The organism is Alloyangia pacifica, from assembly GCF_020524285.1.
GTDB lineage: Bacteria > Pseudomonadota > Alphaproteobacteria > Rhodobacterales > Rhodobacteraceae > Salipiger > Salipiger pacificus_B.
In genome coordinates this window covers 1-55,578 of sequence record NZ_JAIVKX010000025.1, presented here as the reverse complement: position 1 = coordinate 55,578, position 55,578 = coordinate 1, and the positions used below count along the sequence as shown (strand labels likewise).

Below are 55,578 nucleotides of genomic sequence, written 5' to 3'. Positions count from 1 at the left end.
CCGAGGTCGCGCAGGCGCTCGAGCTTCGCGTCCGAGGACGAGGTCGCGATCACCGTGGCACCCATCGCCTTGGCGAGCTGCAGCGCGTAGATCGACACGCCGCCGGTGCCCAGAACCGCGACGGTGTCGCCCGCCTTGATCCCGGCGTCGACCACCAGCGCGCGCCAGGCGGTCAGCCCGGCGGTGGTGATGGTCGACGCTTCCTCGTGGCTCCAGCCCTCGGGCGCATGGGTGACCCAGGTGGCGGGCAGCGTCACCCGCTCGCGCGCATAGCCGTCGCGCCCGTCGCCCGGCGTGGTCGAAAAATCGCTGGGCCGGTCATCGCCATCCAGCCAGTCGGGGAAGAAGCCCGAGACCACGGCATCGCCGGCCGCGAACTCCTCGACACCTGCGCCGACCGCCTCGACCACGCCCGCCCCGTCGGCCATCGGGATCCGCCCGTCCGGCAGCGCGCCCTCGATGGCGCAGACCCGGTAGTCGTGGTAGTTGAGCGAGCTCGCGTGCAGGCGCACGGTGATCTCGCCCGCGCCGGGAGCCGCGGGCTCCGCGACATCGCTGACAACGAGATTGTCGAGACCGCCCGGCGCTTTGATCGTCACCTGTTTCAAGAGATTGCCTTCCTTCTGTCTTGGCCCTCGGACGGGCCGACGCCCGCCTTACCGGCGGATCTAGTGCGCCCGCCCGGGAATGTATTCCCGGGTGGGCGTTCTTGCAGGCCCGGCTGGGCCCGCCGCAGGCTCAGGCCCGGAAATCCGCGCCGACACCCTCGATCGAGCGCAGGTGCGCCTGCCATTCCAGCTCGAGGTCGCCGTCTTCCTCGTTCATCTGCACGTATTGTTTTTGCACGCGGGCGGCGATCTCCTCGCTCACCAGGCGCAGCGGTTGGCCGCTGGAGGTGGCGGCGATCTGAATCTCGCAGGCGCGCTCGAGGTAGAACATGTTGTTGAACATCTCGGCGGCGCTGCGGCCGGTGGCGATGAGCCCGTGGTTGCGCAGCATCAGCACCGGGTGATCGCCCAGATCCTCGACGATACGCTCCCGCTCCTCGAGGTCCAGCGCGATGCCCTCGAAATCGTGGTAGCCGATGCGACCCGCGAACTGCAGCGAGATCTGGTTGAGCGGCAGAAGCCCCTCCTCCATGCAGGAGACCGCCACGCCCGCGCGCGTGTGGGTGTGCATGATCCAGGCCGCATCGTGGCGGTTCATGTGCACCGCCGAGTGGATGGTGAAACCTGCCGGGTTCACCCGCTGCGGGCTGCCGTCCACCTTGTTGCCATCGACGTCGATCTTGACCAGCGACGAGGCGGTGATCTCTTCCCAGCGCCAGCCGTAGGGGTTGATCAGGAAATGCCCGTCCTCGCCCGGCACCCGTGCGGTGATGTGGGTGTAGATGAGGTCGGTGAATTTATGCAGCGCGGCGAGCCGGTAGCAGGCGGCCAGCTCTTCGCGGGTCTGTTTCTCTTCGGGGGACATGGTCATCGGTGTCTCCGGTCTTTCAGTTGCGTTGGCCGACGGCGCCGCCGGCTCCCTCTGCGGGGCGCCTGGCGTGGGCCGCGGCGAGGGCTTCGAGGGCCTGCGCCACCTGCGGCTCGGGCGCGCAGGCACGGCGGGTGGTGAGGTCGGTGTGAAGAAGCAGGGTTTCGAGCGTGGCCGCAAGGGTGCCATCGGGCTTGCTCACGCGGTGGAAGAGTTTCATCTTCTTGCCGGCGCCCTCCAGCACCTGCGTGGTCACCGTCAGGACGGTGCCGCGGTGCACCTCGTCGCGGTAGCGGATGCGGGTGTCGACGGTGAAGAAGCTCTTGCCCGCCGCGACATAGGCCGCGTCCGCGCCCACGAGCTTCATCATCCCGTCGGTCGCCCAGGTGCCCAGCTCGAGGTAGGCGGCCTCGTTCATGTGGCCGTTGTAGTCGGTCCATGTCACCGGCACCGCCTGGCGCAGGGTGATCGGCAGCCCGTCCAGTTCGCCCCCTTCGGCCAGGGTCTTCTCGTGGCCCAGCAGCACGCCGCCCGCGCCGCTGCCGGTGCGGCGCAGCCCGCGCAGGATGGCGACAAGGTTGTCGTCGCGCAGCCGCTCCAGCTCGCGGATGGTCCGGTGGCCCGCTTGGGCGTCGGACTGGCTGCTGATGGTTTCGATTAGGGCGGCATCCAGTTCGGGCACATCGGTCAGCTTGGTCCAGGGCCAGCTGAGGGTCGGGCCGAATTGCTCGATGTAGCTCTGCATCCCCGCCTCGCCGCCGGCGATGCGGTAGGTCTCGAAGAGCCCCATCTGCGCCCAGCGGAGGCCGAAGCTCATGCGGATCGCGTCGTCGATCTCAGTGGTGGTGGCGATGCCGTCCTTGAGCATCCACAGCGCCTCGCGCCAGACCGCTTCCTGGAAGCGGTTGCCGATGAAGGCGTCGATCTCCTTGCGCAGCACCAGCGGGTGCATGCCGATGGAGATGACCACCTCGGCGGCCCTGTCGCAGAGCGCAGCATCGCCCGAGATCTCGGCCAGCGGCAGCAGGTAGACCGGGTTGAACGGGTGCACCACCACCACCGGCGCGCCGCCGGAGGCAAGATCGCTCGCCTTGAAACCCGAGGTCGAGGAGGCGATGAAGCGATCCCCAGGCAACGCGTCGGTGATCTCCGCGTAGACTCTGTGCTTCAGCTCGAGCCGTTCGGATACGCTTTCCTGCACCCAGTCGGCGCCCGTCACCGCCTCGGCGACGGAGTCGGCAAAGGTCAGCGTGCCTTCGCGCGGCAGCGGGCGGTCGTAGAGGGCGGGCAGCGAGGCGCGGGCATTGTCCAGCACCTCACCGATCTTGCGTGCCGCCTCCGGGTCCGGGTCAAAGACGGCGACGTCCCGCCCGTTGAGCAGGAAGCGGGCGGCCCAGCCGCCGCCGATGACGCCGCCGCCGATGATCGCGGCGCGGCTCATGCCGGAACCGATGGGGCGGCGCGCTTCACGAGGCCGAGCTGCGCGCGCACCTCTTCCGGGCCGATCAGCGAGGCACCCATGTTGGTCAGCAGGCTCGCTGCCTTCTCGACCAGCTGCGCGTTGGTCGCCAGCACGCCGCGCTCGAGGTAGATGTTGTCCTCCAGTCCGACCCGGACGTTGCCGCCCGCCAGCGCCGCTGCCGACACATAGGGCATCTGGTCGCGGCCGAGGCTGAAGGCCGACCAATTCCAGCTCTCGGGCACGTTGTTGACCATCGCCATGAAGGTGTTGAGGTCGTTCGGCGCACCCCACGGGACGCCCATGCAGAGCTGCACCAGCGCCGGGTCTTCCAGCACGCCTTCCTTCACCAGTTGCTTGGCGAACCACAGGTGGCCGGTGTCGAAAGCCTCGATCTCGGGCTTCACGCCGTGCTCGGTCATCTGGGTGCCCATGGCGCGGAGCATGTTCGTGGTGTTGGTCATGACGTAATCGCCGTCGCCGAAGTTCATCGACCCGCAATCGAGCGTGCAGATCTCCGGCATGCAGGCGCGGACATGGGCCATGCGCTCAGTGGCCCCCGCCATGTCGGTGTTCGGCGCGTCCAGTTCCATCGGCGTTTCCGGGTCGCCGAAGGTCAGGTCGCCGCCAATACCCGCAGTGAGGTTCAGCACCACGTCCACCTCGGACGCGCGGATGCGGTCGGTCACTTCTCGGTAGTAGTCCAGATCGCGGCAGGGCGCACCGGTCTCGGGGTCGCGTACGTGGCAGTGGACGATGGCGGCCCCGGCCTTCGCGGCGTCGATTGCGGCGTCGGCGATTTCCTTCGGCGAGCGCGGCACGAGGCGGCTCTTGTCCTGCGTTGCGCCCGCGCCTGTGATCGCAGCGGTGATGAAGGGTTTGCGGTTCATCTGAAGAGGCATGGTGTCTCCTGTCGTCTCGTTACCGGCCCTTCCAGACCGGGTCGCGTTTCTCGGCGAAGGCGCGGGCGCCTTCCTTCTGGTCCTCGGATCGGTAGAGTCGCTCGACCGTCTCGAACTGGCTGCCGTTGATCCGGTTCAGCGCGTCCTGGAACTTCATGTCCTCGGCCTCGCGGGCGATCTCCTTGATCGCTGCGAAGACCAGCGGCGGACCGGCGGCAAGCTCGTCCGCCATCTTGCGCGCCTCGGCCATCAGCTCGGCGGCAGGTATGATGCGGTTGACCAGCCCCCAGCGATGCGCCTCCTCCACGTCGAACCAGCGGCCGGTGTAGAGCAGCTCCATGGCGATGTGATAGGGGATGCGCTTGGGAAGCTTGAGCGTCGCGGCATCGGCCACGGTGCCGGACTTGATCTCCGGCAGGGCAAAAGAGGCGTGATCCGCGGCAAGGATAATGTCGGCGCTGATCGCCAGCTCCAGCCCGCCGCCGCAGGCGATGCCGTTGACCGCGGCGATCACCGGCTTGTTGAGGCCGCGCAGCTCCTGCAGGCCGCCGAAGCCGCCCTTGCCGTAGTCGCCGTCGGCGTCTTCGCCGCCGGCGGCGGCCTTGAGGTCCCAGCCCGGGCAGAAGAATTTCTCACCCGCGCCGGTGAGGATCGCCACGCGCAGCTCGGGATCGTCCCGGAACTCGGTGAAGATCTCGCCCAGCTCGCGGCTGGTGGCCATGTCGATGGCATTGGCCTTGGGCCGGTTCAGCGTCACCTCGAGCACCGCGCCGCGGCGCTCGGTGAGCACGTTCGAAGAGGTCATTGGCTCTCTCCCATCCTGATGAGTGCATCCGCCGCCACCGCGCCCGAGGTGCGGCAGATGAGCGGGTTGATTTCGATTTCGTGGAGGTTGTCCGCGTGACGGCGGACCAGCTCCTGCAGCGCCATGATCGTGTCGAGCACGGCCTCCATGTCCGCCGCCGGGCGGCCCCGGTAGCCGGTGAGCAGCGCGCCGGTGCGCAGCCCGGTAAGCGCGCCGCGCACCTCCTCGCGGCTGGCGGGGATCAGCAGCGAGGCGGTGTCGCGGATCAGCTCGGTGAGGATGCCGCCCAGCCCCAGCGTCAGCACAAAGCCATGCGCCGGGTCGCGGGTCACCCCGATCAGCAGCTCGGCGACGGTGCCGATGATCATCTCCTCGACGAGGAAGCTTTCGGCAGGCATGCCCGTCGCCGCCTCCATCACCGCCTCGCGGCAGCCGAGGTTCAGCACCACCGCCCCGGCTTCGGTCTTGTGGGCGATGCCCTCGCCCTTCAGCACCACCGGAAAGCCGATGGCGGAGGCGCAGGTTCCAGCTGTCTCGGCGCAGTCGGCGCGGTCGGACTTAGGCACGCGGATGCCTGCCGCCGAGAGCAGCGCCTTCGCCTCCGCCTCGGGGTAGATGCGGGTGGCGCCCTGGCCGTTGAGCGGCATCAGCACCGGCGCGGGCGGTCGGTTGTCACCCGTTGCCCGCGCGCCGACCTGCGCCGCGGCGCGGATCGCGCGCAGCGCCTCGCCCATGCCGCAGAGCGGAGTGATGCCTAGCTCCAGCGCGCGGGACGCAACCGCCTCGGGCAGCCCCTCGGCGAGCAGCGAGACCAGGGCCATCGGAGTGCCGGTGGCCTCACGCGTCCTGGCCACCGCGCGCAGCACCTGATCGTAGTCCGGTGCGGTGAAGCGGTCGTCGCGCGGGTAGTCGATCACCACGCAGCCGAGCCCCAGATCGGCGTTGCAGAGGCCGGTGAAGGTCGCTTCCAGCGCCGCCTCGTCGCCCCAGATATAGGTATTGTAATCCAGGGGGTTGGCCAGCGCGACCTTGGGGCCGAGTGCGGCGCGCAGAGCGGTCTTCTGCGTGTCGTTCAGCGTGGGGAATTCCACGCCCACGACCTCGCCCATGTCGGCCATCAGCGAGGCTTCGCCGCCCGAGCACGAGGCCGAGACGATGCGGGCCGAGGCAAGCCCGCCGGTGACATGCAGCAACTTCAGCGTCTCGACCAGCTCCGAGGGCGTGTCCACCTGCGCCATGCCGAGCCGGCGCAGCAGGGCCCGTGCCCCGGCGTCGCTGCCGGTGAGCGAGGCGGTGTGCGAGACCGCCGCCTCCTGCGCCTGCTGCGACGCGCCGACCTTCATCGCGACGATGGGCTTGCCCAATTCCTGCGCGCGGCGGGCCAGCCCCTCGAAGGCGGGCAGGTCGCTGATGCCCTCGATGTGCAGTCCGAGCGCGGTGATGCGCGGGTCTTCCAGCAGCGCGATGCCGAGATCGGCCATGGAGGTCTGCGCCTGATTGCCCGCCGCCACGACGGCCGCCAGCGGCAGGCCGCGGCGCTGCATGGTGAGGTTGATCAGCACGTTGGACGACTGGCCAATGACGGCGACGCCGCTATCCACTGGGGACATGCCGTGCCGGTCGGGCCAGAGCGCCACGCCGTCGAGTGCGTTGACGATGCCGTAGCAGTTCGGCCCAAGGATGCGCATCTGCCCCGCGGCGGCGACCAGCTGCGCCTGCAGCGCGTCGCCGTCGGCCAGCTCGGACACTGCTTCGCTGAAGCCGGCGGCAAAGCAGACCGCGCCGCCGCAGCCTATGGCCGAAAGCTCACCGGCGATCTGCACCGAGAGCTCGCGGTTGACGCCGATGAAGGCGGCATCGGGAACGCCCGGCAGAGACGCGAGGTCCGGGTAGGCAGGTAGGCCGCCGACCTCCGATTTCTTCGGGTGCACCGGCCAGATCGGCCCGGCGAAGCCGGTCTCGCGGCACTGGCGCACCACGCTCTCGCACCAGGTGCCGCCGCCGATGACGGCGATGGCCCCAGGCGAGAAGAAGCGGCTGAGCGGCTCCATGGATCAGGCTCCCAGCGGCCGGAAGATTTCCCGGCTGATGATGTGACGCTGGATCTCGGAGGTGCCGTCCCAAATCCGTTCGACGCGGGCATCCCGCCAGAAGCGTTCGATCGGCAGCTCGTCCATCAGCCCCATGCCGCCGTGGATCTGCAGCGCGGCGTCGGTGACGCGGGCCAGCATTTCCGAGGCATAGACCTTGGCCGAGGCGATCTCGCGGTTGGCGGGCAGGCCCTGGTCGAGGCGCCATGCGGAGGAGAGCGTCAGCATGTCCGCGGCGTCGATCTCGGTGATCATGTCGGCGATCTGGAAGCTGACGCCCTGGAACTTGCCGATCGGCTGGCCGAACTGCTTGCGCTCGGCGGCGTATTGCACGGCGTGGTCGAACACCCGCCGGGCGCGGCCCACCGACATGGTCGCCACGGTGATGCGCGTTGCGTAGAGCCATTCGTTCATCACCTCGAAGCCGCCGTCGACCTCACCCAGCACCTGCGCGTCGGGCAGGCGGCAGTTGTCGAAGTAGAGGATGCAGTTCTTGTAGCCGCGGTGCGAGACCGAGTTGTAGCCGTTCGCCACCTCGAAGCCGGGGGTGTCGCGGTCGACGAGGAAGCAGGTGATGCGCTTCTTGGGGCCGCGCGGGGTCTCGTCGACGCCGGTGGCGACGAAGACGATGAAGAAGTCCGCGTGATCGGCGCCGGAGATGAAGTGCTTGGAGCCGTTGATCACCCAGTCGCCGCCGTCACGGGTGGCGGTGCATTTCATGCCGCGCACGTCCGAGCCTGCGTCGGGCTCGGTCATCGCCAGCGCGTCCATGCGCTCGCCGCGCACGGCGGGCATCAGGTAGCGGTCGACCTGCTCGCCCTCGCAGGCCATCAGGATGTTCTGCGGGCGGCCGAAGAAGTGGGTCAGCGCCATCGAGCCGCGGCCCAGCTCGCGCTCGACGAGGGCGAACTCGAGGTGCGACAGGCCCGGTCCGCCGACGCTCTCGGGGAAGTTGGAGGCGTAGAAGCCGAGATCGAGGCATTTCTGCTTGATCTCTTGCGCCACCTCGGCGGGTACCTCGCCGCTGCGCTCGACCTCGGCCTCATGCGGGTAGATCTCGTTCTCGACGAAGCTCCGGACGGTGGAGACGATCATCTCCTGTTCTTCGGTCAGTCCAAAATGCATGTCGGACCCTCTTGTTCTGTCGTTGGGTTGGTCTGGGGTTTTGCGGGGCCTCCCGCACCGCCGGGGCGCGGGAGGCAGGATCAGCGGGCGGCGCGTTCCTTGCGCATCAGGAGCAGGGCACGGGCGATCACCAACAGGCTCACCACGAGGATCAGCAGCACCGAAAGCGCGGCGATCGAGGGATCGACGTTGTCGCGCAGGCCCATCCACATGCGGCGCGGCAGGGTGATGGTCTCGACCGAGGTGACGAAGAGCGTGACGCCGATCTCATCCCAACTGAGCAGGAAGCACAGGAAGAACGCGCCCAAGAGGCCGAAGCGGATGTTGGGCAGGATCACCCCGAAGATGCGGGTGGGCACACTGGCGCCCATGGATTGCGCGGCCAGGTCCATGCGCCGGTCGATCTGGCTCAGCGAGACCATGACGACGACCACGGCGTAGGGCACGATCATCACCATATGGGCGAGGATCACGCCGCCGAGGCTGTCGTAGGCGATCAGGCTGTTCCACTCCGAGAGCTTCTTGAGGAAGAAGTAGAGCGTCAGCGACGAGACCACGGGCGGTGCCACCATGGGCAGCAGCACGAAGCCGGTCATCAGCCCGGAGAAGCGCGGCCGCAGCATCCAGATGCCGATGCAGAAGGCAGTGGCCAGCGCCACGGCCAGCAGGCTGGCGCTCACGCCGACCTGCACCGAGGTGAGGAAGCTGCTGAGCCACTCGGGGTCTTCCCAGAGCGCCTGATAGTGGCGCAGCGAGTACTTCCCGTCGGGCAGGCTGAGATAGCGGCGCGAGGTGAAGCTCACCGGCACCACCGCGATAAGCGGCATCAGCAGGAAGAGCGCGACCAGCGCGGTCAGCAGTGTGGCGAGGCGGCCGGGGTGCAGCTTTGTCATTTCGCCATCTCCCCGTAGCGGCGCATCAGCAGCACGAGGATGCCGCCCACCGCGAGCATCAGGATCACGCTCATCGCGGCGGCCATGCCCCATTGCGGGATCTGGAAGATCCAGAGGTAGATCAGCTCGGCGATCAGCACCGACTGCCCGCCGCCCAGCAGCGCGGGGGTGACAAAGAAGCCGACCGAGAAGACGAATACCAGAAGGGTCGCGCCCATGATGCCGCTGGCGGTCATCGGCAGGAACACCTGCCAGAAGATGCGCAGGCGAGAGGCGCCCATGCCGTCGGCGGCGGTCAGCACGCGCTCGTCGACGTTGCGCATGGCGGTGGCCAGCGGGAAGACCGCGAAGGGAATGAGGTAGTGCGACATGCCGATGATCACGGCGAACTCGTTGCGGGTCATCTGCAGCGAGGTCTCGATCAGCCCGAGGTCCTTGAGCCAGGTGTTCAGCAGGCCACGGTTTGACAGCATCGATATCCAGCCGAAGGCGCGGCTGAGGACGGAGATCCAGAAGGGGATCATGATGCACAGCTCGGTAAGGCTGCGCACCAGCGGGCGGCCGCGGACCCAAAGAAGGGTGATGATATAGGCGGCGGCGACCGAGACGGCGGTGACGATCACGCAGATCCGCAGGGTGCGCCAGATTGCGCTGAGGGTCAGCGGATCGGACAGCACGTGGCTGTATTGTCCGAGCCCCGGCTCGGGGTCGGTGAAACTGAGCTGCATGATCCCGAGGAAGGGCAGCAGGTAGCTGCCTCCGAGGAACAGCAGCACGGGGCATATCAGGAAGAGATAGGCGCGCATGGAGGCTCCTTGGTGCCGCCCCGCGACGGGTCGCGGGGCGGCGGGGATGACGGGATCAGGCGGAGATGATCTGCAGGTAGGCGTCGAGCGCCGCGCTGTAGTTCTTCTCGTACCAGTCCATGTCGAGCGCGGTTTGCTTGGGCAGGTTCTCGGGATCCATCGGATTGAACATGCGGTCTTCCTCGGGGATCAGCGCGTCTGCCGCCGGGTTGCTCGGGCCGTTGCCGAGCATCTGGAACAGCACCACCTGGCGCTCGGGCTCCTGCGTGGCCGCGATGTACCGCATGGCCGCCTCGGTGCCGCCGGGGTTGCCCTTGACGACGGCGATGCCGCCCGGCCCGATGATGCCATCGTCCCAGGTGAAGGTGATCTCGCCCTCGGTGTCCTTGTGCAGCAGGCTCGCCCGGGTGTTCCAGATCAGCGCCATCGACACGTCGCCGTTGAGCAGCAGCGACTGGCTCTCCGCGCCGCCGCCCCAGAAGGCACCGATGTGCTCCTTGAAGCCCTCGATCTTCTTGTGCGCGCGGTCCAGATCCAGCGGATAGAGGTCCTCGGGCGCCACGCCGTCGGCCAGCAGTGCGGCCTCCCACATGCCCGCGCCCCATTTGTACATGGCGCGCTTGCCGGGGAACTTCTCGGCGTCGAAGAAATCGGCCAGCGAGGTCGGCGGGGTGTCGAACTGCGTGGCGTCATAGGCGATGACATAGGAGTAGAAGTAGCAGGACGAAGAGTATTCCCAGCCGAAGCCCTCACGCTGCTTGGCCGGATCGACGATGTCGTAGTCGATGGGCTCGATCATCCCCTGGCGGCCGAGCGCCTGCGCCGAGAAGGGCTCGGCATCGACGAGGTCCCAAGTCGGGTTGCCGCCCTTGGCCTGCGCGATGATCGCACCCTCGGTCGGGCCGGAGCCATCGTAGAGCACCTTGATGCCGGTCTCGGCGGAGAAGGGCTTTCCGAAGGCCTCGTCCATGGCGTCGAGCGCATCACCGCCCCAGTTGACGAAAACCAGCTTTCCCTCTGCGGCCTGCGCGCCGCGTGCACCGAGGCCGATGGCGGTGGTGCCCATCAGCGCTCCGAGACCCTGCAGCATCTGGCGGCGGGAGATCTGGCCCTTGGCCTCACGTTCCTTGAGAATTTCGACGCAATCGTTCTGGAAGTGGCTGTTCATGTACTCACCTGTCGTTTCGTTTCTTGATGGGAGGAGGGTGTCGGAGACACAGCTGCCCCGGCCCGGCGCGCGCGGCGCTCCGGATCGCAAGGCGGGGCAGGACGGGAAGGCGTCAGACGGCGAAGCTGTCTTGGACGTCCCAGGCGACGCGGAGTTCCGCTCCGGTCTGCGGCGCCGCGAGGCCGGTGCCATTGTCGAGGTAGAGCATCAGCTCCTCGCCGCCCTGAGTTTCCAGCAGCAGGCGGGACTTGGAGCCGAGGTAAACCTTGTCCCGCAGTCGCACGGGCAGCTGGTTGGCATCGCCTTCGGAGGCGAGGCGCATGTGCTCGGGGCGCACCGCGAGATGGCCGAGGCCTGCGGCATTGCCGGGCAGGTGGATCGCGGTGCCAGCGATGCCGGCCGGGCCGTCGAGCGTCAGGATATTGATGTCGCCGAGGAATTCGGCGGTAAAGCGGTTGGCAGGACGCTCGTAAACCTCGTCCGGGGTACCGACCTGCTGCAGCTCGCCGTGGTTGAAGATGGCGATGCGCGACGAGAGCGCTAGCGCCTCTTCCTGGTCGTGGGTGACGAAGACGAAGGTGGTGCCAAGCTCTCGGTGGAGGCGCCGCAGCTCCTCCTGCATCTGCCCGCGCAGGTTCTTGTCGAGCGCCGAGAAGGGCTCGTCGAGCAGCAGCACCTTCGGCTCGTAGGCCAGCGCCCGAGCCAAGGCGACACGCTGCTGCTGGCCGCCCGAGAGCGCCTTGGGCTTCTTGTTCTCGTGGCCGGCAAGCCCGACCATCTCGACCATCTGCGCGACACGGTCGGCGATCTGCGCCTTGGAGCGTTTCTGAACCTTCAGCGGGAAGGCGATGTTCTCGGCCACCGTCAGGTGCGGAAACAGCGCGTATCCCTGAAAAACCATGCCGAAGCCGCGCTGGTTCGCGGTCCAGCCGGTCATATCGTGCCCTTCGAGGAACAGCTTGCCCGAAGTGGCGTCCTCATACCCTCCCAGCAGCGTCAGGAAGGTGGTTTTCCCCGAGCCCGACGGCCCAAGCAGTGAGAGGAATTCGCCCTCGGCGATCTCCAAGGAAATATCCCGTAACGCGTGGAATTTTCCGTATTTTTTTCCGACCGAACGTGCTTCGATCTGCGTTGTGTTCACCACAATCGCCTCGCTCTTCATTCCTGTCCGTTATGCGACAAACCTAGGGAAGCGCGAGCGTGGACCGCAAATGAAACTTGTTGAGGCACTCGACAAATGAAATTTGTCATGGGTCGCGATCTCGGCGAAACCTGCTCAATTCAAGTCGTCTTTTCAGCCAGTTACGAAACTCCGCCACGATCTCATTTTCGAGGTTTTCCTCCGGGGTACAGAGAAAATAACCCGTCTCTGCGTGGAGGGACGGCGAAAAAGGACGCATCAGTTTGCCTTCCCGCAGCTCATCACGCCACAGGACCGTGTCGCCGATCGCGATCCCCTGGCCGGCCAAGACCGCCGTGTGCACGATGTTCATATCCGAGTAGCAGATGCCGCGATGGGCATTCTCCGGCGGCAGGCCGGACAGCTGCATCCAGTTTTCCCAGTCGCTGAAGTCGTTCATGTGCAGCAAGGTCGCGGCCTTGAGGATCCCGAGATCGTTGAAGTTCTTGAACTGGCTCAGGTAGGCAGGGCTGCAGAGGGGCGTGAAATCGACCGACATCAGTGGCTCGATCAGCAGGTGCGTGCGCGGCTCCTGCCCGAAAGTGATGAAGGTGTCGACTTCGGGGTTGTTGGTGTCCGCAAGGTTGTGGGTGCTGATCACGTTGAGCACCACCTCAGGGTTCTCTGCAAGGAAGTCCCCGATATGCAGGCACAGCCAGGCCGAGGCGAAGCCCGGCGGCGCGCTGACCGTCAAGCGCCCGCTCAGCCCGTTCTGCGAAACGCGCGCGGTCGAAGTGGCGATCATGCTCAGCGCACGGCGGACGTCTTCGGCATAGGCGCGGGCCCGCGGGGTGATTTCGGTGCGGTTCCCGTGGCGCTCGAGGATCTTGAATCCGAGATCCGCCTCCAGCAGCCGCAGCTGGTGGCTCACCGCACTGCGAGTGACGTTCAGTTCGGCTGCGGCCCGCCAGAGCGCGCCGTTGCGTTCGACGCTTTCGATGGCGCGCAGCGCCTGAATGGAAGGGAAGCGTTTGATGGCCGACCTCGTCTGCTGGAATGGCTGCCGCTGCATAGCGCAGCGCGCGCCGGCGGGCGAGACCTGCGCCGCACGGGGCCACCCAAGGCGGCCCCGCGCGCGTGCGGATCAGAGCTTGGGCAGTTGCGACTTCAGGAAGTCGAAGTGCCGCGCCGCCATGCCACGATAGGCGCGCCAGCCGTCGGCGGTGTTCTGCGCCACGGCGTCCGACAGCACCGAGAGCTTTTCGCCGCTTGAGCGCGCGAGGATCAGCGTCTGTGCGGCCTTCTCGAAGAAGTAGAGGTCTTCGTAGGCATCGGCCACGGTCTCGCCGACCACGGTGACCCCGTGGTTGCCCATCACCAGCACCGACTTGTCGCCCAGCGAGTCCGCCAGCCGCTCGCCCTCTTCCTCGGCGTCGGCGATACCGCCGAAATCGAGGTCATAGGCGGTGCGCCCGTAGAAGCGCGCGGTGTTGTTGTCGATCGGCACGACGGTTGGATCGGCAAGGCAGGACAGCGCCGTGGCATAGGGCGAATGGCAATGCAGAATCACCTTCGCCTCCGGCTTCTTGCGGTGTAGCGTGCCATGCACGCACCAAGCCGACGCGTCGGGCGCATCGGGACCGTCCAGCACCGTCTCGTCGCCGCTGTCGAGCAGCAGCAGATCCTCTGACCGGATCGTCGCGAAGTGTTGCCAGCGCGGGTTGAGCAGGAAGCGGACGCCATCCTCGGAAACGGCGGCGCTGAAGTGGTTGCCGACCGACTCGCTCCAGCCCATCTGGTGGCAGATGCGGAAAGCCGCCGCGAGATCCCGCCGCAGGGCGGCAGGATCGGTCGCGGTTTCCGGCAGGCTGTGCAGGGATGCGGTGCTCATTTCTTGAACCGCCCCTCGCTGACCAGCGCGCGGTAGGTCGAGCGCATCTCGGCGCGGTCGGTATAGCAGCCGCGCAGGTAGCGATCCCCGCTTTCCGCGGTATAGGCGGCGCGGCCATGCACGATGCGATGGTTGTCGAAGACCATGCATTCGCCGGCCGTCATCAGGAAGGTCATCATGTATTTCTCTTCCTGCAGCATCTTCCCGAAGCGGCAGAAGGCCGGGTACCAGCTGTCCAGCAGCTCTTGGTCCAGATCGGAGATATCCAGCATGTGCTGGCTGATGGTCAGGCCGGACACCTCGCCATGCTGGTCCAACTCGATGATCGTCTGGCGCGAGCGCATGTCGTAGGTGTCATGCTCGCAGAAGAACGGCACGGGCACCTCCGAGAGCACCTTGAACCCCTCGGGATCGCGGAGCCGGAAATCGTTGGCCACGGCCACGCCATCGGCGTAGAGGCTGTAGCCCCCCTCGACGGTGTTGGCCCGGCAATGCAGGAATTGGACGCCCGGCGCGTGCTCTTCGGCGGGGGTGTCGGTATGCAGCTCCAGCGCCGAGGCGGTGTAGGCGGTGTTGGTCGGGTTGATGTGGGTCTTCACGTCGAAGTAGTCGCCGAAGAAGGTCGGGCGGACCTGACCGATCATCTCTGCGGTCTCGGTGATGCCCGCGTCGCTGTTTGGCATGTCGGTGAGGATCACGAAGCCTTCGACCAGCAGTGCCTCGATCCATTTCGCCCGCAGCGCGGGGTCGGCCAGCAGCTCGGGCTGGCTGAAGCGGGGCACGTCGGGGTAGTGATCGCCGTACCATGCCTTGCGCGGCAGGTCTGCCGGATCGGGGCGGCGCTGCGGGGTCTTGTAGGCCTCGAGCCAGTCCAGCGGGAAGCGGGTGACGTGATCCTCGCCCGCCCAAGTGATCTCCAGCGCGTCGCCGACAATCTCGGCGGTCTGCGCACGCGGCGCGGTCTCGAGATGGAAGATGTCGAAGCTGCGCTCGCGCGTGTCCGCGTCGAACGAGCTCGGGCAATTGTCGCGGAGCCAGAAGTAATTGAAGTAGTGGCTGGCGCCGTCCGAGAGGGCAATCTCGAGGCCCTTGTCCATCAGGACCGGAGCCGCGATTGGGGAGGTCATCACGTTCATTATATTTTCCAGTGCTTTGGGCGTGTATTTCGGGAGTTTCCGAGACAAGCTTCCCACGGCTTTTCTTTCCGCGACAGCCGGATTAGCGTGAAGATAAGTTAAGCCAGGAGTTATGAAATGGACCGCCTTCCGCCGCTCCGCCTGCTGACCACCTTCGAGGCCGTCTCGCGCCATGGCTCGATGCAACTTGCCGCGGCGCGGCTCAACGTGACGCAACCCGCGGTCAGCCAGGCGCTGAAGGCGCTGGAGGAGCACGTGGGCGCGCCGCTGGTCGACCGGGCCACGCGTCCGGCGCAGCTGACCGAGGCCGGCGAGCTGCTGGCGCGGGCGGTGCGCGACGGGCTCGGGCAGATCGCCGCGGCGCTCGAGGATATCCGCGCGCTGAGCGGGCAGGAGGGAAACCAGGTCACCGTCTCCTGCACGCTCGGCATGGCGACATACTGGCTGATGCCGCGCCTGCCGGAGTTCTACGCCCAACATCCCGAGATAACGGTGAATGTGCAGGCCCCGGCGACGGACCTGCCGCATCTCGCGCCGGGGATCGACATCGCGGTGCGCTATGGCACCGGTAGCTGGCGCGAGGGTCGGACGCTGAAACTCTTCGACGAGCGGGTCTGCCCGGTTGCGGCCCCAGCGCTGCTCGAGCGGCTCGAAGCCGAGGGCCGAGAGCTCGACAACGCGCCGCTGATCCATGTGCGCAGCCCGCACAACCAACATTGGGCAGGCTGGGAGGACTACCTGCGCGCCCGCGGCATCGCGCGCGGGCGACTCTCGGGGCAGACCTTCAACAACTACGTGCAGGCAGCGCAGGCGGTGCTCGACGGGCGCGGCGTGATGCTGGGCTGGCGCTCGATCGCCAGCGGCGCGGTGCGCGAGGGCGCGCTGCGGATGTGGCCGGGCGCCGAGGTGGATCTCGGCACGTCCTATTTTGTCACCGCCGCCACGCCGCTGTCGCAGAGCGCGCAGGTGTTCCTCGGGTGGATCCAGACTGCAGGCGCTGCGGCTGAAGAGAATTTCCAGAAACAGACCTTGTCTTCCCCATGAAACCGATCGCTCTGACGATAGAAGAGGCGGATAAGGCCAAATTATGTAGCCATATCAAACCTCGAATCTGACCCGAGGTCTCCTCCTTTGGCCGCGATCACGCACGCTTACAGCCGTCAGGCCCGCGCCTTGTGCGTAGAAAGCACCTCTTCAGCCGACGGCGTCGCCAGGTCGAAGTAGTCCAGCGTGCCAGCGTATCCATTTCCGCCCATGCGCCCGATCGCGTCGAGCTTTTCATGGTCCGAATAGTATGTCCCAAGGTCAATCACGTCCTCGCGCACGTGTGCCATGACGATCTGCCCGAGGATGATCTCTCGGGCCGAGCTGACCTCGATCCCGAGGTAGCGGCGGCATTCAAAAGCGACCGGCGCCTCGGCGATCCGCGGGCAGACAACCTTCTCGCCGGCAACTGCGGTGAGCCCCGCCATCTCGAGTTCGTCCACCTCGGGGCCGAAAGCGGCCGCCGTCACCGACATCGTCCCAACGTTGGCGCGATCGACGATGTTCACGGTGAAGCACTCCGTCATCCGGATGTTGTAGGCCGTGTCCTTGAAGCTGCGGTCGGGCTTGTTCTCGACACCAAGTGCAAGGATGGGCGGATCGGCGGACAGGCAGTTGAAGAAGGAATAAGGCGCGGCGTTGACCACGCCTTCGGGTGAAACCGTCGTGACCCAGGCAATCGGGCGCGGCACGATCGTGCCGATCATAACCTTGTAGGCCTCGCGGGGTGTCAGCTCCGCGAAGTTGAGCGCGTGGTGCGTCACGTTGCAAGCTCCTTTCCGTAGCGGGACAGGATCGATGAGACGCTGTCCGGTTTCTGCTCAAGTTCGGCCCGCCCGGCAACGGCACCCAGGTGATGGTCCATGATCTGCGTCGCACGGGCGGCATCGCCGGCGCGGATCGCCTGGATGATCTGCGAATGTTCATCCACGGCGCAGTCTGATGAGTGCGACTTGGCGTACATCGCCATGATCAGCGAGCAACGCAGCACCACTTCGCCGACGTAGCGCGACAGCACGGCGTTGCCGGTCAGTTCGGCGAGCAGCGTGTGGAACTCGCCCGCAAGCCGGATCGAGACCGGTCCGTCCTTTCCGCGCACGCTCTCCTCGCTGCGCACATGCGCCTCGAGCTGGTCGAAACCGCTGGAGGGAATGCGCTCGACGAGGATGCGGATGACCTCGGCCTCGAGCGCGCGGCGGACCTCGAAGATCTGTTTGGCCTCTTCCAGCGAGGGCTCCGCGACGAAGGCGCCGCGGTTGCGCCGGGTGACCACCAGACCCTCGTTCTCGAGCCGCACCAGCGCATGGCGCACGATGGTCCGGCTCACGCCGAACTGCTCGCCCACCGTGTCCTCGGGCAGCCGCATACCCGGCTTCAGGGCCTGCTCGATGATGGCGCGCTTGAGCAGCGTGTGCACGGCGTCGGTGAGTGTCGTTTTTTCGGTCATGGCCCGGAGCCTTGTCGCATTCCTTTGCACTCACCTAGCGTATCCAAGTGATCTCGTCAATTGGATACAATTTTCTTGCAAAGCGCGATACGATGCCGCATCAATCCCGTATCGTATCCAATTTCATCGATTCCCAAATACAATCACCAACAGGGACGGGACCATGACTTTCAGACAGATTCTGCTTGCCTCGGCGGCGCTCGCCACCCTCGCAGGAGCGGCGCAGGCCGAGAACGTGCTCAAGTGGGGCGCCAACCGGGACATCGGCTCGCTCGACCCCTATTCCTACGGTGACAGCTTCACCATCAACGTGCTGAACCACGTGTACGAGGGGCTGGTGCGCTACAATGCCGACCTCAAGATCGAACCGGCGCTGGCCACCAGTTGGGAAATTCTCGACGACAAGGTCACCTGGCGCTTCAAGCTGCGCGAGGGGGTCACCTTCCACAACGGAAACCCTTTCACCGCCGAGGACGTGGTTGCCTCGCTGCAGCGCGTCAGCCATGAGACCTCGCCGCTGAAGGGCAACCTCCCGGCCTATGTCTCGTCGAAGGTGGTCGATGATCTTACGGTCGACATCACGCTCAACGGCACCTATCCGCTTCTGCTCAACGACCTGACAAATATTCATATTTTCGACAAGGAATGGATGGTCGAGCACGATTCCCTGCTGCCCACCGACATTGGATCGGGCACCGAGGGCTATGCCACCTACAACGCCAACGGCACCGGCCCGTTCAAGGTCGAAAGCCGTCAGCCCGACGCCAAGACCGTCTTCGTCGCGAACGCCGACTGGTGGGATGAGCCGCAACACAATCTCGACCGCATCGAGCTGACCCCGGTGACCTCGGCGGCGACCCGCGTCGCGGCGCTGCTCTCCGGCGAGATCAACTTCACCAATGACGCGCCGGTGCAGGATCTTCCTCGCCTCGCCGCCGCGCCCGACGTCGACGTACTCGAGGGCGTGGACCTGCGCACCGTGATGATCGGCTTTCCCTTCCGCGACACGTTGGTGTCGGGCGAGCCCAACCCCTTCAAGGAAAAATCCGTGCGCGAGGCGCTCTACAAGGCGATCGATCTCGACCTGATCCAGAGCCGGGTGATGCGCGGGAAATCCCGCACCGCCGGTGCGACCGTGGCACCGCCGATCCCTGGATATTCGGAGGAACTGGATACACTTCCTGGATACGATCCCGATGCAGCCAAGGCGCTCCTGGCCGAGGCTGGCGTGCCCGAGGGTCTGCAGTTCGAGTTCAACTGCCTCGCCGATGGGCTGGTGAACGAGGAGCAGTTCTGTCAGGCCATCGCCTCCATGTGGTCGCGCATCGGGCTTGCGCCCAAGCTCGACGTGGCGCCGCGCGCGGTGCAGACGCCGAAGCGGACCAACGGCCAGACCGACATCTACACGCTCGGCTGGGCAACACTGCCGATGCTCGATGCCTACTCGCCGCTACTGCAGATCTTCCACAGCAAAGAGGGCAATTCGGGCGTCTTCAACTGGGGAGGCTGGTCCTATCCCGAGCTGGACGCGCTGATCGACGCGGCCGGCAGCGAGCTCGACACCGACACCCGCCTGTCGCTCGAGACCGAGGCCCTGCAGTTCGTTAAGGACGAGATGATCATGATCCCGCTGCACCAGCAGCCCATGGCCTGGGCGGTGACCGACGAAGTCAGCGAGATGCCGCTCTTCCCCGACAACAAGCCGCGCCTGTGGTTCGCGCAGGTCGGCCAGGGCAGCTGAGACAGGCGCGCGGGGGCACCTGCCCCCGCGTCCTAACCCCTCGAGACAGGATGACAGCCGGTGGGTCCGTCCCGCCCGCAAGACAGGAGTGAGCCATGCTCGCCTTTCTCATCAAGCGCACGGCCAACGCGGCCTTCGTGATGCTCGCCGTGGCGCTGCTGGCCTTCGTGATATTCCGCTTCTTCGGCGATCCCGTCGAGATGATGGTCAACGAGCAGGCAACGCAAGCCGACCGCGCCGAGCTGCGCGAGCGACTGGGGCTGAACGACAGTTTCGTCACCCAGTACACGCGCTTCGTCACCAATGCCGCGCAGGGCGATTTCGGCATCTCCTACCGCAACCAGCAGGACGTGATGGTGCTGATCGGCGAGCGGTTCCCGGCGACCTTCGAGCTGGTGCTTGTGGCCACGGTGATCTCGCTCGTGGTCGGCATCCCGCTCGGGGTGATCACTGCCGTGCACCGCAACTCGCGACTGGCGAACGCGCTGCAGCTGGGTTCGATCGTCGGCGTCTCGCTGCCGAGCTTCGTGGTCGGCATCCTGCTGATCCTCGGCTTCTCGGTCAGTCTCGGCTGGCTGCCCGCCTTCGGGCGCGGCGAGACGGTGGACATCGGCTGGTGGTCGACCGGGCTGCTCACCCCGTCGGGACGCGCGGCGCTGGTGTTGCCCGCGCTCTCGCTCTCGACCTTCCAGATCACCCTGGTGATGCGGCTGGTGCGGGCCGAGATGCTCGAGACCCTGCGCAGCGACTACGTGAAATTCGCCCGCGCACGCGGCGTGCCGAAAGCCCGGGTGCATTGGGTGCACGCGCTACGCAACTGCTTGATGCCGGTGATCACCCTCACCGGCATGCAAATCGGCAACCTCATCGCCTTCGCGCTGGTCACCGAAACGGTGTTCCAATGGCCCGGCATGGGGCTGCTCTTCATCCAGGCGGTGACCTTCGTCGATATCCCGGTGATGGCCGCCTACCTGATGCTCGTTTCCTTCATCTTCGTGCTGCTCAATACGCTGGTCGACGTGACCTATGCCTGGGTCGATCCCCGGCTGCGCGACGATGCCGCCAAAGCCGGAGGGGCCAATGGCTGACATCTCCCCCATGACCGACACTCCGAAGCCCCCCGCAGAGACCGCCCTGCCCCGCCGGACGCGCCTTACCGCGCTGCGCGAGAGCGACCTGTGGTATTCCTTCCGCAGTCATCCCAGCGCGATCTTTGCGGCCTGCCTGCTGGCGCTCGTGGCGCTGAGCGCCCTGCTGGCACCTCTCATCACGCCGCAGGACCCCTACGACCTGGCCGCGCTCGAACTGTGGAACGCCGAGATTCCGCCGATCTGGAACGCGCAGGGGCAATGGCCCTACATCCTCGGCACCGACACGCAGGGCCGCGACATCCTCTCGGCGATCCTCTACGGCTCGCGGATCAGCCTTGTGATCGGCTTTGCTTCGGTCATGGTGGCGCTGGCGGTCGGGCTCTCTCTGGGGCTCATCGCAGGTTACTTCGGCGGCTGGATCGACAACGTGATCATGCGGCTCGGCGACGTGCTGCTGTCTATGCCCTTCATCCTGATCGCCATCCTCATCACCGCCGTCGCCACCGCCGCGCTGCCGACGCACCTCAAGGATGTGCTGGCCGCGCCGATCCTGATCCTCGCCATCGCGGTGCCATCCTGGGTACAATACGCCCGCACCGTACGCGCCTCGGCGATGGTCGAGCGCAAGAAGGATTACGTCAGCGCGGCGCGGCTGATCCGGGTGAAGGCCTGGCGGATCATGCTGCACCACATCCTGCCCAACTGCATGACCCCGATCCTCGTCGCGGCGACGCTGAACTTCGGCCTCGCGATCCTCTCCGAGGCGACGCTGTCCTTCCTCGGCGTCGGCATGCCGCCGGACCAGCCCAGCCTCGGCACGCTGATCCGCGTGGGCAACCAGTACCTCTTCTCCGGCCTGTGGTGGATCGTCGTGTTTCCCGCGATCCAGCTGTGCCTGATCGTCCTGTCGGTCAACATGATCGGCGACTGGCTGCGCGATGCGCTCAACCCGAAACTGAGATGACCATGACTGCAAAGACCCTCAAGAACGTGCGCCCGATGGGCGCTCCTGCCACCGACCTGCACATCGTGGACGGCCGCTTTGCCGCCGCCGCGCCCGAGGGTGCCGAGGTCATCGACTGCGGCGGTCGCATCCTGATCCCCGGGCTGGTCGAGGCACACACCCATCTCGACAAGTCACTGCTCGGCCTGCCTTGGTACCGCAACGAGGTCGGCCCGCGGCTGATCGACAAGATCGACAACGAACGCGAGGTGAAGGTCTCGCTCGGGCTCGACCCGCAGGTGCAGAGCGAGCGGCAGGCGATCCTGTCGATCAGCCATGGCACCACCCACATTCGCAGCCACGTCGATGTCGACACCCACCACGGGCTGCGCGGAATCGAGGGCGTCATGGCCACGCGCGAGAAACTGGCGGGCTACGTAGATATCGAGATCGTCGCCTTCCCGCAGTCCTCGATGATGCCGCGACCCGGCACGGTCGAATTGATGGATGAGGCGCTGGCGCTCGGCGCCGACGTTGTCGGCGGCATCGACCCCTGCGGCATCGAGCGCGACCCCAAGGGGCATCTCGATGCGGTGTTCCGGCTCGCCGAAAAGCATGGCAAGCCGATCGACATCCACCTGCATGAGCGTGACCTGATGGGTGGGTTCTCGATGGAAGAGATCATCGGCCGGACCCGAGCCCAGGGGATGCAGGGCAAGGTCACCGTCAGCCACGCCTTCTGCCTCGGCATGAGTGACCGTGCCTATGTCGCATCGCTGCACGAGCAGCTCGCCGAAGAGCGCATCCACATCATAACCACCGCGCCGGCCTCGGCGCCGGTGCCGCTGGTCAAGGAGCTAAAGGCGGCGGGCATCCTCACCGGCGCGGGTTCGGACGGCATCCGCGACACCTGGGGACCCTATGGGAACGCCGACATGCTGGAACGGGCGATGTTCGTCGGGCTGCGCAACAACCTGAGACGCGACGACGAGGTCGAACTGGCGCTGTACATCTGCACCCATGGCGGCGCCGCGATCATGGAAGTCGAGGGCTACGGACTGGAACCCGGCGATCAGGCCGATGCCGTGCTGGTCGAGGGCGAGACGCTGGCAGAGGCGGTCGCACTGCGCGCGCCCCGGTCGCTGGTGCTCAAACGCGGCATGGTCGTCGCGCGGGGCGGCAAAGCCGTGATCGACGCGCCATGAGCCGCACCCTGCTCTCGGCCCGCTGGGTCATCGGTCACGAGGACGGCCGCCACGTCGTGCACGAGAACGGGGTGGTGGTGATCGAGGGCTCCCGCGTGTTGCACGTGGGGCGCGGCTTCGACGGTGAGGTCGCGCAGCGCGTGGACTACGGGGAGGCTGTGATCTCGCCCGGGTTCATCGACCTCGACGCGCTTTCGGACCTCGATACGACCATCCTGGGCTATGACAATGGCCCCGCGTGGAAGACGGGCCGGGTTTGGCCCGAGAGCTACGTCGCGCGCGGCCCCTACGAGATGTACTCGCCCGAAGAGCTGGCCTTCCAGAAGCGCTTTGCCTTCGCGCAGCTTATTCGCAACGGCATCACCACCGCCCTGCCCATCGCGTCGCTGTTCTACCGCGCGTGGGGTGAGACCGTGGCCGAGTTCGACGCTGCCGCACAGGCCGCCGAGGAGCTGGGGCTGCGCGTCTATCTCGGCCCCGCCTATCGCACCGGCGGGCAGGTCACCAACGAGGCGGGCACGATCCGCGCCATCTACGACGAACCGCGCGGGCTGCAGGGGCTGGAGGACGCTGCGGCCTTTGCCGCGCGCATCGACGGCACCGCAGGCGGCCGCATCCGCGCGATGTTCGCCCCGGACCGGATCGAGACCTGCACCGAAGAGCTCTTGCGCCGCACCCAGGCGCTTGCCGCAGAGATGGGTGCGCCGGTACGTCAGCATTGCTGCCAGTCGCCCACCGAGCTGCGGCTGGTGCAGGAGCAGCATGGCACCACGCCGATCGACTGGCTCGACCGGATCGGCGCGCTGGAAAGCAACTGGCTGCTGCCACATGGAACCCATGCCTCGGAGCGCGACTTCGCACTGATCGCCGAGCGCGGCGCAACACTGGTCCATTGCCCGCTGGTTTCTGCGAGGCACGGTGGCCTGCTGCGCTCCTTCCCGGCCTGCCGGGCGCGCGGCATCAATATCGGGCTCGGCACCGACACCTGGCCGCCGGACATGGTCCTCAACATGCAGATCGGCATGATGGCCGCGCGGATTGCCGGCGCCGACGCTCTGCGCAGCGAGGAAATGTTCGACGCGGCCACGCTGGGTGGCGCGCGCGCGCTTGGCCGGACCGATCTCGGCCTGCTCGCGCCCGGAGCCTGCGCCGACATAACGGTGATCGACCTCGGCCGCACGCTGCAGACCCCCGACCCGGTACAGAGCCTGATGACCTCGGCCTCGGGGCGTGACGTGCGCGATGTCTGGATCGACGGGCGCCGCGTGATGACCGACCGCAGGATTCCCGGTTGCGACGAGGACGCCGACATGGTCCGCGCGCAGGCGCAGTTCAACGGCCTGATCGCCAAGTACCCCGACCGCACCGCCGGCCATCCGCCGGTGACCGAGATCTTCCGCCCCAGCTACGCAAGGAGCGAGCGATGACCGACCCTGTTCTGGACGTGCGCGGATTGCGCGTCGAGTTTCCCACCCGCCGCGGCGTGCTCACCGCCGTGGATGATATCTCGCTGACCATCGGGCGCGGCGAGATCCTTGGCGTCGTCGGCGAGTCCGGTGCCGGCAAATCGATGACCGGCATGGCGATCCTCGGCCTGCTCGAGCCGCCGGGCCGCATCGCCGCCGGCGAGATCCGCCTTTCGGGCACCCGCATCGACACGCTGACCGAGAGCGAGATGCAGAAGGTGCGCGGCCGTCGCATCGGCGCGATCTTCCAGGACCCGCTGACCTCGCTCAACCCGCTGTTCAGGGTCGGCGATCAGCTCGTCGAGACCATTCGCCTGCACACCGATCTGAGCAAAAGTGCCGCCCGCGCCCGCGCGCTCGAGCTTATGCGCGAGGTCGGCATTCCGGCGGTCGAGGAGCGCATCGACAACTACCCGCACCAGTTTTCCGGCGGCATGCGGCAGCGCATCGTGATCGCGCTGGCGCTCTGTGCCGAGCCTGAACTTATCATCGCCGACGAACCGACCACCGCGCTCGACGTGTCGATCCAGGCGCAGATCACCGCGCTGCTCAAGCGGCTCTGTCGCGAGCGCGGAACGGCGGTCATGCTGGTGACCCATGACATGGGGGTGATCGCCGAAACCGCCGACCGGGTGGCGGTGATGTACGCAGGGCGGCTGGCCGAGCTCGGCGCGGTCGAGGACGTGGTGCGCCGTCCGCGTCACCCCTACACCGAGGGGCTGATGGGCTCGATCCCCAGCCTGCGCAAGGACATGGACGAGCTGCAGATGATCCCGGGCGCGATGCCGCGGCTCAACAGCATACCGCAGGGATGCGCTTTCAACCCGCGATGCGCCCATGCCGGACCGCGCTGCCGCCGTGACACGCCGCGGCTGGAAACCACCGGCGCCGCCTGCTGGCTCGCCCTGACCGGAGAAACCGCATGACCCGACCGATCCTCGAAGTCGACGCGCTGGAGCGCCGGTTCGACGTCTCCGCCCCCTGGCTCAACCGCCTGCTCGAAGGCAAGCCGCGGCGCACTCTGCGCGCTGTCGACGGGGTGGATTTCGATATTCAACTCGGCCAGACGCTGGCGCTGGTCGGCGAGTCCGGCTGCGGCAAGTCGACGATCGCCAAGCTGGTCACCGGGCTGCACGCGCCCTCCGGCGGCGCGATCCGCTTCAACGGAGATCCCGACAAGATGCAGATGATCTTCCAGGACCCCTATGCCTCGCTCAACCCGCGCTGGCGGGTCGGTCGGATCATCGCCGAGCCGCTGCGCACGCTGCGCCCCGAGACGCCCGAGCCGCAGGTTATGGCCCGCGTTGATGAGCTTCTGCGCACCGTGGGTCTCGCGCCCGCCGATGCCGCCAAGTTCCCCCACGAATTCTCGGGAGGCCAGCGTCAGCGCATCTCGATCGCCCGCGCGCTGGCAGGCGAGCCGGAGTTCCTCGTCTGCGACGAGCCCACGTCGGCGCTTGACGTCTCGGTGCAGGCGCAGGTCCTCAACCTCATGAAACGTCTGCAGAAAGAAATGGGGCTCACCTACCTCTTCATCAGCCACGACCTGTCGGTGGTACGCCACATGGCCGACGTGATCGCCGTGATGTACCTCGGGCGGGTCGTCGAGATCCAACCGACCGCCGATCTCTTTGCCCGCCCGCTGCATCCCTACACGCGCATGCTGCTCGACACGATCCCCGACCTCGAAGCCCCGAAGCGCGACCGCGCGCCGATGGGCGGCGAAGTGCCCTCGCCGGTGTCGCCGCCCCCCGGATGCAGCTTCCACCCGCGCTGCCCGATTGCCCTTGATCGCTGCAAGCGCGAACGGCCGCAGCGCGAGATGCGCGTCCATGATCGCCGCGTTGCCTGTTTCGCCGCCGAGGAGAGCGCCGATGTTTGAAGACCGCTTCCTCTGCCGTGCCATCGAGATCTCTGCACAGGCGCTGACCACGCCGGGTACGGAACCCTTCGGCGCGGTGGTGGTCCGCGACGGGGAGATCGTGGGCGAGGGCATCAATCGCTCGGTGCTCAACCATGATCCGACCTCGCATGGCGAGACCGAGGCGATCCGCGATGCCTGCCGCAATCTCGGCACCGTCGATCTGCGCGGCGCGGCGCTCTACTCCAGTTGCGAGCCCTGCCCGCTCTGCGTCGCCGCGATGCTGATCTGCGGGGTGTCGGAGCTCTACTACGCGGCGGACATGGCGCAGGCGGGTGCGGCGCTCGGGGAGTTGCCGGAAAGCGCCCGTTTTCCCATCGACGTCGATCGCATGCTGGCACAATGCGGGCTGCCCGCGCCGGAGCGGGGAATGGTCAGCGCCCGGCACCGCGATGCTGAAGCCGCGCATATCCTGCAAAAGTGGGCCCACCAGGCATCCGGCGCTTCCGACCCAGCTCGCGAAACCTGATCGCCGAAGGCGACAACATTCGTACAAGTAGAACGTTCAACCTAGCTGAATTCCAATTGCGTTCCGCCGGTGTCCCTGCTGCCAACGGTCGGCACCGATCACCGCTGCAAAGCGGCAATGGATCGCTTTTCAATTGACCGGCCTTGCCTCTCTCAGAGACGGCGCGGAGACTTCTCGCGAACGAGGTACCGGCCCTGTCCAACCGGCCCGATCTCTTCCGCCTCCATGTAGACCGTGCGCCCGCGCAGGATCGTGCGCACCGGCCATCCGGTGATGTCCATTCCTTCGTAGGGCGTGTAATCCGCGCCGTGGTGCATATGCTCCTGGCGAACCACCCCGCGGCGGTCCGGGTCCCACAGCGTGATGTCGGCATCCGCACCGATCACCAGCGCACCCTTCCTAGGGTACATGCCGTAGAGCTTCGCGGGGTTGGTGGAGGTCAGGGCGACGAAGCGCTCCAGGCTGATGCGGCCCTTCGAGACTCCCTCGGAGAAGAGGATCGGCAGACGCGTCTCGACGCCGGGGATGCCGTTCGGCACCCATTTGAAGGAGGTGCGGGCACGCGGCGTATCCTTGCCCCTGCCCTCGGCATCCTCGAAGTAGAAGGGGCAGTGATCCGATGAGAAAAGGTCGAAGGTGCCGTCCCGCAGCCCCTGCCAGATCGCCTCTTGGCTGTCGCGGTCGCGCGGCGGCGGCGAGCAGACGTATTTCGCCCCCTCGAAGTCCATGTTCAGCCCCTTGAGGTCGTCCCTGGTCAGCGCGATGTACTGGGGGCAGGTTTCGGCGAAGACGTTCAGCCCGCGTCGCTTGGCCCATTGGATCTGCTCCATTGGATCGCGGCCCGAGACATGCACGATCACCACCGGCACATCGACCAGTTCGGCATGGCTGATGGCGCGGTGCGTTGCCTCGCGCTCGGCGACCTGGGCATGGGCCTCGGCGTGAAAGTACGGCGCGGTGCGGCCGCTCTCCTCGAGCTTGCGGGTCATGTACTTGATCGCGTCGTGGCCCTCGGCGTGGACCATCACCAGCGCTCCCTCGCGCCGGGCAACGTCGAAGACCTCGAGCAGCTCGGCGTCGTTCAGGACCATGTCGTCGTAGGTCATGAAGACTTTGAAGGAGGTGTAGCCTTCACGCACCAGCGCGGGCAGTTCCTGCCCGAGCACCTGGGGTGTGGGGTCGGTGATGATCATGTGGAAGGACACGTCGCACCAGCATTGTCGTTCCGCCAGCGCATGGTAGTCCGCGACTGCCTGACGCAGGGATTGTCCGCGCCGCTGCAACGCGAACGGCAGGACCGTGGTGTTGCCCCCGGCCACCGCCGAGCGTGTGCCCGAGGCGAAGCCATCGGCCATGACGGTGCCGTCGCCCTGCGCCTGCGCGAGATGGACATGGGCGTCGATGCCGCCGGGCAGCAGCAGCAGACCGGTGGCATCGATCTCCTCGGCACCGCCCTCGATGCAGTCAGCGATCTGGGTGATCTTGCCGCCTGTCACGGCGAGGTCGGCGCGGAAGCGGTCCGCGGCGGTCACGATCGTGCCGCCGCGGATCACGAGGTCGGGCCGCGGCCCGCTCATGCCGCAGCTTCCCGCGTCAGGATGCCGGGCAGTGCAGAGAGCATACGTTCGAGCTCGGCCAAGGAGTTGTAGTGTACCATGGAGACCCGCACGACGCCGTCATCATGGTCTTCGCTCAGAAGCTCCGCGAGCCGGCGCGAATGGAAGTCCCCGTAGCGGATGGCGATCTTGTAATCGTCCATCGCACGGGCAACCGCCCCCGACCTCACGCCCTCGACCCGGAAAGAGATGGTCGGCACGCGCAGATTTCCGTCATTTCGCGCATCACCGATGACACGGCAGTCGTTCCGCGCGCGCAGCCAGTCCAGAAGGCGGTTTGTCAGTACCTCTTCCTGCCTGGCGATGGCCCCAAACCCGGCCTCGAAGAGCGCCCGCCCCTCCGCATCCGAGCCGGCGCAGCGACCGAGCGCCTGGATGTACTCAACAACCGCCGTCACGGAGTAGGCCAGCTCGTAGTTGGGGTTGCCCGGCTCGAGCTTCCCGGGGACTTTATCCTTGCCATAGAAGTAATGATAGAGACCGTCGAGCTCGGCCAGCAGCTCGTATTTTCCATACATGATCGCGGTATGCGGCCCGTAGCATTTGTAGAGGCTGAAGATGTAGTAATCGACGTCCCAGCCGGTCACGTCGATGGCACGGTGCGGCGCGTAGGCGACGCCGTCGACGCAGATCTTCGCACCGCGCGCATGCACGAACTCGGCGATCTCGGCCACCGGATTGATCTGGCCGAGGATGTTCGAGACATGGTGAACGCAGACCAGCTTCGTGCGTGGGCCCATCAGGGGCGCGAGGTCCTCGAGCCTCAGGCGCATGGAGGCGGTATCGAAGGGCCAGACCTTGATCACCACGCCGAACTCGCGCAGCCGTTCCCACGGGCCGATGTTGGACTCGTGGTCGGCATGGGTGACGATGATCTCGTCTCCCGGTTCGAACTGGCTGCGCATGGCCGCCGCAAGCGTCTGAACGAGCGCCGTGGTCGAGGGGCCAAAGACGATCTCCTCCGGCCGTGCGGCATTGACGAAGGTCTGCGCCGCGCGGCGTCCGTCCATCAGGGCCTGTGCCGCGAGCTGCGAGATCTCGTAGCTGCCGCCGATCTGCACGTCGCGGTGGGTCAGGAACTCGACGATCCGATCAATGGCCCCCTGCAGTGTCTGCGAGCCGCCGGCATTGTCGAAAAACGCCCAGTCCTTGGCCAGCGCGGGAAACTGGCCGCGCACGAAGCCCATGTCGAGCTGATCTTGATAGTCTGACATCGCCTGTCCCTGTGTCTTTCTTGGTGTGTCTTGTTCAGTGGTCCAGCACGGCGTGCAGGAAGTTGCGAGTGCGCGTCTCGCGCGGGGCCGAGAAGAACTCCGCGGGCGGCGCGCTCTCGATCACCTCGCCGCCGTCCATGAAGATCACGCGGTCGGCGACCTGCCGGGCGAAGCCCATCTCATGGGTCACCACCACCATGGTCACGCCGGTCTGCGCGAGGTCGCGCATCACGTCGAGCACCTCGCCGACCATCTCGGGGTCGAGCGCCGAGGTGGGCTCGTCGAAGAGCAGCACCTGCGGCTCCATTGCCAGCGCCCGGGCGATCGCCACGCGCTGCTGCTGGCCGCCCGAGAGGCCGCTGGGATACTTCTCGGCCTGCGAGGCCAATCCCACCCGCGCGAGCAGCTGGTCGGCCTGCGCCGCGGCGGCGGTCTTGCTCGTACCCCGCACGCGGCGGGGTGCGAGCATGATGTTCTGCCGCACGGTGAGATGCGGGAAGAGGTTGAAGCTCTGGAAGACCATGCCGACCTCGGCGCGCACCTTGGCGAGATTGGCACCGGGCAGCACCGGCACGCTGTCGACGTGGATAGCGCTCTCGGTCGAGAAATCCTCGAGCCGGTTGATGCAGCGGATCAAGGTCGATTTCCCGGAGCCCGAGGGGCCGACCACGCAGACCACCTCGCCGCGCGCGATCTCGAGGTCGATGCCACGCAGCGCATGATAGTGGCCGTAGTACTTCTGCAGGTTTCGGATGCTGATATATCCCGGCATCAGGCTTTCCCCCGGCTGAGCCGCCGTTCCAGCCGCGAGACAAGCAGAACCAGCGGCAGGAGGAAGGCGAGGTAGATCGCGGCGGCACCGATCAGCGGGCTCGGGTTGGCCGCAAGCGCTTGCGCCTGCGTTGCCTGCTTCAGCAGATCGGGCATCGCCACGACCGAAGCCAGCGCCGTATCCTTGACCACGTTGATCGAATTGTTGGTGAGTGGCGGGATCACCATGCGGATCGACTGCGGCAGGATCACGTCGACCATCGTCTGTCGGTGCCCCAAGCCCAGGGCAGCGGCGGCTTCGAACTGGCCCTTGGGGATCGCCTCGATGCCGGAGCGGAATATCTCGGCGGTATAGGCACCCGAGACCATGGTCAGCGCGGTCATCGCCGAAACAAATGGCGAGAGCCGCACCCCTATGAAGGGCAGCGCGTAGTAAACAATGATGAGCAGCACCAGCAGCGGGATCGACCGGAACACGTCGATGTAGATGCGTGTCAGGATCCGCACCGGGGACACCGCGTAGAGCCGCATCATGCAAAGCGCGAGCCCGAGCACCAGGCCTGCGAGAATGCTTGCGGCGCCCAGCTCGAGCGTGAGCCAGAGCCCCTTGAGCAGCATCGGAAAGCTGCGGGCGAGCACCTCGAGATTGAAGAAGGTTTCGAACAAGTCCATCGGGATCCCCTGCTGTGACCCGGGCACCGGGGCGCCCGGGTCACGCGCAATTACTTGGCGGTCGGCATGTCGAGGACGGTGGCTGTCGAAGTTCCGGCCTCGGGCGCTGCGCCGAACCACTTCTCATGCATCTCTGCGAGGATGCCATCTTCCTTCAGTCCGCTGAGGATCTCATTGACCTCGGTGGCCAGTTCCGCGTCCTTGGCGAACATGAAGGAGTATTTCTCCCCGGTCTCGATGCGCTGAACGACCTCCAGCGCCGGCTTGTCCCTCACGTAGTACTGGAGCGCCGGGATGTCGGAGATATAGCCGTCAATCCGCCCCGCGGTCAGATCGAGCATCGCCGGTTGCAGCCCTTCGTAACGGCGGATGTCGGCAAAGCCGTATTCCGCAGCGTGCTCGGTGGCCCACATGTCGCCGGTCGAGCCGGTGTCGACCCCGACGACCTTGTCCTTCATTTCTTCCAGCGACGCGGGACCTTCGGCGGCCACGGTCAGCGACTGGTCGCTGTCGTAATAGGGCTGGGCGAAGCTCACCGACTGCAGGCGCTCGTCGGTGATGGTGATCGAGGACATGGCCATGTCGATGCGGCCCGACTGCACCGCGGAGAACAGCCCGTTGAACGGGATATTGACGATTTCCACGTCGCGGCCGAGCTGCGCGGCCACGGCATTTGCAAGGTCGACCTCGAAGCCGACAAACGCACCGCTCTCATCCTGAAACTCCCACGGCACGTTGCCGATGTTTGCGCCGACCTCCAGCGTCTCCTGCGCCTGCGCGGCGCCACCGAGGGCCGTGGCCATGATCCATGTCGGAACGATGAGTTTCCTAAGCATTGTTTTCTCCCTGTTGTTATGCCGCCCGTAGCGGTTTCTTGCATACTGGTCCGACCGGTCATACCGGTATGATCACGCTGGCAAGATATTTGCAATTGTGCAATCAATAAATTTGGCATGGCGCACGCCGTCGCCGCAGGGACTGCTCAATTCGAGGACGGAGCGATGGAAGAGGACTATGGAAAGCTGCCGGTCACGGAGGTCGTCACGCGCCGGATCCAGGAGATGATCCGCAGCGGCGAATTCCCGCCCGATGCCAAGCTTCCCTCGCAGCGCATCCTGTCGGAGCGGCTCGGCGTCTCTCGGGCCTCACTGCGCGAGGCGCTTCTGACGCTCGAAACGCTCGGGCTGATCCGCACCCTGCCCGCGCGCGGCACCTTCGTCAGGGGCGAGGGCACACAGGCGCCCAAGGCCGGGCAGAACTGGCGCCACGACGCTCGCTTCTCGATCACCGAGGTCTTCCAGACCCGGCTCGTCATCGAGTGCGAGATGTGCCGGCTCGCCGCCCCGGTGATGACCAAAGCTCGACTGGAGGAACTTGCCGAAGCCGCACGCACCTTCGAGGTGGCCTGGCGAAACGGCGATTTGCTGGCGCATGTCGAGGCCGACCTCACCTTCCACTCGCTGATCGCGGATGCCTGTCCGAACGCCATGCTTCGGATGTTCTACCAATCGATCCATGACGTGCTGAGCGAGAGCCAGCGAGTCCCGATCCCGAACACGGAGGTCTCGCGCATGGAGGCCTCGATCTCCGAGCACCACGCCATCTTTGCCGCCCTCACGGCGGGCGACGGCCCAGCGGCGGCGGAGGCGATGCGCACCCATATCGGCAATACGGCGTCGATCGCTGGGGTCAAAGTCATGCCACGGGAACCAGGACACAGCTGAGGTCCATGCCGCCGAAGGTCACGCTTGGGCCACCGTAAAAAGCGCTTCCGAAACTTCGCCGGATGGACCTAGTGCGACAGGCATCTAAGGAACCGCTGCAGCCGCGCGTCCTTCGGCGCCCCGAAAGCCTGCTAGGGCGCCCCTGCCTCGACGATCTTGCCGTCATGCATGAAGATCACGCGGTCGGCTATCTCGCGGGCGAACTGCATCTCGTGGGTAACGATCAGCATGTTCTGTTTGCGCTCGGCAACCCAGCGCATCAGGTCGAGCACATCACCCACCCACTCCGGGTCGAGCGCAGAGGTCGGCCCGTCGAACAGCATCAGTTCTGCACCGATGGCCATGGCTCGCCCGATGCCGATTATAGGATGGCCCACCCTTCACCGCCCTTGAGGTATCCTCCTGGCATCGAAGGAGAGGGAGAAAGCAATGAAGGTATCGGTCATCGGAATTGATCTCGGCAAGAACTCCTGCAGCTTGGCAGGAATGGATGAAACAGGGCGCCTGGTCTTTCGAAAGCGGGCGAGCCGTTCTGGTCTCGTCGAGACAGTTGGGAAGCATCCCGGCTGTATGGTCGCGATGGAGGCTTGTTGCGGGGCGCATCATCTCGGCCGGGTCTTCGCGGAGCTTGGGCACGAGGTGCGCCTGATGTCACCTGAATATGTCCAGCCCTACGTAAAAGCTCAGAAGAACGATGACCGTGATGCAGAGGCGATCGCTGAAGCTGCGACGCGTCCGACTATGCGCTTCGTGCCGGTGAAGACACAGGCACGATCAGACCTCCAGTCCCTGCACCGAGCACGTGCGCGCGACAGATCTGTCCAGGCGAGCGCAATGCGATTGCCACCTCCCGACTGGTCCCGCCAGGATCAGACGCGCAACGCCGGCAGGCCGACGCCGGTGGACTGGAAACCGCCGTCCGAGGCGATGGTCTGGCCGGTCACGTAGCTCGCCTTCTCCGTGCACAGGAAAACGATCACCGAGGCGATCTCGTCCTCCGAGCCGTAGCGGTTGAGCGGGATGGCGTCGTGATAGGCCGCGATGATCTCGGGCGAATGCACCGCCATCGCGAGTTTCGTGCGCACCGGGCCGGGCGCAACGCAGTTGGCGCGGATGCCGTATTCGCCCAGCTCCGCCGCCTGTTGCTGCGTGAGCTGGATCACCCCGGCCTTGGAGGTGCCATAGGCCACCCGCAGCGTCGAGGCGCGCAGGCCGGAGATCGACGCGATGTTGACGATGGCGCCCTGCACCTGCTTCAGGTGCGGCACCGCCGCTTGCGAACACAGGAAGACGCCGTCGAGGTTGGTCGCCATCACGGTGCGCCAGCGTTCGAAGGTGGTCTCCTCGATGGGGCCGAAATCGGCGACCCCGGCGTTGTTCACCAGCGCGTCGATGCGGCCGAACTTTTCGGCCACCTCGTCGATCATCGCCGCCACCTGCTCGGGCTGCGAGACGTCGCAGACCACCGGCAGCACGTTCTCGAGCGGCCCGGCCTCGGCCATCAGCACCTCGGCGTCGCGGTCGATCATCGCCACGCGGCGACCCTCGGCGAGGAACTGCTTGGTCGTGGCAAGCCCGATGCCGCGTGCGGCGCCGGTGACGATGGCTGTCTTCTGGGCGGTCTTTTCGGTCATGGGATACTCCTCAGTTGGCGGGGCCGAGCAGGCCGAGAGAGAGTTGCGGAACGGCGCCGATCACCGCCAGCCCGATCACGCAGACCAGCAGGAAGGGCAGCGCGCCGCGGGCGACGCGCTCGATCGGCAGGCGGGTGACATTGGCGGCGACGTAGAGGTTGATGCCCACCGGCGGGGTGATCAGCCCGATGGCGAGGTTGACCATGACCAGCACGCCGAACCAGACCGGATCCCAGCCCAGCTCGCGCACCACCGGCATGAAGATCGGCAGGCAGATGAACATCACCGTCACCGCGTCCATGAACATCCCGGCGATCAGCAGGATCAGCATGATGACCAGCAGGATCACCGCCTCGTTGCCCGACAGGCCGAGCAGCGCGCCCGAGTAGCTGCCGACCAGATCCTCCACCGTCACCACCCAGCCGAAGAGACTGGCATAGGCGACGACGAGCATCACGGTGGCCGAGGAGGCGGCGGCATTGCAGAGCGAGGCGTAGAGGCCGGAGAGGGTCAGCGTGCGGTAGATCAGCCCGCCGACCAGCAGCGCGTAGACCGTGGCGACCAGCGCGGCCTCGGTCGGGGTGAAGATGCCCGAGTAGATGCCGCCGAGGATGACGACCGGCGTCATCAGGCCCCAGAAGCTTTCCTTGAACGACAGCCACAGGCGCGCGCCGTAGGACCTGTCGGCGTGCCGCGTAGGGCTCAGCTTTTCCAGCGACGGCGCATCTCCGGCCCTCGGCTTGGCGAAGGGCAGCGTCAGGAGCATCATGCCGCCCATGAAGAGACCGGGCAGGATGGCGGCGAGGAAGAGGTGCGAAATCGAGGTCTCGGCGATCACCCCGTAGATCACCAGCCCGATCGACGGCGGGATGACGATCGACAGCGCCGCGCCGGTGCAGACAAGGCCCGCGGCGTAGGGTTTCGGATAGCCGTCCTCTTCCATGCCCTTGATGATCATCGGGCCGATGGCGGCGACCGAGGCCGGGCCGGAGCCGCTCACCGCGCCCCAGAACAGGCACACGGTGGTGCCGACCACGCCCATGCCGCCGGGGGTGCCGCCGATCAGCACGCGGAAGAAGCGGATCATCCGCTCGGCGATGCCCAGCGAGCCCATGAGCGTGCCCGCGAGGATGAAGAAGGGAATGGCCAGCAACGAGAACTTGGTGATGCCGGTGGCGATGAGATCGCCCGCCAGCTCGAGGCCGAAGCCGATCTGCCACATGGCGTAGAGCGCCGAGAGACCGAGCGAGAAGGCCACCGGCACGCGCAGCGCCAGCAGGATGAAGAACAGGATCACCATCTCGGTGCCTGCGGGAAGTCCGGGGATCAGGTCATACATCGGGGATGACCTCGTGATCCTCGCCGGTGCGCCAGACCACCCAGGCGTGCTGCAGGTAGCGCACCAGCACCAACGCAAAGCCGAAGGGCACCGCGGCCTGATAGTACCACGCGGGGATCTGCAGCCCGTAAGAGCGCATGCCGTTGCCCATCATGTTGGTCATCGCCTGCCAGGAGAACCACGCCGAGAGAACCAGCAGCAGCGCCGAGGCCAGCACCGACAGCGCAAAGACCACCCGCCGCGCCGGGCGCGGCAGCAGGTCGTGCACGAGGCCCACGGCCAGGTGCTCGCCGCGCCGCGCCGCGATGGCGGCGCCGAAGATGGTGAGCAGCAGGAAGCCGTTGGTCAGCAGCTCCTCGGTGGCGGCCAGCGAGTAATGCGTGCCGTAGCGCACCACCACATTGGCAAAGCCGAGAAAGGTCATGGCCAGGAAGAGCACCGCGCAGATGATCTTCTCGGCCTCGCGCAGGATGAAGGCCATTGCCCCTCCCTTGGATCAGCAGGCGAGTGTCAGCGGAACGAAGCGCGTGTCCCCGCGGGGACACGCCGTGTTGCGGGCGTTACTTCGCGCCGTCGATGGCGGTCTGGAAGCTCTGCACCAGCTCGGGGCCGACCTTGGCCGCCCATTCGTCGAAGGCGGGCTGGGTGGCTTCCTTGAAGGCGGCCAGCTCCTCGGCCGACGGCTCGTAGACCTCCATGCCCTTCTCGCGCAGGAAGTCGATGCCGGTGGCGGTGGCCTCGCGGCTGATCTCGCGCTGGTAGCTCATGGCCTCGGTCGCGGCGGTCTTCAGCTTGTCCTGGGTCTCGGCGTCATAGCTGTCCCATTTCTTCTGGCTGATGCCGATGAAAATCGGGTCGTAGGAATAATGCCAGGTGGTCAGGTATTTCTGCACCTCGTAGACCTGCTGCGGGATGATCACCGCGCCGATCGGGTTTTCCTGACCATCCACCACGCCCTGCTGCAGCGCGGTCATCGTCTCGCCCCACTGCATCTGCTGCGGGTTGGCGCCGAGCGCGTTCATCACGTCGATGTACATCGGGCCGGCGACCCGCATGTTGAGGCCCTTCATGTCCTCGGGAGTCTTCACCGGGCGGGTGTTGTTGGTCACCTCGCGGAAGCCGTTTTCGCCCCAGGCCAGCACGATGATGCCCTTCTCGGCGAGGATCGCGGCGAGCTGTTCGCCCGGCGCGCCCTGCGTGGTGGCATCGACCTGCGCGTAATCGGCATAGAGATAGGGCAGCGAGAAGGCCGCCATCTCGGGCACCAGCGGGGTCACGTTGATCGCCGAGGTCACCACCAGATCGAGCGCGCCGCGGCCGACCATCTCGGCCTGGCGCATCTGGTCGCCGCCGGCGAGTTGGGCATTGGGGAAGACCCGCACGGTCAGGTCACCGCCGGTCGTCTCCGACAGCAGCTCGGCGAACTTGTCGGCGCCCTTCTGCCAGGTCGTGGTGTCCCCGGTGTTGTGCGACAGGCGCAGGGTCTCGGCGGCAGCCGCGCCGACCATCATCGCGCCCGCAAGCACGGTTGCCAGGGCAGTGCTGCCCAGTTTCGCGAAAGTCATTCTGTCCTCCCAGAGTCTTCGGGCCGTCTTCGCCCTCGTCCCGCGCGGCCTCCCTGCCCCGCCTGACGATCCACATCATGGAACAGTTTCATTGCCACGGACAAGAAGAACTTGCAATATTGTGAAAGGAACAAAATATTGCGGGCAACTTTGCGAAGTCTCGTGGGAGGAGGCGGGCCGTAGAAGGTCCATATTATGGAACAGGTGAAGGCAGAAAACGGTGCCCTCGCAGGCAGCCAGAGCGTCGACCGCGCGCTGGCGCTGCTCGGAATGGTCGGGCGCCGCCCGCTCGATGGCGCGAGCCTTGGCGAGCTGGTCGCCGAGTCCGGTCTCAACAAGCCCACCGTCCGCCGCCTGATGCTGGCGCTGATCCGCAACGGCATGGTCGAGCAGAACGAGGACAGCCGGCGCTACTTCCTCGGCGAAGAATCCTATATTCTCGGGACCTTCGCCGCACATCGCCACGGGCTTCTGGAACTGTCCTTCGAAACCCTCGCGCGGCTGGCGCAGGACACCGGGGACGCCGCCTTCCTGTCGATCCGGCGCGGTTTCTCCTCTCTCTGCCTGCACCGCGAGGAAGGCACCTATCCGATCCGCACTTACGCGCTGATGACCGGGCGGCTGCACCCGCTGGGCGTTGGCGCGGGCTCGCTGGCGATGCTTGCCGCCTTGCCCGACACAGAGGTCGAGGCCGCCCTCGCCGCCAATGCCGCGCGGCTGGAGGAGGACTACCCCGGCCTGCCGCCGGAGCAGATTCGCGCCCGGGTCGCCGAGACACGGGCCAAGGGCTACGCGCTGAACCCCGGTCTGGTGTTTCCCGACTCATGGGGCATGGGCGTCGCCCTGCGACGCCCGGACGGCGCATTGGCCGGCGCGCTGTCGCTGGCCGCCATCGAAAGCCGCATGCAGCAGCCGCGCCGGGAGGAGCTTTTGGCGCAGCTCAAGGCGGCGGCGCAGGAGATAGAAGGCACGCTCGCGCAGCTCTACGCCGCGCGCACCCGCATTTGAGGAGGACATGATGCGAGACCCACAGATCGTCGGTTGGGGCCACACGCCCTTTGGCAAATCCGAGCACCCCGACACCGAAAGCCTGATGGCCGCCGCCGTGAGCGAGGCGCTGGAGCACGCCGGGATCACCCCCGAGGACGTCGACGGCATCTTCACCGGCGTGTTCAACAACGGCTTCTCGCAGCAGGATTTTCAGGGCGCGCTGGTGGCCATGGGCGACGCGCGTTTCGCCCATACCCCCGCCACCCGCTACGAGAACGCCTGCGCCACCGGGTCCGCCGCCCTGCATGGCGCGATGGATTTCATCGCCGCCGGGCGCGGCCGCATCGCGCTGGTGGTGGGCGCCGAGAAGATGACCGCCACCCCCACGGCCGAGGTCGGCGATATCCTTCTGGGCGCCAGCTATTGCAAGGAAGAAGCGGACATCAGCGGCGGCTTCGCCGGGCTCTTCGGGCAGATCGCGGGCAGCTATTTCCAGCGCTACGGCGACAAGAGCGAAGAGCTGGCGATGATCGCCGCCAAGAACCATTCGAACGGCATGGCCAACCCGCTGGCGCATATGCGCAAGGATTTCGGCACCGCCTTCTGCAACACCGTATCGGACAAGAACCCGATCGTCGCGGGGCCGCTGCGGCGCACCGACTGCTCGCTGGTGTCAGACGGGGCGGCGGTGCTGGTGCTCGCCGATCCCGAGACCGCGGCCGAGATGAAGCGCGCCATCGCCTTCCGCGCCCGCAGCCACGTGAACGAGATCATGGCGCTGTCGCGCCGCGACGTGCTGGAATTCGCCGGCGCCCGCCGGGCCTGGGCGCAGGCCTTCGAGACCTCGGGGCTCACGCTGGATGACCTGTCGCTGGTCGAGACCCACGACTGCTTCACCATCGCCGAGATGCTGGAATACGAGGCCATGGGCCTTGCCGAGCGCGGCGATGGCGGGCGGGTGATCCGCGAGGGCATCACCGCCAAGGACGGCAAGCTGCCGGTCAACGCCTCGGGCGGGCTGAAGTCCAAGGGCCATCCCATCGGCGCCACCGGCGTGTCGCTGCACGTGATGGCGGCGATGCAGCTTGCCGGGGACGCGGGCGAGATGCAGATCCCCGGCGCCGAGATCGCGGGCGTGTTCAACATGGGCGGCGCGGCGGTGACCAACTACGTGTCGATCCTGGAGCGCGTGAAATGAGCGCCGGCGCCATCGACCTCTCCGGCGGAATGCCCCCCGTCTCGACGCGGGTGATGAACCTTGCCAACTTCCTGACCGAGAGCGCCCGGCGACACCCGCAGGACGTGGGCTTCGTCTGGGGCGCGCAGAGCTGGACATGGGCCGAGATGGAGGCGCGCTCGGCTGCCTTCGCCGCCGCGCTGTCGGGCAAGTTCGGGCTGAAGAAGGGCGACCGGCTGCTGGTGCAATCGGCGAACAACAACCAGATGTTCGAGGCGATGTTCGCCTGCTGGCGCATCGGCGCGGTCTGGGTGCCCGCCAACTTCCGCCAGTCGCCCGAGGATATTGCCTTCCTCGCGCAGAGCTCGCAGGCCAAGGGGATGCTCTGCGAGGCCACTTTCCCAGGGCATGCGGCGGCCTGCGAGGGCCTTGGCTTCACCATCGGCATTGGCGACGGGCTCGGGGAGAGCTACGAGGCGCTGGTTGCCGAGCACCTCGGCCAGCACCCGCCGCAGGCGGAGGTGCAGCGCGACGATCCCTGCTGGTTTTTCTTCACCTCCGGCACCACCGGGCGGCCCAAGGCGGCGGTTCTGACCCACGGCCAGATGGCCTTTGTCGTCACCAACCACCTGTGCGACCTGATGCCCGGCACCGGGCCCGAGGATGCCTCGATCGTCGTGGCGCCGCTGTCGCATGGCGCGGGCATCCACCAGTTGGCGCAGGTGGCGCATGGGGTGAAGACGATCCTGCCCGCAGGGGCCAAATTCGACCCGGACGAGATCTGGGGGCTGGTCGCCAAATGGAAGGTCACCAACCTCTTCACCGTGCCGACCATCGTCAAGCTGCTGGTCGAGCACCCCTCGGTGCACGACCATGATTATTCCAGCCTGCGCTACATGATCTACGCGGGCGCACCCATGTACCGCGCCGATCAGGTGCGCGCGCTGGAGGTGCTGGGGCCGAAGCTGGTGCAATATTTCGGGCTTGGCGAGGTCACCGGCAATATCACCGTGCTGCCGCCCGCGCATCATTCGGTCGACGACAGCGCCATGCGCATCGGCTCCTGCGGCTTTGCCCGCACCGGCATGCAGGTGCAGATCCAGGACGCCGAGGGCAAGGAGGTCGCGCCGGGCGAGACCGGCGAGATCGCCGTCATCGGCCCTGCCGTTTTCGCCGGCTACTTCGACAACCCCGAGGCCAACGCCAAGAGCTTCCGGGGCGGCTGGTTCCTCACCGGCGATCTGGGGCACATGGACGCCGAGGGCTTCGTCTACCTGACCGGCCGCGCCTCGGACATGTATATCTCGGGCGGGTCGAACATTTATCCGCGCGAGATCGAAGAGAAGATCCTGCTGCACCCCGAGATATCCGAGGTTGCCGTGCTCGGCATGCCCGACCCGGTGTGGGGCGAGATCGGCGTCGCGGTCTGCGTGGCGCGCGGCGCGTGCGTGGCACCCGAGGCGCTGCTCGACTGGCTGGGGCCGAAGATCGCCCGCTACAAGCTGCCGCGCCACGTGGTGTTCTGGGAGGAGATGCCGAAGAGCGCCTACGGCAAGATCACCAAGAAGATGATCCGCGAAGAGCTGATCGCCCGCGGCGATCTGCCCGAAGCGCCGGATCAGAAGGTGCCCGCCCGGAAGGAGAGCGCCGCGCAATGATCCCGCTGCAGACTCTTAGCCATCCCGGCCCGCGGGCCGAGGCGCGCTTCACCGCCCTGCCCTGCCGCGCGCATCCGGTGGCGCTGCGGCTGGCCGCGGGGATGAGCGTCGAGCAGGCGGTGGTGCGGGGCTTTGCCGAGGCCGGCTTCTCGGCGGGCTACCTGCGGCTGTCGCAGGTGGCACTCGCGCGGCTCTGCTACGTCATCCCCGCGCCCGCCCCCGGCGACGGGCGCGCGGCCTGGTACAGCCGCACCCATGTGCTCGAGCCGGCGGTGATCGCCGAGGCGGGGCTGCACCTTGGATGCAAGGACGGCGCGCCCTTCCTGCATTGCCACGGCCTCTGGTCCGAGCCCGAGGGAGACCGGAGGATGGGGCACCTGCTGAGCCCCGATTCCGTGCTGTCCGAGGATGCGGTCGTCACCGGCTGGGGCCTTGCCGGGGCAGCGCTCGAGGTTGCCCCGGACCCGGAGACTGGCTTCGACCTCTTCACCCCGCGTCCGCAGGAGGCGGCGCAGGGTGGCGCCCCCGCCCTTCTGTGCACCCTGCGCCCCAATGGCGATCCGCACGCGCTGCTGGCGCAGGCGGGCGCCGCGCTTGGCCGGGCGCGGATCGAGGGGATCGGTAGCCTCGTCAACACCAGCTTCGCGCAGGGACGGCTCGAGAGCTACGCCACCGAAGTTCTGTTGCGCGCCGGGCGGCTGACCGGCGAGAGCGTCATTCTCAATGCCGCGTCGGTGGGGTTCGACGGGGTGCCGATGACCGGCGTGCTGTGCCCGCACGAGAACCGCATCTGCATCACCGCCGAGCTGTTGCTGATCGGGGAATAGCCCCGCTCCGATCCCGCAGCGGGCGCCCGCATCAATCCGCATCAGTCCCGATCAGGTCCGTGCAGTGGCCGCGCCCGCCGTCCCATCCTTGGGGCGGTGTTTTTGGCGCGCGGGGAAGGCTTGCGCTGTCCTCTGCTCTGCCGAGAGACACAATCCGGCTATTTGGCGATCTCCACCCCTGAATTATGATGAATATATGTGCGCCGCGTGTCTGGGGCGGTGTTTCTCATCGCGACTCCCTTTCTTACGGATACTAGTGGTATACTGAAACTCCTGCAGATCGCCGCGCGCGGTCCTTCTGAAAAAACGCCAACAGGGGTTCGACACATGAAACATGGAATTGGCATCAGCATCGCGACGCTGGGCATGGCCCTGGGGTCGGCCGTCGCCGCTCAGACGAGCTGGGACATGTCCGTCGTCTGGCCGGAAGGCAACTTCCACACCCAGAACGCGATGGCCTTCGCCGAGCAGGTGAGCGACGCCACCGACGGTGACGTGCAGATCACCGTGCACTCGGGCGGCGCGCTCGGCATCAAGGGGCCGGAAGGCATGGCCGCCGTGCGCGACGGGCTGGTTCCGATCGCCGACATCCTGATGAGCCAGCAGGTCGGCGAGAACCCGGCGCTGGGTGTCGAGACCCTGCCCTACCTCGCGCCGACGCTTCCCGACCTGGCGCTGCTGCACAAGTTCTACCGCCCGGTGATCGAGAGCATCGCCGAGGACATGAACCAGAAGCTGCTCTATATGGTGCCGTGGCCGGGCCAGGCGGTCTATTCGCCGGAGCCGATCGAGACGCTGGCCGACCTCGAGGGCCTGACCATCCGCGTGGTCGACGCTAACGGCGACGCCTTCTTCAACGCGCTTGGCGCCGCGCCGCTGCAAATGCCCTGGGGCGAGGTCGTGCCCTCGCTGGCCGCCGGCACCATCAAGGGCGTGACCACCTCGTCCTCCTCGGGCGTCGACGGTGCCTTCTGGGAGTTCATGGACAACATGAACACCTTCAACTGGCAGTCCTCGTCGAACATCGTCACGGTCAACCTCGACAGCTGGAACGCCCTCGACCCCGAGGACCAGCAGGCGATCGAGGAGGTTGCCGCCGAGCTCGAGGGCCAGTTCTGGCTGAACTCGGCCAATGAGGACGCCAGCAAGATCGCCACGCTGAAGGAAAACGGCATGACCGTGTCGTCGCCCTCGCCGGAACTGCAGGAAGCGCTGCTCGAGGCGGCGCGCCCGCTCTGGGACGCCTTCAAGGAGCGCGTGCCCGAAGTGGCCCCGGTGATCGACAACTACCTCGCCGTCCGCGGAGAGTGACAGATCGGGTCGGGCCCAGGCGGGCCCGGCCCCTTGCTTCCCCCTGAAGCTGGCAGAAGGCACAGAACGATGGCGAACGCCCCTGACCACAGCCCCTCCCCAAGTCAGCCCGGTCGGTTCGAGGCGCTCATCGCGCCCATCGACGCGCTGACGCGGGCCGGCAACCTGATCGCCGGCCTCGCGCTTTTGGCAATCCTGGTGATGATCACCGCCGAGATCCTCTCGCGGAACCTGCTCGGCAGGTCGATGGCGTTCTCCTGGGACTATTCCGCCTACGCCATGGGCGCCGCCTTCATGCTGGGCTCGGCCGACGCGCTGCGCAGGGGCGCGCATGTGCGGGTGACCGCCGTGCTCGAGAGCGTGCCGCGGCCGCTCTCGCGGCTTCTGGAATTCGGCGCCTGCCTCGTCGGTCTCGCCGCCTGCGCCGCGCTGGCCTGGGCGCTGACCGAGATGGCCTACCTGTCGTTCCAGCGCGGCTCGACCTCGGCCACGGTCATGCGCACGCCGCTGGTCTGGCCGCAGAGCCTCGTGGCGCTCGGCGCGATCATCCTGACGCTGCAGTGCCTTGCGCAGCTTCTGCGCCTGGGCCGCGGCGAGCGGCTGGCCGAAGGCGCGGCGATCGAATGAGCCCCTCCCCCGTCAAACACCCGTCCCGAAAGGCGCCGCGATGACCCAAATTGCAACCTCCCTCATGGGGATCCTGGTCCTGCTGCTGGGCTCGGGCCTGTGGATCGGCCTCGGCCTGGTCGCCACCGGTGTGGCGATGATCGCGCTGTTCCGCCCGCAGATGCCCTTCGTAAAGCTGCTGGCGCAGCAGTCGTGGAACGTTCTGTCCTCGCCCGAGCTGCTGGCGCTGCCGCTGTTCATCCTGATGGCCGAGGTGCTGTTCCGCACCAATATCTCGGCCTCGCTGTTCACCGGGCTGACGCCCTGGCTGCGCCGCGTGCCGGGCCGGCTGACCCATATCAACGTGCTGGGCTGCACGCTCTTCGCCTCGGTCTGCGGCTCCTCGGCGGCGACCACCGTCACCGTCGGCCGGATCACCGCGGGCGAGCTGCTCAAGCGCGGCTACGACCGCAACCTGGTGATCGGCTCGCTGGCCGGGGCCGGCACGCTCGGCTTCCTGATCCCGCCCTCGACCATCATGATCATCTACGGCGTGATGGCCGAGGAATCGATCCTGCGCCTGTTCATGGCCGGCATCCTGCCCGGCGCGCTGCTGGCGGTCGCCTACATGGGCTACATCGGCATCCGCGCCAAGCTCTCGCCCGAGGCCATCGGCGAGGCGCCGCCGCCCTCGAGCCTGATGGACAAGCTGCGCGCGCTGACCGATCTCGGCCCGCTGCTGCTGCTGATCGTTTTCGTCATCGGCTCGATGTACGGCGGCATCGCCTCGCCGACCGAGGCCGCGGCCGCCGGGGTCATCGGCGCCATGGTGATCGGCTTCGCGCAGCGCAAGCTCGACCTCAAGGGGCTGCTCGCCGCCGCCCGCCAGGCCGCCGAGAACAGCGCGATGATCGGCCTCATCATGGTCGGCGCGATGTTCCTGTCGACCGCCATCGGCTATCTCGGCCTGCCGCGCTACATCGCCGGGGTGATCAACGGCTGGGGACTGTCGCCGCTGGCGCTGATCGCCGTGCTGCTGGTGTTCTACATCCTGCTCGGCATGGTGATGGAGGGGCTGGCGATCATCGTCATGACGCTGCCCATCACCCTGCCGCTGGTCGAGGCCGCGGGCTACGACAAGATCTGGTTCGGCGTGTTCATCGTGATCGTCGTCGAGATGGCGCAGATCTCGCCGCCGGTGGGCTTCAACCTGACCGTGCTGCAACGCCTCACCGGCGACAGCATCGGCAAGATCACCCGCGCGACCATGCCGTTCTTCCTGATCATGGCGGCCTTCGTCTTCCTGATCGCGCTGTTCCCGCAGATCGTCAGCATCGTGCCGGATCTCATGCGGGGCTGAGGCCCCGCAGCCACCACTCACGGGAGATCCGGACATGAAGAAGCCCCCGGCCATTTGGCCGGGGGCTTCGCGGTTTCGGGCAGGGGGTCGGATCAGGCGGCGAAGAGGCCGTCGAAATCCTTGAACCCCTTGATCTCGATCGGGTTGCCCGACGGATCGAAGAAGAACATCGTGCGCTGCTCGCCTGGCTCGCCCTCGAAGCGGATGACCGGCGGGATGTCGAACGCGATGCCCTTCTCGGCGAGGCGGTCGGCCAGCGCCAGCCAGTCGTCGAGGCGCAGCACCGCGCCCATGTGCGGCATCATCACCATGTGCTCGCCGACCTTGCCGGTGCGGGTGACGGGGAAGGGCTCGCCCAGGTGCAGCGAGAGCTGGTGGCCGAAGAAGTCGAAATCGACCCAGGTGTCGGTCGAACGGCCTTCCTCGCAGCCGAGGACGTCGCCGTAGAAGGCGCGGGTCTCGTCGAGGTCTTTGACGTGAATCGCGAGGTGGAAAAGAGATTTCATGGTGCGTTCCATTGTCTTGGGGGTCTTAGGTGGGTCAGCGAAGGGTGATCTGGCGGGGCAGCGACGACAGCGGCTCGGCGCCGGATTCGGTGACGATCACCGTTTCCGAAACGCCCACGGTGAAGCGGCCGTAGTCGCGCAGGGTGATGGGCAGGTGGAAGACCATGCCCGGCTGCAGCGGCGTCTCGACGCCGGTGAAGAGCGACAGGATCGCACCCTCGCCCCAGTCGGGGGCAAAGGCCGCGCCCATCGAATAGCCCGCGCGCTTGCGGAAGGCGGCGGTGAAGCCGGCGGCGTCGATGACCTCTTGCGCGGCCTCGTGCGGGGCGCTGCAGGGCACGCCGGGGCGCAACGCGGCCAGCGCCGCATCAAGGCCGCGCAGCGCCGTGTCCATCATCCGCTGCGCGGTCTCGGGCGGGGTGCCGATCCAGACCGAGCGCATCAGCGCCGCGTGGTAGCGGTCATGGCTGGCGGCGAGCTCGAGGAAGACGCCGTCGCCCTCTTCGAGCAGGCGCCGCCGCCAGGTGGCGTGCGGGATGCCCGAGCGCGGCCCGGAGCTGACCAGCGGCTCCATCGCCATGGCCTCGGACCCGGCCTCGATGGCGGCGGCGGTCATCGCGGCGGCAACCGTGTTCTCGCTGGCCCCGGCGCGGCAGGCTTCGATCGCGGCGGCCATGCCGGCCTCGGCGTAGCCCGCCGCCAGCCGCAGCGCGGCCAGTTCGCGCGGCGATTTCACCGCGCGCAGCGTCTCGGTCCAGCCCGAGCCGTCGAGCAGCGAGAGCCCGGTCAGCGCGGTCTCGATCCGGCCCATCATGTCGGGGCTGACGAACCAGCCCGAGCGCTCGACCGCCAGCCGCTGCACGCCCTGCGCGCGCACCAGCGCGGCCAGCGCCGCCGCCGGGTCCTGGCCGTCCTGCCAGGTGTGGATGGTGTCGAACCAGGCATCGGCGCGGGCGCCGGTTTCCTCGAGCTGGCGCACCAGCAGCACCGGCTCGCCCTCGGCGGGCATGAGCAGCGCCTGGAAGGCGAAGTAGCCGGCGGTCTGCCGCCCGGCGGTCCAGAAGATGTTCTCGGGGCCGGTCAGCAGCAGCGCGTCGGCGCCCTCGGCGCGGATCCGCGCCTGCAGTGCCGCGGCGCGGGCGCGGAATTCCTCGGCGGGAAAGACGGCGGCGCTGCCGGCGAAGGCGGCGGGGGTGTGCAGGGTCTTGTTCATGCGGTCTTGGAGTCCTCAGGAAGCGTTGAACGTGCCGAGGAAGCGCGCCCGGACGTGATCGAAATGCCCGGCCATGCGGGCCGCGGCGAGTTCCGCGTCATGCGCGGCGACGGCGTCGATGATCTCGACGTGCTCGCGGGCCTGATCGACGAAAGTGTCATAGGTGCGGGTCAGCGAGCAGCGCCGGGCGATGCCGCGCTGCTCGTCGAGGATGGCGGGCAGCAGGTCGAGCCGGGCGGCGCGGGCGATGGCGCGGTGGAAGGCGCCGTCGGCCTCCCAGAAGGCGTCGAAGGTGACCGGTGCGCCGTCGACGATGGCCTGCATCTGCGCGCGGATCTCCAGCAGTTCCGCGCTCGCGCCGAACCCGGCGGCGCGGCCCGCGGCGGCGGCCTCGAGTTTCTGCCGCAGCTGCACGATCTGCAGCAGCTGTTCCACCGTCACCGAGCGCACCAGCACGACGCCATTGCTGAGCCGGTCGACCATGCCCTCGCTTTCGAGCCGCGAGATTGCCGCGCGCAGCGGCGTGCGCGACACCCCGAGCGTCTCGGTCAGCGCACGCTCCGAGAGCACCGTCTCGGCGGGGATGCGGCCCGCGACGATGTCGTCGCGCAGCCGGGCATAGGCGGTTTCGGCCAGCGTAGCTCCGCTCATCCGGCGCTCTCCTGCACGATGGCGAGGAACACCGCCGCGACGGCGCGGGCGAGATCGGCCTCGTCCATCGCCTCTTCGGGGCAGTGGCTGCCGTTCCAGTTGCGGATGAAGACCATCACGCTGTCCCAGCCGGCGGCGCCGAAGGCCGCGGCGTCATGGCCGCCGCCCGAGAGCATGCGGCGCGGGCTGTCGCCTTGCAGCGCGGCGCCCTTTGCGACGAACCGTGCCATGGGTTCCGACAGCCGCGCCGGGGCCGAGCGGCTCTGCTCGCCGAGCTCGAAGCGGATGCCGGGACGGGCGGCCTCGATGCGGGCGATCTCGGCCTGCAGCGCCGCGTCGGCCTCTTGCAGCGACGCCACCTCGTCGGAGCGCAGGTCGAGGCAGAAGCCCGCGTGGCCCGGTACCTTGGCCATGGCGTGCTGCGGCGATGCGGCGTCGAGCTTGCCGAAGGTGACCGTCAGATCGTGGCCCGCGTCGAGCATCCGCGCCCAGACAGCATCCATCGCGAGGATGAGATCGGCCATGGCCACCACCGTATCGGCGCGGCTGGCGCGCGGCGCGCCCCCGGAATGCGCCCAGGTGCCATGCACCTGCGCGTTGCGGTAGCGCAGCCCGCCGCGCACCGCGTCGACGATGGCATAGGACTCGCCAACCTCGTGCAGCACGGGCCCCTGCTCGATGTGGAACTCGAGGAAGCGCGCCGGGGCGGGCGGCACGATGCTGCGGACCGCTTCGGGGTCGAAGCCTTCCATTTTCAGGTGCTCGGCCAGCGACAGGCCGGTGTCGGAGCGCCTGGCCTCGAAATCCTCGGGGTTGAGGCGGCCCAGCCCGGCGCGCGAGCCGGCGTAGGAGACCGGGAACCAGACGCTTTCCTCGGCGCGGGTTACCGTCAGCACGATGTCGGAGGCCGGGGTGATCCCCTCGGCGCGCAGCGCGGCGATCACCGCCAGCGCGCCGATGACACCGGCCTGCCCGTCGTAGGCGCCGCCCTGGCTGACCGTGTCGAGATGCGAGCCGATGTAGAGCGGCGTGGCGGTGCGGTCACGGCCCGGCAGCGTGGCAAAGAGGTTGCCCGCCGCATCGCGACGGATCTCGCAGCCGAGGGCGCTCGCCTCGTCCTCGATCACCGCGTGGGCCTCGCTTTCCAGCGGGCTGTAGGAGGGCCGGGTCCAGCCCGGGCCGCCTTCGGTGATCGCGTTCACGCGGGCGAGCACGCGCGAGAGGGTCTCGGCAATGAGCGCGCGCGGCGGATTGGTCAGCGTCTCGGTCATGCGCCTGCCTTTTCGGTCTGTTTCGGAAGCGCCGGGGTCAGCACGGTTTCGGGCACGCCGCCGGTTAGCGCGGTGACAACGTGGCCCGCCGCGCCCAGGGCGACCCGGCGCAGCGCCTCCTCGGTGGTGCCGCCAAGGTGCGGCGTGAAGATCACGTTGGAGAAGTCCGCCAGCGGGCCGGTGCCCGCGCCATGGCTGTAGACGTCGAGCGCCGCGCCGCCGCACTGGCCGCTGGCCAGCGCCTCGGCCAGCGCGGCCTCGTCGACCAGCTCTGCCCGGGCCACGTTGACCAGCTGCGCGCCGGGCTTCATCGCGGCGAACCGCGTGGCGTTGAACATGTGGTGGGTCTCGGGGCGCAGCGGCGTGTGCAGGGTCACGAGGTCGGCCTGCGTCAGCCCGTCCTCGAGGCTGTCCACGCGGGTGAAGCCGCCGATGTCCCGCGCGCGCGGCGAGTGCACCAGCACCTTCATGCCGAAGGCGGCGGCGGCCATCTGCCCGAAGCGGCTGCCGATGCTGCCCCAGCCGACGACCATCACGGTCTTGCCCGTGAGCTCGCGGAAGCTGATCGACTCGCGGAAGCCCGGCGTGCCGGCGCGTTCCCAGCGGTCGGCGCCGGTGACGCCGCGCGCCAGCGCCAGCGCAAGGCCGAGGGTCAGCTCTGCCACCGATTGCGCGTTGGCACCGGGGGTGTTGGCGACCATCACGCCGCGCTCGATCGCGGCCTCCTTGTCGACGGCATTGTGGCCGGTGCCATGCACCACCACGGCGCGCAGACGGTCGGCGGCCTCGAAGGCCTCGCGCGGGAAGCCGGCGTCGCGGGTGATCGCGGCATCGCAGCCCCGCACCGAGCGGGCGATGCCGGCGGCATCGGTGCCGCTGCAGGGAACCGGTTCGATGCCGTGGCTGCGCAGGAGGGCGAGCCCGGCGTCATGCACGGGCTGAACGATGAGGCATTTCATGTCCGGAGGGCCTTTTCGGTAAGAGCGGGCTGCACCTTGCCAAGGTGCACGAAGATGGCGTCGCGGGCGTGGTCGAGATGCGCGCCCATGAGGGCGGCGGCCTCCTCCGGCTGGCCGGCGCGCATCGTGGCGAGCATGGCGAGGTGTTCCTCGCAGCCGCGCAGGAAACGCTCGGGCACGACGCGGTGGTCGAAGATGCAGGTGCGCCTGTGCAGGTCGTGGATGACCTTGGCCGCGGCGGTGTTGCCGGCGGCGACGGCGATGGTCGCGTGGAAGCTCTGGTCGACGTGCCATTGCAGGTCGTCCTCGCCCGGCCCCTTCTGCATGAGCGCACGCACCTCGGCCTCGAGCGTGTCGATCTGCTGCGGCAGCAGCCGCCCGGTGGCGGCGCGCACGGCGGAGGGCTCCAGCGCCCGGCGCAGGAAGAAGATCTCGTCGACCTCCTCGGGGCTGATCCGGCGCACCCGCATGAAGCGGCCGGACTGCTCGGCCAGCCCCTCGCTGCGGATCCGCGCGATGGCCTCGCGCACCGGCGTGCGCGACATCTCCAGATCGGCGCAGAGGTGGGTCTCCTGCAGCGTGTCGCCGGGCTTCAACTCGCCCTCGAGAATGCGCCGTATCAGTTCGCGATACGCGGTCGCTGCAAGGTTCTTGCCGCTCATGCCGCCGTGTCCTCCGACAGTTCCAGATCCCGGCCCATCACGGCCTCGGGCTCGACAATACCGCCCGCCAGGTTGCACGACAGCAGAAAGCCGGAGCTGAGCATCATCCCGGTCGCCGGTACCAGCGACGCCAGAACCTCGCGCAGCCGTGCCCGTTCGGCGAGCAGGATGTCCTCGGCGACGTCGCGGCTGACGATCTCGAAGCGCATCTCGGCGCCGGTCGGAAGCTGCGCGAGCCGCGGCAGGTCGGCCGAGATCACCGTGGCGATCTTCGGATAGCCGCCGGTGGTCTGCGAGTCGGCCATCAGCACCATCGGCTGGCCTGACGAGGGCACCTGGATCGCGCCCGACACGATGCCGTCCGAGACGATGTCATGGCCGCGCGCGGCGGGCAGCGCCGGGCCGTCCAGCACCATCGCCATGCGGTCGCGCTGCGGCGAGATGCGGAAGCGGGCGGTTTCGAGCTGCGCGAGGATCTCGGGGGCGAAATAGTCGTCCTGCGGACCGAGCACGATGCGGATCGGCCGCTCTGGCGCGATCGGGCCGGGGCGGGGCGCGGGATCGCGCGGGCGCAGGCAGAGGCCGTCGTCGTCCTCTTCGCCGAGCGGCAGCAGGTCACCGGCCTGCAGCGCGCGCCCCTCGACGCCGCCGAGGGCAAAGCGCAGGTGCGTGGCGCGGGCGCCCAGCACCTCGGGCACGGCGATGCCGCCCGACACGGCGATATAGCCCCAGGTCGCGCCCTTGAGCGCGCCGATCTTCACCACCTCGCCAGCCTCGACCGCGTGGCTCTGGCCGGCGGCCAGCACGCGCTCGCCGATGCGGATGTCGCACTCGCCGCCGGTCACCGCGAGGCGCAGCGCGCGGCCCGCCTTGAAGCTGCCGCCGATGGCGGTGAACTCCAGCGCGGCGGCCGCCAGCGGGTTGCCGCAGAGGGCGTTGGCAAGATCCATTGCCGGGCGGTCCATCGCCCCGGCGGCGGGCACGCCGAAGCGCTTGCGGCCGTGGCGGCCATGGTCCTGCACCGAGAGCATCGGGCCGGTGCTGAGAATTTCCAGGCTCATCGTGCGGCCTCCGGCGTCGGTGTCAGCTCTCCGGCGGCGAGGGCCGCCGCAATCTCGGCGCCCTCGGCGGCGCTGACCGGCACGAAGTGCAGCCGGTCCCCGGCGGCAAAGAGGAACGGCTCGGCGCGGGCGGGATCGAAGGCGCGCCAGGGCGTCCAGCCGACGAAACGCCAGCCCGAGGGGCCGGTCACCGAGTTGATGCTGCCCTGCTGGCCGCCGATGCCGACGGCGCCCGCCGGGATCGACATCCGGGGTTTCGGCAGGCGCGGCGTGTGCAGCGCCTCGGGCAGTCCGCCGAGATAGGCAAAGCCCGGCGCGAAGCCGATCATGTAGACGCGGAAGTCGGCGGCGCTGTGCAGCTGGATGAGCTCCTCCGACGTCAGGTGCTTCTCGCGCGCGAGATCCTCGAGATCGAGCCCGACCTCGCCGCCGTAGACCACCGGCACGTGCCAGCGGCGGGCAGCTTCGGCACTCACCTGCAGCTGCGCGACCCGTTCGGCCAGCGCCGCTTCCAGCGCCGCGCCGCGCAGCAGCGCAGGATCATAGGTCACCAGCAGCGAGCGGTAGGTCGGCACGCATTCCAGCACGCCGGGCAGCGGAAAATCGGTGAGACTCTCGGCCAGCGCGATCACCCGGCGGTTCGCCTCGGGGTCCACGGACTCGCCGAATTGCACCGCCAGAGCGGAGTCGCCCACCGCCAGAAAGGCCGGTGCAGCCCCCGGATTGCCAGCAGGATCATGCGCTTGGATGCTCATCGAAAAACCTTTTCTGCCTTGCTTGCATTTTCAGTATACCAGTTGTATCCGTAATGCAATCAGGCAAACCACCAGACCTGTTCCGGCGCGCTCGGCGGCCGGAAGACCAGACCCACGACCAGATCCCAGGAGGGAGCGAATGACGGTCACCTTGGACCTCAACTGCGACATGGGCGAGAGCTTTGGCGCCTATTCCATCGGCGACGACGCGAAAATGCTCGAAACCGTGACAACCGCCAACGTCGCCTGCGGCTTTCATGCCGGTGATCCGGTGGTCATGCGCCGCACCATCCAGCTTGCCAAGGCGGCGGGCGTGGCGGTTGGCGCGCATCCCTCGTTCATGGATCTCTTCGGCTTCGGACGGCGCCGCATCTCGGGCGAGCGGCCCGAGGATCTCGAGGCGCAGCTGATCTACCAGATCGCCGCGATGCAGGGCATGGCCGAGGCCGAGGGCCACCCGATGACCCACGTGAAGACCCATGGCGCGCTCGGCAACATGGCGGCGACCGACCCGGAGCTCGCCGCCGTCTGCGCCCGCGCCGTGGCCGCGGTTGACCCGTCGCTGGTCTACGTCTCGCTGCCCTATTCCGAAACCTACACCGCCGCCGAGAAGGCCGGCCTGCGTGTCGCTTGCGAGATCTACGCCGACCGCAGCTATACCGACGCCGGCGAGCTGACCTCGCGCAGCCAGCCCGGCGCGGTGATCCACGACATCGCGCAGAGCACCGACCAGGTGCTCGAGATGGTGCTGAACAAGCGCATCCCGACCACCGGCGGCAAGCGCCTGCCGGTCGAGCCCGCCACGCTCTGCATCCACGGCGACACCGCCGGCGCGCCGCAGATCGCCGCCGCCCTGCGCAAGTCGCTGGAAGACAACGGCGTCACCATCGCCCCCTTTGCTGCCCCCGGAAGAGCCTGATCCCATGTCCAGAATTGTCTACCTCAACGGCCAGTGGCTGCCCGAAGAAGACGCCAAGGTGTCGATCTTCGACCGCGCGTTCCTCATGGGCGATGCGATCTACGAAGTGACCTGCGTGCTCGACGGCATGCTGCTCGACTACGCCGGCCACGCCGCGCGCCTGCGCCGCTCCGCCGCCGAGCTTGGCCTGACCCTGCCGCTCGACGATGAGGCGCTGCTGGTGGCGCATCACGAGATCGTCGCGCGCAACGAGATGAAAAGCGGCCTGATCTACCTGCAGCTCAGCCGCGGCGTCGCCGAGCGCGACTTTGCCTTCCCGCCCGAGGGCACCGAGCCGACGCTGGTGATGTTCACCCAGTCCAAGGACGTGCTGGTCAACCGCGCCGCCGAGACCGGCATCTCGGTCGCGCTGCTGCCCGACCTGCGCTGGGGCCGCCGCGACATCAAGACGGTGCAGCTGCTCTACCCGTCGATGGCGAAGATGGAAGCCAAGGCGCGCGGCGCCGACGACGCCTGGCTCCATGAGGACGGGTTCGTCACAGAGGCCAGCGCCGCCACCGCGCATATCGTCAGCAAGGACGGCAAGCTCATCACCCGCGAGCTGTCGCACGCGCTGCTGCCCGGCGTGACCCGCGCCGCGGTGCTCGAGCTGGCCGCGCGCCACGGTGTCGAGATCGAGGAACGCGCCTTCACCCCCGACGAGGCGCGCGACGCCCGCGAGGCCTTCATCACCTCGGCCACCAACTTCGTCGTACCGGTGGTGCGCATAGATGGCGAGGTGATCGGCGACGGGGCCCCCGGCGCGCTGACCCGCGAGCTGCGCGAGCAGTATATCGCGTCGCGTCGCGCCGCCGCGCTCGCCCCCGCCTGATCCCTCCCATTCAGCCCCACGCCGTCCTCCCCGGCGCGGGGCTGTTTTTCAACGGCCCGTCGCCGCCATTCCAGGACCTCACCCATGACCCAGTACCTTGCCAGCCGCATGGCGGCCGTACGCCCCTCCCCGACCATCGAACTTGCGCTGAAGCTGCAGCAGATGAAGGCCGAGGGCCATGACATCATCAGCCTCGGACAGGGCGAGCTCGACTTCGCCACCCCCGAGCACATCGCCGAGGCGGGCATCGCTGCGATCCGCGGCGGTCAGACCAAGTACACCGCCAGCTCGGGCACCCCGGAGCTGAAGGCCGCCATCGCCACCAAGTTCGAGCGCGAGAACGGCCTGAGCTTCAAGCCCTCGCAGATCATCGCCGGCAACGGCGCCAAGCAGCTGGTGTTCAACGCGCTGATGGCGACGCTGGACGCGGGCGACGAGGTGATCATCCCCGCGCCCTATTGGGTCAGCTACCCGGACATGGTCAGCCTCGCCGGCGGCACGCCGGTGATCGCCCCCTGCACCGCCGAGGACGGCTGGAAGCTCACCCCCGAGACGCTGGCCGCGGCGCTGACCCCGAAGACCAAGTGGGTGCTGCTGAACTCGCCGAACAACCCCACCGGCGCGCTCTACTCCGAGGCCGACATCGCGGCGCTCTGCACCGTGCTGGCCGATCACCACACGCTGATCATGGCCGACGACATCTACGAGCTTGTGGTGCACGAGGGCAGCTTCGCCACCCCCGCCAAGGTCGCGCCCGAGCTGGCGGACCGCATCCTGACGGTGAACGGCGTGTCGAAAGGCTATGCGATGACCGGCTGGCGCCTCGGCTATGCGGCGGGGCCGGAATGGCTGGTGCGCGCGATGGACATCCTGCAGTCGCAGAGCACCTCGAACCCCTCGGCGATCTCGCAGGCGGCCACCGTCGCCGCGCTGACCGAGCCGGCGGACTTCCTGCCCGAGCGCAACGCCCGGCTGAAGGCGCGCCGCGACACGGTGATGGCGGCTATCGACAAGATGCCCGGCATCACCTGCGCGACCCCGCCCGCCAGCTTCTACGTCTTCCCCGACTGCACCGGCCTCTTCGGCGCGCGCACGCCCGAGGGCAAGGTGATCGAGACAGACATGGACGTGGCCGACTTCCTGCTGACCGCGGGTCGCATCGGCGTGGTGCCGGGCTCGGCCTTCGGCACCCCGGGCTACCTGCGCCTGGCTTATGCGCTCGACGACGCCCGCCTTGAGGAAGCCATGGCACGGGCGGTCGCCGCCCTCGAAACGCTCGAGATGCCGGTCACGGCCTAAGACCCCATGCCGCCGCGCCTTCGGGCGCGGCGGTTCCGCCCGTTCTTGCAAGGAGGATCCCCCATGACCCTGCTCACCTCGGACGCCAAGGGCGTCTACGTCATCTCCGTCACGCCCTTCACCGACAGCGGCGAGATCGACTGGGACAGCCTCGACCGGGTGGTCGACTTCTACTTCGACAGGGGCGCCGACGGGCTCACCATCCTCGGCATGATGGGCGAGGCGCCGAAGCTGACCCAGGCCGAGAGCCGCGCCGTCGCCGAGCGGGTGATCAAGCGCGCCGCCGGCAAGCCCATCGTGGTCGGCGTCTCGGCGCCGGGCCTCGCCGCCATCGGCGAGCTGGGCAAGGCCGTCATGGACATGGGCGCCGCCGGCTGCATGGTGACGACGCCCGGCAGCCTGAAGACCGACCCGCAGATCCACGGCTACTTCGGCCAGGTCGCCCGCACCCTCGGGGATGACGTGCCGATCGTGCTGCAGGACTTCCCGCTGTCGACCGGCGTGCACATCTCCGACGAGGTGCTGGCCCGGATCATCGACGACGTGCCGCAGGTGGTCATGCTCAAGCACGAGGACTGGCCGGGGCTCGCCAAGATCAGCAAGCTGCGCAAGGCGGAGGCCGAAGGCCGCCGCCGCATCTCGATCCTCTGCGGCAACGGCGGGGTCTTCCTGCCCGAGGAGATGGCCCGCGGCGCCGACGGCGCGATGACCGGTTTCGGCTTCCCCGAAATGCTGGCAGATGTTGTGCG

54 protein-coding genes and 2 pseudogenes (1 of these 56 only partly in view) are annotated in these 55,578 nt (G+C 67.5%); 22 read left to right on the top strand and 34 right to left on the bottom strand.

The window, feature by feature from the left end:
* The 14 genes from LC039_RS25635 to LC039_RS25570 form a co-directional block, all read right to left on the bottom strand.
* Positions 1-599, bottom strand: partial view of a zinc-dependent alcohol dehydrogenase family protein gene (locus tag LC039_RS25635; protein WP_226629530.1) — the 5' portion only. Its footprint begins 400 nt before the window's first position; only the first 599 of its 999 coding nucleotides appear in the window; its start codon is at positions 597-599; its stop codon lies off the left edge, out of view.
* 139 nt (positions 600-738) lie between these two features.
* Positions 739-1,605: a class II aldolase/adducin family protein gene (locus LC039_RS25630; RefSeq protein WP_319003750.1), complete on the bottom strand. Its 867-nt coding sequence runs from the start codon at positions 1,603-1,605 to the stop codon at positions 739-741.
* Positions 1,496-2,917, bottom strand: coding sequence for a carnitine 3-dehydrogenase (locus LC039_RS25625; RefSeq protein WP_226629527.1), 1,422 nt, complete (start codon positions 2,915-2,917; stop codon positions 1,496-1,498). Before LC039_RS25625 ends, LC039_RS25630 begins: the two co-directional genes overlap by 110 nt.
* The gene (locus tag LC039_RS25620; protein ID WP_226629522.1) at positions 2,914-3,837 is read right to left on the bottom strand and encodes a 3-keto-5-aminohexanoate cleavage protein; all 924 of its coding nucleotides are present in this window, start codon (positions 3,835-3,837) and stop codon (positions 2,914-2,916) included. The genes LC039_RS25625 and LC039_RS25620 overlap by 4 nt, the downstream gene beginning before the upstream one ends.
* 19 nt (positions 3,838-3,856) lie before the next feature.
* Positions 3,857-4,642, bottom strand: a complete 786-nt coding sequence (locus tag LC039_RS25615) for a carnitinyl-CoA dehydratase (protein ID WP_226629520.1) — start codon at positions 4,640-4,642, stop codon at positions 3,857-3,859.
* Positions 4,639-6,693, bottom strand: a complete 2,055-nt coding sequence (locus LC039_RS25610; RefSeq protein ID WP_226629518.1) for an acetate--CoA ligase family protein — start codon at positions 6,691-6,693, stop codon at positions 4,639-4,641. The genes LC039_RS25615 and LC039_RS25610 overlap by 4 nt, the downstream gene beginning before the upstream one ends.
* A gap of 3 nt (positions 6,694-6,696) precedes the next feature.
* Positions 6,697-7,857: an acyl-CoA dehydrogenase family protein gene (locus tag LC039_RS25605; protein WP_226629516.1), complete on the bottom strand. Its 1,161-nt coding sequence runs from the start codon at positions 7,855-7,857 to the stop codon at positions 6,697-6,699.
* Positions 7,858-7,937: 80 nt separating this feature from the next.
* On the bottom strand, positions 7,938-8,750 hold the full coding sequence (locus LC039_RS25600) for an ABC transporter permease (RefSeq protein WP_226629515.1): 813 nt from the start codon (positions 8,748-8,750) through the stop codon (positions 7,938-7,940).
* A complete protein-coding gene (locus LC039_RS25595) occupies positions 8,747-9,556 on the bottom strand; it encodes an ABC transporter permease (protein ID WP_226629513.1) in 810 nt (269 codons plus the stop codon). The genes LC039_RS25600 and LC039_RS25595 overlap by 4 nt, the downstream gene beginning before the upstream one ends.
* Before the next feature lie 55 nt (positions 9,557-9,611).
* Positions 9,612-10,724: an ABC transporter substrate-binding protein gene (locus tag LC039_RS25590; protein WP_226629511.1), complete on the bottom strand. Its 1,113-nt coding sequence runs from the start codon at positions 10,722-10,724 to the stop codon at positions 9,612-9,614.
* Positions 10,725-10,836: 112 nt separating this feature from the next.
* Positions 10,837-11,886 carry an ABC transporter ATP-binding protein gene (locus LC039_RS25585; RefSeq protein ID WP_226629509.1) on the bottom strand — a complete coding sequence of 350 codons (1,050 nt, stop codon included), beginning with the start codon at positions 11,884-11,886 and terminating at the stop codon, positions 10,837-10,839.
* Between the two features lie 85 nt (positions 11,887-11,971).
* Positions 11,972-12,916: a LysR substrate-binding domain-containing protein gene (locus LC039_RS25580; protein ID WP_226629507.1), complete on the bottom strand. Its 945-nt coding sequence runs from the start codon at positions 12,914-12,916 to the stop codon at positions 11,972-11,974.
* Positions 12,917-12,988: 72 nt separating this feature from the next.
* Entirely contained in the window at positions 12,989-13,735 is a 747-nt protein-coding gene (locus tag LC039_RS25575) for a class II aldolase/adducin family protein (RefSeq protein WP_226629506.1), read from the bottom strand.
* Positions 13,732-14,871 (bottom strand): TauD/TfdA family dioxygenase, encoded by a 1,140-nt coding sequence (locus tag LC039_RS25570; RefSeq protein ID WP_226629504.1) that lies wholly within the window; start codon positions 14,869-14,871, stop codon positions 13,732-13,734. The genes LC039_RS25575 and LC039_RS25570 overlap by 4 nt, the downstream gene beginning before the upstream one ends.
* A 117-nt stretch (positions 14,872-14,988) precedes the next feature.
* On the opposite strand from LC039_RS25570, the gene LC039_RS25565 reads away from it, so the two are divergent.
* On the top strand, positions 14,989-15,915 hold the full coding sequence (locus tag LC039_RS25565; RefSeq protein ID WP_226629502.1) for a LysR substrate-binding domain-containing protein: 927 nt from the start codon (positions 14,989-14,991) through the stop codon (positions 15,913-15,915).
* A 116-nt stretch (positions 15,916-16,031) separates the two neighbouring features.
* Here LC039_RS25565 and LC039_RS25560 read toward each other — a convergent pair whose 3' ends face one another.
* Together LC039_RS25560 and LC039_RS25555 are read right to left on the bottom strand one after the other, a co-directional pair.
* Complete coding sequence (locus LC039_RS25560; protein WP_226629501.1) at positions 16,032-16,679, bottom strand: flavin reductase family protein; 648 nt, start codon at positions 16,677-16,679, stop codon at positions 16,032-16,034.
* Entirely contained in the window at positions 16,676-17,362 is a 687-nt protein-coding gene (locus LC039_RS25555) for a GntR family transcriptional regulator (protein WP_164183822.1), read from the bottom strand. The genes LC039_RS25560 and LC039_RS25555 overlap by 4 nt, the downstream gene beginning before the upstream one ends.
* A gap of 163 nt (positions 17,363-17,525) precedes the next feature.
* Between LC039_RS25555 and LC039_RS25550 the strand changes: the two genes are divergently transcribed.
* The 8 genes from LC039_RS25550 (at position 17,526) to LC039_RS25515 (ending at position 26,198) form a co-directional block, all read left to right on the top strand.
* Positions 17,526-19,103 carry an ABC transporter substrate-binding protein gene (locus tag LC039_RS25550; RefSeq protein WP_226629499.1) on the top strand — a complete coding sequence of 526 codons (1,578 nt, stop codon included), beginning with the start codon at positions 17,526-17,528 and terminating at the stop codon, positions 19,101-19,103.
* A gap of 95 nt (positions 19,104-19,198) precedes the next feature.
* A complete protein-coding gene (locus tag LC039_RS25545) occupies positions 19,199-20,191 on the top strand; it encodes an ABC transporter permease (protein WP_226629497.1) in 993 nt (330 codons plus the stop codon).
* Entirely contained in the window at positions 20,184-21,158 is a 975-nt protein-coding gene (locus LC039_RS25540) for an ABC transporter permease (protein WP_226629495.1), read from the top strand. Before LC039_RS25545 ends, LC039_RS25540 begins: the two co-directional genes overlap by 8 nt.
* Positions 21,155-22,342 carry an amidohydrolase family protein gene (locus LC039_RS25535; protein WP_226629489.1) on the top strand — a complete coding sequence of 396 codons (1,188 nt, stop codon included), beginning with the start codon at positions 21,155-21,157 and terminating at the stop codon, positions 22,340-22,342. Before LC039_RS25540 ends, LC039_RS25535 begins: the two co-directional genes overlap by 4 nt.
* Positions 22,339-23,769 (top strand): chlorohydrolase family protein, encoded by a 1,431-nt coding sequence (locus LC039_RS25530; RefSeq protein ID WP_226629488.1) that lies wholly within the window; start codon positions 22,339-22,341, stop codon positions 23,767-23,769. Before LC039_RS25535 ends, LC039_RS25530 begins: the two co-directional genes overlap by 4 nt.
* On the top strand, positions 23,766-24,734 hold the full coding sequence (locus LC039_RS25525; RefSeq protein ID WP_226629486.1) for an ABC transporter ATP-binding protein: 969 nt from the start codon (positions 23,766-23,768) through the stop codon (positions 24,732-24,734). Before LC039_RS25530 ends, LC039_RS25525 begins: the two co-directional genes overlap by 4 nt.
* Positions 24,731-25,690 (top strand): ABC transporter ATP-binding protein, encoded by a 960-nt coding sequence (locus LC039_RS25520; RefSeq protein WP_226629485.1) that lies wholly within the window; start codon positions 24,731-24,733, stop codon positions 25,688-25,690. The genes LC039_RS25525 and LC039_RS25520 overlap by 4 nt, the downstream gene beginning before the upstream one ends.
* On the top strand, positions 25,683-26,198 hold the full coding sequence (locus LC039_RS25515) for a nucleoside deaminase (RefSeq protein ID WP_226629483.1): 516 nt from the start codon (positions 25,683-25,685) through the stop codon (positions 26,196-26,198). The genes LC039_RS25520 and LC039_RS25515 overlap by 8 nt, the downstream gene beginning before the upstream one ends.
* Positions 26,199-26,350: 152 nt before the next feature.
* Here the strand turns inward: LC039_RS25515 and hydA are convergent, their stop codons facing one another.
* From hydA to LC039_RS25490, 5 genes are read right to left on the bottom strand one after another with little or no spacing between them, the layout of a single operon-like run.
* A complete protein-coding gene (hydA, locus tag LC039_RS25510; RefSeq protein WP_226629481.1) occupies positions 26,351-27,775 on the bottom strand; it encodes a dihydropyrimidinase in 1,425 nt (474 codons plus the stop codon).
* The gene (locus LC039_RS25505) at positions 27,772-29,028 is read right to left on the bottom strand and encodes a cysteine desulfurase-like protein (protein WP_226629480.1); all 1,257 of its coding nucleotides are present in this window, start codon (positions 29,026-29,028) and stop codon (positions 27,772-27,774) included. Before LC039_RS25505 ends, hydA begins: the two co-directional genes overlap by 4 nt.
* Positions 29,029-29,062: 34 nt before the next feature.
* Entirely contained in the window at positions 29,063-29,800 is a 738-nt protein-coding gene (locus tag LC039_RS25500) for an amino acid ABC transporter ATP-binding protein (protein ID WP_226629478.1), read from the bottom strand.
* Positions 29,800-30,471: an amino acid ABC transporter permease gene (locus LC039_RS25495; protein WP_226629477.1), complete on the bottom strand. Its 672-nt coding sequence runs from the start codon at positions 30,469-30,471 to the stop codon at positions 29,800-29,802. The genes LC039_RS25500 and LC039_RS25495 overlap by 1 nt, the downstream gene beginning before the upstream one ends.
* Positions 30,472-30,521: 50 nt before the next feature.
* Positions 30,522-31,307: an ABC transporter substrate-binding protein gene (locus tag LC039_RS25490; protein ID WP_226629475.1), complete on the bottom strand. Its 786-nt coding sequence runs from the start codon at positions 31,305-31,307 to the stop codon at positions 30,522-30,524.
* A 165-nt stretch (positions 31,308-31,472) separates the two neighbouring features.
* Between LC039_RS25490 and LC039_RS25485 the strand changes: the two genes are divergently transcribed.
* Positions 31,473-32,195 carry a FadR/GntR family transcriptional regulator gene (locus LC039_RS25485; RefSeq protein ID WP_226629469.1) on the top strand — a complete coding sequence of 241 codons (723 nt, stop codon included), beginning with the start codon at positions 31,473-31,475 and terminating at the stop codon, positions 32,193-32,195.
* Positions 32,196-32,326: 131 nt separating this feature from the next.
* Here the strand turns inward: LC039_RS25485 and LC039_RS25480 are convergent.
* Positions 32,327-32,557 (bottom strand): annotated as a pseudogene (locus tag LC039_RS25480) (amino acid ABC transporter ATP-binding protein); the annotation flags it as partial.
* Between the two features lie 67 nt (positions 32,558-32,624).
* Between LC039_RS25480 and LC039_RS25475 the strand changes: the two are divergent.
* Positions 32,625-32,999, top strand: a pseudogene (locus tag LC039_RS25475) (IS110 family transposase); the annotation flags it as partial.
* A 65-nt stretch (positions 33,000-33,064) separates the two neighbouring features.
* Here LC039_RS25475 and LC039_RS25470 read toward each other — a convergent pair.
* From LC039_RS25470 to LC039_RS25455, 4 genes are all read right to left on the bottom strand, one after another.
* The gene (locus LC039_RS25470) at positions 33,065-33,829 is read right to left on the bottom strand and encodes an SDR family NAD(P)-dependent oxidoreductase (RefSeq protein ID WP_226629467.1); all 765 of its coding nucleotides are present in this window, start codon (positions 33,827-33,829) and stop codon (positions 33,065-33,067) included.
* 10 nt (positions 33,830-33,839) lie between these two features.
* Entirely contained in the window at positions 33,840-35,168 is a 1,329-nt protein-coding gene (locus tag LC039_RS25465; protein WP_226629465.1) for a TRAP transporter large permease, read from the bottom strand.
* Positions 35,161-35,649 (bottom strand): TRAP transporter small permease, encoded by a 489-nt coding sequence (locus tag LC039_RS25460; RefSeq protein ID WP_226629462.1) that lies wholly within the window; start codon positions 35,647-35,649, stop codon positions 35,161-35,163. Before LC039_RS25460 ends, LC039_RS25465 begins: the two co-directional genes overlap by 8 nt.
* A 79-nt stretch (positions 35,650-35,728) precedes the next feature.
* The gene (locus LC039_RS25455) at positions 35,729-36,733 is read right to left on the bottom strand and encodes a DctP family TRAP transporter solute-binding subunit (RefSeq protein WP_226629461.1); all 1,005 of its coding nucleotides are present in this window, start codon (positions 36,731-36,733) and stop codon (positions 35,729-35,731) included.
* A gap of 195 nt (positions 36,734-36,928) precedes the next feature.
* On the opposite strand from LC039_RS25455, the gene LC039_RS25450 reads away from it, so the two are divergent.
* The 7 genes from LC039_RS25450 (at position 36,929) to LC039_RS25420 (ending at position 44,662) form a co-directional block, all read left to right on the top strand.
* Entirely contained in the window at positions 36,929-37,741 is an 813-nt protein-coding gene (locus LC039_RS25450) for an IclR family transcriptional regulator (RefSeq protein WP_226629460.1), read from the top strand.
* A 10-nt stretch (positions 37,742-37,751) separates the two neighbouring features.
* Complete coding sequence (locus LC039_RS25445; RefSeq protein WP_226629458.1) at positions 37,752-38,921, top strand: acetyl-CoA acetyltransferase; 1,170 nt, start codon at positions 37,752-37,754, stop codon at positions 38,919-38,921.
* Positions 38,918-40,558 carry an acyl-CoA synthetase gene (locus LC039_RS25440; protein WP_226629456.1) on the top strand — a complete coding sequence of 547 codons (1,641 nt, stop codon included), beginning with the start codon at positions 38,918-38,920 and terminating at the stop codon, positions 40,556-40,558. The genes LC039_RS25445 and LC039_RS25440 overlap by 4 nt, the downstream gene beginning before the upstream one ends.
* A complete protein-coding gene (locus LC039_RS25435) occupies positions 40,555-41,385 on the top strand; it encodes a hypothetical protein (protein ID WP_226629455.1) in 831 nt (276 codons plus the stop codon). Before LC039_RS25440 ends, LC039_RS25435 begins: the two co-directional genes overlap by 4 nt.
* A 327-nt stretch (positions 41,386-41,712) precedes the next feature.
* A complete protein-coding gene (locus LC039_RS25430) occupies positions 41,713-42,696 on the top strand; it encodes a TRAP transporter substrate-binding protein (protein WP_226629453.1) in 984 nt (327 codons plus the stop codon).
* A gap of 69 nt (positions 42,697-42,765) precedes the next feature.
* The gene (locus LC039_RS25425; protein ID WP_226629452.1) at positions 42,766-43,323 is read left to right on the top strand and encodes a TRAP transporter small permease subunit; all 558 of its coding nucleotides are present in this window, start codon (positions 42,766-42,768) and stop codon (positions 43,321-43,323) included.
* 40 nt (positions 43,324-43,363) lie between these two features.
* Positions 43,364-44,662 (top strand): TRAP transporter large permease, encoded by a 1,299-nt coding sequence (locus LC039_RS25420; protein ID WP_226629450.1) that lies wholly within the window; start codon positions 43,364-43,366, stop codon positions 44,660-44,662.
* Positions 44,663-44,754: 92 nt separating this feature from the next.
* On the opposite strand, the gene LC039_RS25415 is transcribed toward LC039_RS25420, so the two are convergent.
* Genes LC039_RS25415 through pxpB form a run of 8 tightly spaced genes read right to left on the bottom strand, consistent with a single transcriptional unit; the run spans position 44,755 to position 51,740 of the window.
* Positions 44,755-45,168, bottom strand: a complete 414-nt coding sequence (locus LC039_RS25415) for a VOC family protein (protein WP_226629448.1) — start codon at positions 45,166-45,168, stop codon at positions 44,755-44,757.
* 34 nt (positions 45,169-45,202) lie between these two features.
* The gene (locus LC039_RS25410; RefSeq protein ID WP_226629446.1) at positions 45,203-46,381 is read right to left on the bottom strand and encodes a M24 family metallopeptidase; all 1,179 of its coding nucleotides are present in this window, start codon (positions 46,379-46,381) and stop codon (positions 45,203-45,205) included.
* Positions 46,382-46,396: 15 nt separating this feature from the next.
* Positions 46,397-47,032, bottom strand: coding sequence for a GntR family transcriptional regulator (locus LC039_RS25405; RefSeq protein WP_226629445.1), 636 nt, complete (start codon positions 47,030-47,032; stop codon positions 46,397-46,399).
* Positions 47,029-48,303 carry a hydantoinase/carbamoylase family amidase gene (locus LC039_RS25400; protein WP_226629443.1) on the bottom strand — a complete coding sequence of 425 codons (1,275 nt, stop codon included), beginning with the start codon at positions 48,301-48,303 and terminating at the stop codon, positions 47,029-47,031. The genes LC039_RS25405 and LC039_RS25400 overlap by 4 nt, the downstream gene beginning before the upstream one ends.
* Positions 48,300-49,262 (bottom strand): NAD(P)-dependent oxidoreductase, encoded by a 963-nt coding sequence (locus tag LC039_RS25395; protein ID WP_226629437.1) that lies wholly within the window; start codon positions 49,260-49,262, stop codon positions 48,300-48,302. The genes LC039_RS25400 and LC039_RS25395 overlap by 4 nt, the downstream gene beginning before the upstream one ends.
* Positions 49,259-49,924 (bottom strand): GntR family transcriptional regulator, encoded by a 666-nt coding sequence (locus LC039_RS25390; protein WP_226629435.1) that lies wholly within the window; start codon positions 49,922-49,924, stop codon positions 49,259-49,261. The genes LC039_RS25395 and LC039_RS25390 overlap by 4 nt, the downstream gene beginning before the upstream one ends.
* Entirely contained in the window at positions 49,921-50,985 is a 1,065-nt protein-coding gene (locus LC039_RS25385; RefSeq protein WP_226629433.1) for a biotin-dependent carboxyltransferase family protein, read from the bottom strand. Before LC039_RS25385 ends, LC039_RS25390 begins: the two co-directional genes overlap by 4 nt.
* Positions 50,982-51,740, bottom strand: a complete 759-nt coding sequence (gene pxpB, locus LC039_RS25380) for a 5-oxoprolinase subunit PxpB (protein ID WP_226629431.1) — start codon at positions 51,738-51,740, stop codon at positions 50,982-50,984. Before pxpB ends, LC039_RS25385 begins: the two co-directional genes overlap by 4 nt.
* A gap of 139 nt (positions 51,741-51,879) precedes the next feature.
* Here pxpB and LC039_RS25375 point away from each other — a divergent pair, with 139 nt between their 5' ends.
* The 4 genes from LC039_RS25375 to LC039_RS25360 all read left to right on the top strand — a co-directional run.
* Entirely contained in the window at positions 51,880-52,659 is a 780-nt protein-coding gene (locus LC039_RS25375) for a LamB/YcsF family protein (protein WP_226629428.1), read from the top strand.
* 4 nt (positions 52,660-52,663) lie between these two features.
* Entirely contained in the window at positions 52,664-53,530 is an 867-nt protein-coding gene (locus tag LC039_RS25370; RefSeq protein ID WP_226629427.1) for a D-amino-acid transaminase, read from the top strand.
* Positions 53,531-53,614: 84 nt separating this feature from the next.
* Positions 53,615-54,829, top strand: coding sequence for a pyridoxal phosphate-dependent aminotransferase (locus LC039_RS25365; RefSeq protein WP_226629425.1), 1,215 nt, complete (start codon positions 53,615-53,617; stop codon positions 54,827-54,829).
* Positions 54,830-54,892: 63 nt separating this feature from the next.
* Positions 54,893-55,578 (top strand): dihydrodipicolinate synthase family protein (locus LC039_RS25360; RefSeq protein WP_226629423.1); only part of this gene is annotated, 686 nt, incomplete at its 3' end.

Excerpts from the sequence above, each read along its gene's own strand:
- LC039_RS25625 (WP_226629527.1), bottom strand. The coding sequence starts at position 2,917 with ATGAGCCGCGCCGCGATCATCGGCGGCGGCGTCATCGGCGGCGGCTGG.
- LC039_RS25620 (WP_226629522.1), bottom strand. The coding sequence starts at position 3,837 with ATGCCTCTTCAGATGAACCGCAAACCCTTCATCACCGCTGCGATCACA.
- LC039_RS25615 (WP_226629520.1), bottom strand. The coding sequence starts at position 4,642 with ATGACCTCTTCGAACGTGCTCACCGAGCGCCGCGGCGCGGTGCTCGAG.
- LC039_RS25610 (WP_226629518.1), bottom strand. The coding sequence starts at position 6,693 with ATGGAGCCGCTCAGCCGCTTCTTCTCGCCTGGGGCCATCGCCGTCATC.
- LC039_RS25605 (WP_226629516.1), bottom strand. The coding sequence starts at position 7,857 with ATGCATTTTGGACTGACCGAAGAACAGGAGATGATCGTCTCCACCGTC.
- LC039_RS25600 (WP_226629515.1), bottom strand. The coding sequence starts at position 8,750 with ATGACAAAGCTGCACCCCGGCCGCCTCGCCACACTGCTGACCGCGCTG.
- LC039_RS25595 (WP_226629513.1), bottom strand. The coding sequence starts at position 9,556 with ATGCGCGCCTATCTCTTCCTGATATGCCCCGTGCTGCTGTTCCTCGGA.
- LC039_RS25590 (WP_226629511.1), bottom strand. The coding sequence starts at position 10,724 with ATGAACAGCCACTTCCAGAACGATTGCGTCGAAATTCTCAAGGAACGT.
- LC039_RS25585 (WP_226629509.1), bottom strand. The coding sequence starts at position 11,886 with ATGAAGAGCGAGGCGATTGTGGTGAACACAACGCAGATCGAAGCACGT.
- LC039_RS25580 (WP_226629507.1), bottom strand. The coding sequence starts at position 12,916 with ATGCAGCGGCAGCCATTCCAGCAGACGAGGTCGGCCATCAAACGCTTC.
- LC039_RS25575 (WP_226629506.1), bottom strand. The coding sequence starts at position 13,735 with ATGAGCACCGCATCCCTGCACAGCCTGCCGGAAACCGCGACCGATCCT.
- LC039_RS25570 (WP_226629504.1), bottom strand. The coding sequence starts at position 14,871 with ATGAACGTGATGACCTCCCCAATCGCGGCTCCGGTCCTGATGGACAAG.
- LC039_RS25565 (WP_226629502.1), top strand. The coding sequence starts at position 14,989 with ATGGACCGCCTTCCGCCGCTCCGCCTGCTGACCACCTTCGAGGCCGTC.
- LC039_RS25555 (WP_164183822.1), bottom strand. The coding sequence starts at position 17,362 with ATGACCGAAAAAACGACACTCACCGACGCCGTGCACACGCTGCTCAAG.
- LC039_RS25550 (WP_226629499.1), top strand. The coding sequence starts at position 17,526 with ATGACTTTCAGACAGATTCTGCTTGCCTCGGCGGCGCTCGCCACCCTC.
- LC039_RS25545 (WP_226629497.1), top strand. The coding sequence starts at position 19,199 with ATGCTCGCCTTTCTCATCAAGCGCACGGCCAACGCGGCCTTCGTGATG.
- LC039_RS25540 (WP_226629495.1), top strand. The coding sequence starts at position 20,184 with ATGGCTGACATCTCCCCCATGACCGACACTCCGAAGCCCCCCGCAGAG.
- LC039_RS25535 (WP_226629489.1), top strand. The coding sequence starts at position 21,155 with ATGACCATGACTGCAAAGACCCTCAAGAACGTGCGCCCGATGGGCGCT.
- LC039_RS25530 (WP_226629488.1), top strand. The coding sequence starts at position 22,339 with ATGAGCCGCACCCTGCTCTCGGCCCGCTGGGTCATCGGTCACGAGGAC.
- LC039_RS25525 (WP_226629486.1), top strand. The coding sequence starts at position 23,766 with ATGACCGACCCTGTTCTGGACGTGCGCGGATTGCGCGTCGAGTTTCCC.
- LC039_RS25520 (WP_226629485.1), top strand. The coding sequence starts at position 24,731 with ATGACCCGACCGATCCTCGAAGTCGACGCGCTGGAGCGCCGGTTCGAC.
- LC039_RS25515 (WP_226629483.1), top strand. The coding sequence starts at position 25,683 with ATGTTTGAAGACCGCTTCCTCTGCCGTGCCATCGAGATCTCTGCACAG.
- hydA (WP_226629481.1), bottom strand. The coding sequence starts at position 27,775 with ATGAGCGGGCCGCGGCCCGACCTCGTGATCCGCGGCGGCACGATCGTG.
- LC039_RS25505 (WP_226629480.1), bottom strand. The coding sequence starts at position 29,028 with ATGTCAGACTATCAAGATCAGCTCGACATGGGCTTCGTGCGCGGCCAG.
- LC039_RS25500 (WP_226629478.1), bottom strand. The coding sequence starts at position 29,800 with ATGCCGGGATATATCAGCATCCGAAACCTGCAGAAGTACTACGGCCAC.
- LC039_RS25495 (WP_226629477.1), bottom strand. The coding sequence starts at position 30,471 with ATGGACTTGTTCGAAACCTTCTTCAATCTCGAGGTGCTCGCCCGCAGC.
- LC039_RS25490 (WP_226629475.1), bottom strand. The coding sequence starts at position 31,307 with ATGCTTAGGAAACTCATCGTTCCGACATGGATCATGGCCACGGCCCTC.
- LC039_RS25485 (WP_226629469.1), top strand. The coding sequence starts at position 31,473 with ATGGAAGAGGACTATGGAAAGCTGCCGGTCACGGAGGTCGTCACGCGC.
- LC039_RS25470 (WP_226629467.1), bottom strand. The coding sequence starts at position 33,829 with ATGACCGAAAAGACCGCCCAGAAGACAGCCATCGTCACCGGCGCCGCA.
- LC039_RS25465 (WP_226629465.1), bottom strand. The coding sequence starts at position 35,168 with ATGTATGACCTGATCCCCGGACTTCCCGCAGGCACCGAGATGGTGATC.
- LC039_RS25460 (WP_226629462.1), bottom strand. The coding sequence starts at position 35,649 with ATGGCCTTCATCCTGCGCGAGGCCGAGAAGATCATCTGCGCGGTGCTC.
- LC039_RS25455 (WP_226629461.1), bottom strand. The coding sequence starts at position 36,733 with ATGACTTTCGCGAAACTGGGCAGCACTGCCCTGGCAACCGTGCTTGCG.
- LC039_RS25450 (WP_226629460.1), top strand. The coding sequence starts at position 36,929 with ATGGAACAGGTGAAGGCAGAAAACGGTGCCCTCGCAGGCAGCCAGAGC.
- LC039_RS25445 (WP_226629458.1), top strand. The coding sequence starts at position 37,752 with ATGCGAGACCCACAGATCGTCGGTTGGGGCCACACGCCCTTTGGCAAA.
- LC039_RS25440 (WP_226629456.1), top strand. The coding sequence starts at position 38,918 with ATGAGCGCCGGCGCCATCGACCTCTCCGGCGGAATGCCCCCCGTCTCG.
- LC039_RS25435 (WP_226629455.1), top strand. The coding sequence starts at position 40,555 with ATGATCCCGCTGCAGACTCTTAGCCATCCCGGCCCGCGGGCCGAGGCG.
- LC039_RS25430 (WP_226629453.1), top strand. The coding sequence starts at position 41,713 with ATGAAACATGGAATTGGCATCAGCATCGCGACGCTGGGCATGGCCCTG.
- LC039_RS25425 (WP_226629452.1), top strand. The coding sequence starts at position 42,766 with ATGGCGAACGCCCCTGACCACAGCCCCTCCCCAAGTCAGCCCGGTCGG.
- LC039_RS25420 (WP_226629450.1), top strand. The coding sequence starts at position 43,364 with ATGACCCAAATTGCAACCTCCCTCATGGGGATCCTGGTCCTGCTGCTG.
- LC039_RS25415 (WP_226629448.1), bottom strand. The coding sequence starts at position 45,168 with ATGAAATCTCTTTTCCACCTCGCGATTCACGTCAAAGACCTCGACGAG.
- LC039_RS25410 (WP_226629446.1), bottom strand. The coding sequence starts at position 46,381 with ATGAACAAGACCCTGCACACCCCCGCCGCCTTCGCCGGCAGCGCCGCC.
- LC039_RS25405 (WP_226629445.1), bottom strand. The coding sequence starts at position 47,032 with ATGAGCGGAGCTACGCTGGCCGAAACCGCCTATGCCCGGCTGCGCGAC.
- LC039_RS25400 (WP_226629443.1), bottom strand. The coding sequence starts at position 48,303 with ATGACCGAGACGCTGACCAATCCGCCGCGCGCGCTCATTGCCGAGACC.
- LC039_RS25395 (WP_226629437.1), bottom strand. The coding sequence starts at position 49,262 with ATGAAATGCCTCATCGTTCAGCCCGTGCATGACGCCGGGCTCGCCCTC.
- LC039_RS25390 (WP_226629435.1), bottom strand. The coding sequence starts at position 49,924 with ATGAGCGGCAAGAACCTTGCAGCGACCGCGTATCGCGAACTGATACGG.
- LC039_RS25385 (WP_226629433.1), bottom strand. The coding sequence starts at position 50,985 with ATGAGCCTGGAAATTCTCAGCACCGGCCCGATGCTCTCGGTGCAGGAC.
- pxpB (WP_226629431.1), bottom strand. The coding sequence starts at position 51,740 with ATGAGCATCCAAGCGCATGATCCTGCTGGCAATCCGGGGGCTGCACCG.
- LC039_RS25375 (WP_226629428.1), top strand. The coding sequence starts at position 51,880 with ATGACGGTCACCTTGGACCTCAACTGCGACATGGGCGAGAGCTTTGGC.
- LC039_RS25370 (WP_226629427.1), top strand. The coding sequence starts at position 52,664 with ATGTCCAGAATTGTCTACCTCAACGGCCAGTGGCTGCCCGAAGAAGAC.
- LC039_RS25365 (WP_226629425.1), top strand. The coding sequence starts at position 53,615 with ATGACCCAGTACCTTGCCAGCCGCATGGCGGCCGTACGCCCCTCCCCG.